The sequence below is a fragment of the Streptococcus sp. F0442 genome (assembly GCF_000314795.2).
GTDB lineage: Bacteria > Bacillota > Bacilli > Lactobacillales > Streptococcaceae > Streptococcus.
In genome coordinates this window covers 341399-389381 of record NZ_KB373316.1, presented here as the reverse complement: position 1 = coordinate 389381, position 47983 = coordinate 341399, and the positions used below count along the sequence as shown (strand labels likewise).

Annotated in this window: 48 protein-coding genes, 1 riboswitch and 1 other annotated feature (1 of these 50 only partly in view); of the genes, 7 read left to right on the top strand and 41 right to left on the bottom strand. The window is 41.4% G+C overall.

Features of this window, described 5'->3' with window-relative positions:
- Positions 1-242: 242 nt before the first annotated feature.
- From HMPREF9186_RS10960 to HMPREF9186_RS10945, 4 genes are read left to right on the top strand one after another with little or no spacing between them, the layout of a single operon-like run.
- On the top strand, positions 243-488 hold the full coding sequence (locus tag HMPREF9186_RS10960; protein WP_001813542.1) for a hypothetical protein: 246 nt from the start codon (positions 243-245) through the stop codon (positions 486-488).
- The gene (locus HMPREF9186_RS10955; protein ID WP_000806926.1) at positions 485-820 is read left to right on the top strand and encodes a DinB/UmuC family translesion DNA polymerase; all 336 of its coding nucleotides are present in this window, start codon (positions 485-487) and stop codon (positions 818-820) included. The genes HMPREF9186_RS10960 and HMPREF9186_RS10955 overlap by 4 nt, the downstream gene beginning before the upstream one ends.
- 12 nt (positions 821-832) lie before the next feature.
- The gene (locus HMPREF9186_RS10950; protein WP_000567222.1) at positions 833-1201 is read left to right on the top strand and encodes a hypothetical protein; all 369 of its coding nucleotides are present in this window, start codon (positions 833-835) and stop codon (positions 1199-1201) included.
- Complete coding sequence (locus tag HMPREF9186_RS10945; RefSeq protein WP_001072467.1) at positions 1188-1487, top strand: DUF5960 family protein; 300 nt, start codon at positions 1188-1190, stop codon at positions 1485-1487. The genes HMPREF9186_RS10950 and HMPREF9186_RS10945 overlap by 14 nt, the downstream gene beginning before the upstream one ends.
- Positions 1488-1604: 117 nt before the next feature.
- Here the strand turns inward: HMPREF9186_RS10945 and msr(D) are convergent, their stop codons facing one another.
- The 15 genes from msr(D) to HMPREF9186_RS10870 all read right to left on the bottom strand — a co-directional run bounded on the left by msr(D) (position 1605) and on the right by HMPREF9186_RS10870 (position 17652).
- The gene (msr(D), locus tag HMPREF9186_RS10940) at positions 1605-3068 is read right to left on the bottom strand and encodes an ABC-F type ribosomal protection protein Msr(D) (RefSeq protein ID WP_009730792.1); all 1464 of its coding nucleotides are present in this window, start codon (positions 3066-3068) and stop codon (positions 1605-1607) included.
- A gap of 119 nt (positions 3069-3187) precedes the next feature.
- Complete coding sequence (gene mef(A), locus HMPREF9186_RS10935; RefSeq protein WP_000417519.1) at positions 3188-4405, bottom strand: macrolide efflux MFS transporter Mef(A); 1218 nt, start codon at positions 4403-4405, stop codon at positions 3188-3190.
- Positions 4406-4790: 385 nt separating this feature from the next.
- Complete coding sequence (locus HMPREF9186_RS10930; protein WP_000873143.1) at positions 4791-4961, bottom strand: hypothetical protein; 171 nt, start codon at positions 4959-4961, stop codon at positions 4791-4793.
- Between the two features lie 514 nt (positions 4962-5475).
- Positions 5476-6831 carry a 23S rRNA (uracil(1939)-C(5))-methyltransferase RlmD gene (gene rlmD, locus HMPREF9186_RS10925; protein ID WP_009732723.1) on the bottom strand — a complete coding sequence of 452 codons (1356 nt, stop codon included), beginning with the start codon at positions 6829-6831 and terminating at the stop codon, positions 5476-5478.
- A gap of 62 nt (positions 6832-6893) precedes the next feature.
- Positions 6894-8207: an LCP family protein gene (locus tag HMPREF9186_RS10920; protein ID WP_009732722.1), complete on the bottom strand. Its 1314-nt coding sequence runs from the start codon at positions 8205-8207 to the stop codon at positions 6894-6896.
- Positions 8204-9058 (bottom strand): prephenate dehydratase, encoded by an 855-nt coding sequence (gene pheA / locus HMPREF9186_RS10915; protein ID WP_009732721.1) that lies wholly within the window; start codon positions 9056-9058, stop codon positions 8204-8206. The genes HMPREF9186_RS10920 and pheA overlap by 4 nt, the downstream gene beginning before the upstream one ends.
- Positions 9049-9534, bottom strand: a complete 486-nt coding sequence (locus tag HMPREF9186_RS10910; RefSeq protein ID WP_009732720.1) for a shikimate kinase — start codon at positions 9532-9534, stop codon at positions 9049-9051. Before HMPREF9186_RS10910 ends, pheA begins: the two co-directional genes overlap by 10 nt.
- Positions 9527-10810, bottom strand: coding sequence for a 3-phosphoshikimate 1-carboxyvinyltransferase (aroA, locus tag HMPREF9186_RS10905; RefSeq protein ID WP_009732719.1), 1284 nt, complete (start codon positions 10808-10810; stop codon positions 9527-9529). Before aroA ends, HMPREF9186_RS10910 begins: the two co-directional genes overlap by 8 nt.
- A gap of 170 nt (positions 10811-10980) precedes the next feature.
- Positions 10981-11319 (bottom strand): YlbF/YmcA family competence regulator, encoded by a 339-nt coding sequence (locus tag HMPREF9186_RS10900; protein WP_009732718.1) that lies wholly within the window; start codon positions 11317-11319, stop codon positions 10981-10983.
- Between the two features lie 100 nt (positions 11320-11419).
- Positions 11420-12526: a prephenate dehydrogenase gene (locus HMPREF9186_RS10895; RefSeq protein WP_009732717.1), complete on the bottom strand. Its 1107-nt coding sequence runs from the start codon at positions 12524-12526 to the stop codon at positions 11420-11422.
- 16 nt (positions 12527-12542) lie between these two features.
- Positions 12543-13709 (bottom strand): chorismate synthase, encoded by a 1167-nt coding sequence (gene aroC, locus HMPREF9186_RS10890; RefSeq protein WP_009732716.1) that lies wholly within the window; start codon positions 13707-13709, stop codon positions 12543-12545.
- A gap of 6 nt (positions 13710-13715) precedes the next feature.
- A complete protein-coding gene (gene aroB / locus HMPREF9186_RS10885; protein ID WP_009732715.1) occupies positions 13716-14789 on the bottom strand; it encodes a 3-dehydroquinate synthase in 1074 nt (357 codons plus the stop codon).
- Positions 14790-14952: 163 nt separating this feature from the next.
- Positions 14953-15825, bottom strand: a complete 873-nt coding sequence (gene aroE, locus HMPREF9186_RS10880) for a shikimate dehydrogenase (RefSeq protein ID WP_009732714.1) — start codon at positions 15823-15825, stop codon at positions 14953-14955.
- A complete protein-coding gene (aroD, locus tag HMPREF9186_RS10875) occupies positions 15815-16492 on the bottom strand; it encodes a type I 3-dehydroquinate dehydratase (RefSeq protein ID WP_009732713.1) in 678 nt (225 codons plus the stop codon). The genes aroE and aroD overlap by 11 nt, the downstream gene beginning before the upstream one ends.
- On the bottom strand, positions 16489-17652 hold the full coding sequence (locus HMPREF9186_RS10870) for a class I SAM-dependent rRNA methyltransferase (protein WP_009732712.1): 1164 nt from the start codon (positions 17650-17652) through the stop codon (positions 16489-16491). The genes aroD and HMPREF9186_RS10870 overlap by 4 nt, the downstream gene beginning before the upstream one ends.
- 230 nt (positions 17653-17882) lie before the next feature.
- Between HMPREF9186_RS10870 and HMPREF9186_RS10865 the strand changes: the two genes are divergently transcribed.
- A complete protein-coding gene (locus HMPREF9186_RS10865; protein WP_037614226.1) occupies positions 17883-20042 on the top strand; it encodes an LTA synthase family protein in 2160 nt (719 codons plus the stop codon).
- 60 nt (positions 20043-20102) lie between these two features.
- Here HMPREF9186_RS10865 and pulA read toward each other — a convergent pair whose 3' ends face one another.
- The 4 genes from pulA to HMPREF9186_RS10845 all read right to left on the bottom strand — a co-directional run bounded on the left by pulA (position 20103) and on the right by HMPREF9186_RS10845 (position 26005).
- Positions 20103-22403 carry a type I pullulanase gene (pulA, locus tag HMPREF9186_RS10860; RefSeq protein ID WP_009732710.1) on the bottom strand — a complete coding sequence of 767 codons (2301 nt, stop codon included), beginning with the start codon at positions 22401-22403 and terminating at the stop codon, positions 20103-20105.
- A gap of 77 nt (positions 22404-22480) precedes the next feature.
- Positions 22481-23443, bottom strand: coding sequence for a diacylglycerol kinase family lipid kinase (locus HMPREF9186_RS10855; protein ID WP_009732709.1), 963 nt, complete (start codon positions 23441-23443; stop codon positions 22481-22483).
- 9 nt (positions 23444-23452) lie between these two features.
- Positions 23453-25411 carry an NAD-dependent DNA ligase LigA gene (ligA, locus tag HMPREF9186_RS10850; RefSeq protein ID WP_037614224.1) on the bottom strand — a complete coding sequence of 653 codons (1959 nt, stop codon included), beginning with the start codon at positions 25409-25411 and terminating at the stop codon, positions 23453-23455.
- Positions 25412-25495: 84 nt separating this feature from the next.
- Positions 25496-26005, bottom strand: coding sequence for a QueT transporter family protein (locus tag HMPREF9186_RS10845; RefSeq protein WP_009732707.1), 510 nt, complete (start codon positions 26003-26005; stop codon positions 25496-25498).
- Positions 26003-26109: riboswitch (PreQ1 riboswitch) on the bottom strand. Its footprint overlaps the gene before it by 3 nt.
- A 28-nt stretch (positions 26110-26137) precedes the next feature.
- Here HMPREF9186_RS10845 and HMPREF9186_RS10840 point away from each other — a divergent pair.
- Positions 26138-26581 carry a GtrA family protein gene (locus HMPREF9186_RS10840; RefSeq protein WP_009732706.1) on the top strand — a complete coding sequence of 148 codons (444 nt, stop codon included), beginning with the start codon at positions 26138-26140 and terminating at the stop codon, positions 26579-26581.
- Positions 26582-26605: 24 nt separating this feature from the next.
- On the opposite strand, the gene HMPREF9186_RS10835 is transcribed toward HMPREF9186_RS10840, so the two are convergent.
- The 17 genes from HMPREF9186_RS10835 to HMPREF9186_RS10755 all read right to left on the bottom strand — a co-directional run bounded on the left by HMPREF9186_RS10835 (position 26606) and on the right by HMPREF9186_RS10755 (position 40379).
- Positions 26606-27313: a B3/B4 domain-containing protein gene (locus HMPREF9186_RS10835; RefSeq protein WP_009732705.1), complete on the bottom strand. Its 708-nt coding sequence runs from the start codon at positions 27311-27313 to the stop codon at positions 26606-26608.
- Entirely contained in the window at positions 27310-27774 is a 465-nt protein-coding gene (locus HMPREF9186_RS10830) for a MarR family winged helix-turn-helix transcriptional regulator (protein WP_009732704.1), read from the bottom strand. The genes HMPREF9186_RS10835 and HMPREF9186_RS10830 overlap by 4 nt, the downstream gene beginning before the upstream one ends.
- 98 nt (positions 27775-27872) lie before the next feature.
- Positions 27873-28844: a YihY/virulence factor BrkB family protein gene (locus HMPREF9186_RS10825; RefSeq protein ID WP_009732703.1), complete on the bottom strand. Its 972-nt coding sequence runs from the start codon at positions 28842-28844 to the stop codon at positions 27873-27875.
- An 83-nt stretch (positions 28845-28927) separates the two neighbouring features.
- The gene (locus HMPREF9186_RS10820; RefSeq protein WP_009732702.1) at positions 28928-29788 is read right to left on the bottom strand and encodes a methionyl aminopeptidase; all 861 of its coding nucleotides are present in this window, start codon (positions 29786-29788) and stop codon (positions 28928-28930) included.
- A 20-nt stretch (positions 29789-29808) separates the two neighbouring features.
- Positions 29809-31086 (bottom strand): CBS-HotDog domain-containing transcription factor SpxR, encoded by a 1278-nt coding sequence (gene spxR, locus HMPREF9186_RS10815; RefSeq protein ID WP_009732701.1) that lies wholly within the window; start codon positions 31084-31086, stop codon positions 29809-29811.
- Positions 31079-31630 (bottom strand): GNAT family N-acetyltransferase, encoded by a 552-nt coding sequence (locus tag HMPREF9186_RS10810; RefSeq protein WP_009732700.1) that lies wholly within the window; start codon positions 31628-31630, stop codon positions 31079-31081. Before HMPREF9186_RS10810 ends, spxR begins: the two co-directional genes overlap by 8 nt.
- A gap of 57 nt (positions 31631-31687) precedes the next feature.
- Positions 31688-32947, bottom strand: coding sequence for a UDP-N-acetylglucosamine 1-carboxyvinyltransferase (locus tag HMPREF9186_RS10805; protein WP_009732699.1), 1260 nt, complete (start codon positions 32945-32947; stop codon positions 31688-31690).
- A 192-nt stretch (positions 32948-33139) separates the two neighbouring features.
- Positions 33140-34330 (bottom strand): methionine adenosyltransferase, encoded by a 1191-nt coding sequence (gene metK, locus HMPREF9186_RS10800; RefSeq protein WP_009732698.1) that lies wholly within the window; start codon positions 34328-34330, stop codon positions 33140-33142.
- A 390-nt stretch (positions 34331-34720) separates the two neighbouring features.
- Entirely contained in the window at positions 34721-35947 is a 1227-nt protein-coding gene (locus tag HMPREF9186_RS10795; protein ID WP_009732697.1) for a hypothetical protein, read from the bottom strand.
- 138 nt (positions 35948-36085) lie between these two features.
- Positions 36086-36553 carry a hypothetical protein gene (locus tag HMPREF9186_RS10790; protein WP_009732696.1) on the bottom strand — a complete coding sequence of 156 codons (468 nt, stop codon included), beginning with the start codon at positions 36551-36553 and terminating at the stop codon, positions 36086-36088.
- Between the two features lie 134 nt (positions 36554-36687).
- Positions 36688-37119 carry a hypothetical protein gene (locus tag HMPREF9186_RS10785; RefSeq protein ID WP_009732695.1) on the bottom strand — a complete coding sequence of 144 codons (432 nt, stop codon included), beginning with the start codon at positions 37117-37119 and terminating at the stop codon, positions 36688-36690.
- 175 nt (positions 37120-37294) lie between these two features.
- Positions 37295-37762 carry a deoxycytidylate deaminase gene (locus HMPREF9186_RS10780; RefSeq protein WP_009732694.1) on the bottom strand — a complete coding sequence of 156 codons (468 nt, stop codon included), beginning with the start codon at positions 37760-37762 and terminating at the stop codon, positions 37295-37297.
- A gap of 129 nt (positions 37763-37891) precedes the next feature.
- The gene (gene rplT / locus HMPREF9186_RS10775) at positions 37892-38251 is read right to left on the bottom strand and encodes a 50S ribosomal protein L20 (protein ID WP_000124834.1); all 360 of its coding nucleotides are present in this window, start codon (positions 38249-38251) and stop codon (positions 37892-37894) included.
- 49 nt (positions 38252-38300) lie between these two features.
- Entirely contained in the window at positions 38301-38501 is a 201-nt protein-coding gene (gene rpmI, locus HMPREF9186_RS10770) for a 50S ribosomal protein L35 (RefSeq protein WP_001125942.1), read from the bottom strand.
- 33 nt (positions 38502-38534) lie between these two features.
- The gene (infC, locus tag HMPREF9186_RS10765) at positions 38535-39065 is read right to left on the bottom strand and encodes a translation initiation factor IF-3 (protein ID WP_006597373.1); all 531 of its coding nucleotides are present in this window, start codon (positions 39063-39065) and stop codon (positions 38535-38537) included.
- 15 nt (positions 39066-39080) lie between these two features.
- Positions 39081-39211 (bottom strand) — a sequence feature (ribosomal protein L20 leader region).
- A gap of 20 nt (positions 39212-39231) precedes the next feature.
- Positions 39232-39915 carry a (d)CMP kinase gene (cmk, locus tag HMPREF9186_RS10760; RefSeq protein ID WP_009732693.1) on the bottom strand — a complete coding sequence of 228 codons (684 nt, stop codon included), beginning with the start codon at positions 39913-39915 and terminating at the stop codon, positions 39232-39234.
- Positions 39916-39929: 14 nt separating this feature from the next.
- Positions 39930-40379 carry an SAG1386/EF1546 family surface-associated protein gene (locus HMPREF9186_RS10755; RefSeq protein WP_009732692.1) on the bottom strand — a complete coding sequence of 150 codons (450 nt, stop codon included), beginning with the start codon at positions 40377-40379 and terminating at the stop codon, positions 39930-39932.
- A 45-nt stretch (positions 40380-40424) separates the two neighbouring features.
- Here HMPREF9186_RS10755 and HMPREF9186_RS10750 point away from each other — a divergent pair, with 45 nt between their 5' ends.
- Positions 40425-40622 (top strand): ferredoxin, encoded by a 198-nt coding sequence (locus HMPREF9186_RS10750; protein WP_037614222.1) that lies wholly within the window; start codon positions 40425-40427, stop codon positions 40620-40622.
- 10 nt (positions 40623-40632) lie between these two features.
- Here the strand turns inward: HMPREF9186_RS10750 and HMPREF9186_RS10745 are convergent, their stop codons facing one another.
- From HMPREF9186_RS10745 to HMPREF9186_RS10725, 5 genes are all read right to left on the bottom strand, one after another.
- On the bottom strand, positions 40633-41109 hold the full coding sequence (locus tag HMPREF9186_RS10745; RefSeq protein WP_009732691.1) for an EbsA family protein: 477 nt from the start codon (positions 41107-41109) through the stop codon (positions 40633-40635).
- 94 nt (positions 41110-41203) lie between these two features.
- Positions 41204-43729: an LTA synthase family protein gene (locus HMPREF9186_RS10740; protein ID WP_009732690.1), complete on the bottom strand. Its 2526-nt coding sequence runs from the start codon at positions 43727-43729 to the stop codon at positions 41204-41206.
- Positions 43729-45477: a rhamnan synthesis F family protein gene (locus HMPREF9186_RS10735; protein ID WP_009732689.1), complete on the bottom strand. Its 1749-nt coding sequence runs from the start codon at positions 45475-45477 to the stop codon at positions 43729-43731. Before HMPREF9186_RS10735 ends, HMPREF9186_RS10740 begins: the two co-directional genes overlap by 1 nt.
- Position 45478: 1 nt before the next feature.
- Entirely contained in the window at positions 45479-46828 is a 1350-nt protein-coding gene (locus HMPREF9186_RS10730; RefSeq protein WP_009732688.1) for a glycosyltransferase family 2 protein, read from the bottom strand.
- A 12-nt stretch (positions 46829-46840) separates the two neighbouring features.
- On the bottom strand, positions 46841-47983 hold the 3' portion of the coding sequence (locus HMPREF9186_RS10725; protein ID WP_009732687.1) for an ABC transporter ATP-binding protein. 81 nt of this gene lie beyond the right edge of the window; only the last 1143 of its 1224 coding nucleotides appear in the window; its start codon lies beyond the right edge, outside the window — the gene reads right to left on this strand; the stop codon is at positions 46841-46843.

Here is a 47983-nt window from a genome sequence, read left to right as displayed (position 1 = left end):
TGTGCTGAGAGCTTTCTTCTATACTAATAGACGAAAGGGTGTGAAAATGATTTTTAAATGATACTGTGGAACGGAACAGTAGCCCTAGTATTGACTACTGTCGTTTCTATTCATATTGGCTATTCTAGGACTGAGATGAAAAAATCTATAAATGCTCAGAATAAAATTGAACCCGCAAATCTCCCCAAAACAATGGTGAGTCATGTACTTGTATTATTCCGAAAAAATACACCTCTGGTGCAGTGAGACAAATTGGTGTATCTTATAGTGGCTTCGTAGATGAAAGCTATACTCTACTATCACTCTTTGATGATGTAGAACAAATTGAAAAAGATAATAGACTTCAGACAGCTATTGATGTTGTCAGAGAACAGTTTGGTTTTTTAGCCATACAAAAAGGAACCGTCCTAACTGAAGGTTCCAGAAATATTGAACGCAGTAAACTTATCGGTGGTCATTCCGCGGGTGGATTGGAGGGATTAAAATGAAACAAGAAAAAAATACAGTACAATTTTCAGAAATCCGTAGCAAAGGATGTAATGATATTGAAATGCTTGAAAGATTTTTACATGGAATCGTTGAAACAGCAACTTCAAAACTTCGTCAGAGAAAACTCAAAACAACTGAAATATCGATACGACTAGTACATGCTAAATCTGAAAACCGATTACCATTGGAATTTACATTTAGCATTAAGCCAACAAGCTCATCTGTGATAATCTATACTGAGGTAATCAATCGCTTTAAAGAATGTTACACAGGTGGGGGAATTCAAGGTTTTACGATTCAATTTGATAAAAATACCCTTGCCTCTGCATAGAAAGGATTTGATATGATTGACCGTTCATATTTACCATTTCAATCAGCAAGAGAGTACCAGGATACAAAGATGCAAAAATGGATGGGCTTTTTCCTATCTGAACATGCATCAGCACTCTCTGATGATACAAACAAAGTAACGTACATGTCTGACTTATCACTAGAGAAGAAATTATTACTCCTCAGTCAAGTATACGCCGGGCAGCTACGCACACGCATTCAAGTGATTGAAAAAAACAAGCGTGTTTCCTACACTGGAACAATACCAAGTCTGACCAAAGATTTCATTTTGATAAAAACTACAACAGGTCACATCAATTTGAAATTAAAAGACATTATTAGTATTGAACTTGTCGAGGAGGTGCTCTATGAATCAGCTTGAGTTTCAGCGTAATCACCTACAAATGGACTATTATAGCGAGAGCTACCAAGATTTTGAACGTGACTTCTACCGCTACTCTAACATGAATATTCCATTGACCTTCCTAACTGATGATATCCTAAAAACAATGGCGACTTCACGTAAGAATTACTTTGTCCTCAATAAGGAAAAGTCCAGAGATAACCGCGATCACTTCTTCATATTTGAAGTAAGTACCGTAGATGAGAATCCGCTAATCTATCATTATACATATAAGAAAACTACAATATATTTAGCAGAAAAATAGGAGCAGTTCAATTGACTGTTCCTATTTTTAATATTCATAAAATCTAAAGTCTTTATACTCTTTAACAATGGAGTCGCCAACCAGAACAGACTATACTGACCAGCGACTACCTTAAATTTAATGTTTCAGATTTATTTTCTTATCTCTAATTTCATAAACTACATCTGCTACATTTTCGAGTAATCGTTTATCGTGGGTGATAAACACGATAGTTCCGGTGTACTCCTTCATTAGTATTTCCAAAGCCTCTAAACTTGGTATGTCAAGGAAGTTACTGGGTTCATCCATTATTAGGATGTTATATCTACCCATGAGCATTTTAGCAAGCAACAATTTTATAATTTCTCCACCGCTTAAAACAGATAAACTTTTTCCAATATCGTTCTGTTTGAACCCCATAGATGCTAGCACTGAACGAATTTCTGATATATTGTAGTCACAATCCTTCTGCATAAACTCCATAACATTCTGATTACTGTTGTACTTGTAACCATTCTGTGCAAAGTAACCTATTTTTGCCTTAGGCGAAATAGAAATTCCTTCTTCATGGTTTAAGATCATTTGGATTAAAGTTGTTTTTCCGATTCCATTACCACCAGTTAACGCCACTTTTGCTCCTAACGGAATTTGAAAAGATGCATTTTCAAACAGAGCCTTATCCCCAAATACTTTATTAATTTCTGCACCGACTATAGGGTATGGATTATGGAGCTCCAATGCTTTACTTTGCCTGAAACGAATTCTGCGAATGCCTTCCGGAGCTTCTACTTTTCCTAAGGCCGCAATCCTGTGCTCTAGGGTTTTAGCAGCATTATACATCTTTTTTTCCTTACTTCCTATTGATTTTTGATGAGCTAAACGCCCTCCGTCTTCAGTACTTTTTTTCTTTGAAGAACCTTTTGCCTTCTGTTCTATTTTACGAGCCTGTTTTCGCTTTTCCTCCGCAGCCCTTTCCAATCGGGCACGTTCCGCAATAAATTGTTCGTATTCTGCAGCTTGGCTCTTACGTTCTTCCTCTTTCTGACGAAGATAATCAGAATAGTTTCCCCAATACTCAGTGATTTTGCCATCTTTCAGTTCCCATATTTTATCTACTATTTCATCAAGAAAATAGCGGTCATGGCTAATAACTAACAGTGCACCTGTAAAATATTTTAGCTGTCCTATTAGAAAATCAATTCCTTCACGGTCTAAATGGCTCGTAGGTTCATCCGCTAAAATACCATGAACCTGTGCCGATAAGGCCTGTGCTATTTTAAGCCTTGTTTCTTCACCACCGCTCATAGTCTGTATATTTAATTGCTCAACACCTAGCTTGCCTACAAGTGCAAAATCTTTTTCCTCCTGCAGAGTTACTTCGTCCAACTGGGGAATATAGGCAAGTTCACCCAGACGATTCATTTTACATCCTGGGGGAGTTAATTCTCCTAAAAGTACCCTGAGTAAAGTGCTTTTTCCAGCACCATTTGCTCCTACTAAACCAATACGGTCATAATCATATACTTCTAATTCATTTATATCTAAAACATCGCGTCCTTTGAATTCCACACGAATGTCTTTTGCTTTTATTATTAATTCCATAACATTTCCTCCTGTCTATAATCGCATGCTTTCATTTGCTTGTATGCAGGGAAAACCCTGCGATTTTAGCAGGAAGAGTTACATGAAAATAAGATACATAAATATTCCTCCAATATTGTTTATTTTAAATCTAATTTTCTAACCTCAGTTATCATTTGGCAAACTATAGCAATGCCAATAATTAAAATACCTGATAGTAAAAACCAATGATTTACACCGATTTTATCAGCAAAGAATCCAGAAAGAATTAACCCAATTGGCATAGCAAGTGACATGATACTTCCGATCAAAGAAAATACACGTCCTAAATATTCAGGCTTAATTTTCTCCTGAAAAAGAGCTGTTTGCACACCGCTATAAAATGGCACCGAAAGCCCCATTATTGCACAGCAAACTACGAATATTACAAATCCATTTGGAGGAAGTATTCCCGAAACGGCTAAACTGGTCCCCATTATAAAAAATGAACTTGTTATTAGTAATACATGCTTTTCGAAGCCCCCTAATCTTCCTAATAATAAGCCTCCTGCTAGCATCCCAAATGCAAAGGAAATTTCCGTAATAGAAATATGCACAGGCGTTCCATTAAAGTGTTCCATGCTTATTAAAGGAAATAGTGCATTGATTGGCATATAAACAAAAGTATATAGTGTTCCTAAGAGTAATAAGGCAAACAATCCTTTGTTTTGTCTCAGAACCACAACTCCTTCTTTCATCTCCCTTATGAAATTTGGTTCTAAACTTTGCACTTGATTACCCAGCTTAGGTATACGTACAATTGCTACCGTAATAGATGCAATCACAGCACCCAATACGTCGATGGCAATAATAGCATTTAAATCCCAAACGGAGTATAAGAGTGCTGCAACTGCCGGACTAACAATATAGCTTATAGACTGCAAAGACTGACTATAGCCTGCGCATTTCGTTAGCTGTTCTTCTGGTACTAAAAGTGGTGTAACCGCATTGAGTGCTGGGGTATGAAAAGCTGTTCCAATGCTACGGATAAACAATACTATCATAATCATCCAGACAGGTAGCTCCATACAGAATGCAACAATAGCAAGCACTGCACCAGCTGCTGCGATAATTAAATCGGCACCAATCATTATCTTCTTCCTATCATGACGATCCACTAGCACACCAATGGCAGGTCCCAAAATCGCATAGGGTAAAAAACCTACTAATGAAGCCATAGACAAGACCATCGCAGATCCTGTTTTTTCTGTAAGGTAAAAAATAATCGCCATTTGCAGGATGGCACTAGTGATTAATGATACTGCTTGCCCTGCCCATATTGCATAAAATTTTCGTTTCCAATTGTTGTATTTTTCCATTTATATTATCTCCTGCATATTATTTTGCTTGAATTTCTATTTTGAATAGCATTCTAGGCAATAAAAAATGCAGGCCAAACCCCACAATGTGGCTTTTGGTCTGCATACATACAATTTGGAAACATTCATATTAAAGACATAGTTAAATAAAGGTATAGTTAAATAACCAATATCCTCACCGTAACTAATGAATGCTCAATATCGTATAAATAAGCACAACAAAAAAGCCTATCATCGGGTATAGATTCTGCTTTTTTTATTGCCAGCTTATCTTAAACGCATTGAGGCTGTCATAGTTTCGGTTCCTCCTACATCTTTGTTTATATCAATTTACAGTATAACACAACAAGATGATATGTTCAATATAAAAGTTATGGAATGAGACTCATACTTCCAATTCGATGCCAGATTTAAAGGATATGACGAAGTTTTCTTCATAGACTGTAACGCTCTGGATTATCTTCCTTAGTAGCAAGCGATTAGCTTTCACAAAATCTTCTGTTTGTAGTTTTAAAAATTCATCAGGATTTTCTAACTCAACCTCAAAATATTTCATTTTACATTCCCTCATTTCATTTATTGATAAATTGAGTTTGCAAAAAAGAGTGGACAATTTTTGTCTACTCTTAACCTTTAAAATAGTTTTTTTTAATCGATTTGAAGTTGCCTAAATTATTACTTATTCGGTAAAATGAAGTATTGCTTTCAACAGATTTCCTTCAACTACACTTCACTTGATTCAAACAAGGTGGGTACATTTCTATTCCCACAAACTCCTTGTCAATGGAAACAAACACGTACCCACAGGGTAAATGGAAATAGAAACTGATAATTTCTAGCTATCACTTCTACTCATTCCAAAAATTTTCTCACTCTGATACTTACCCACCATAAAGCAAAAAGCCTTGCAATCAAGGCTTTCATTATCCCTTTCGTTCAAAGGTTTCTAAGCTTTTACGAGCAGAGCGACACACTCAGCGGTTCGCTATCTCCGTTCTGTCTGCGTGCTAGCACTTGTCAATCACGGACAGCTATCGCATGGGCGGAAGTAAATGCTAATCTTCGTCGTTTTACTCCTTGACTAGCAAACTTACCGCCTCAACATGATGCGTTTGCGGAAAAAGGTCCACCGGCTGTACTCTCTTCAATTCGTATCCCAACTCTTGATAGAGTTTGATATCACGCGCCATGGTTGCGACATTACAGGAGATATAGGCGATGCGGTCAGATCCTGTTTGGGCGCTTGCTTTGATAAAGCTTTCGGTCAAGCCCTTGCGTGGTGGGTCGACCAGGATGGCAGTTGGTTGAACGCCTTCCTTGAGCCAATTCTTCATGGCATTTTCAGCTGTATCACAGACATAGTGGGCATTGGTGATGCCATTTATACTAGCATTCTTCTGGCTATTTTCTACTGCTTCTGGGATAACTTCGACTCCATAAACTCCCTTGACATGTTTAGCGACTGATAAGCCAATAGTTCCGATTCCTGAATAGGCATCGATCACCACATCATCTTCACTTAACTCCGCAAAGTCAATAGCTGTCTGGTAGAGCTTCTCTGCCATTTCTGTATTGACCTGATAAAAGGCTGGTCCAGAAATTTGGAAGCTATTCCCCATCATTTGGTCCGTAATGTAATCTTGACCATAGAGAACCCGCCATTCTTTTCCAAAAATGGCATTAGTATTCTGGTCATTGATATTTTGCATGACAGACACAATCTCTGGGAACTGCTTGATCAACTGATCGATTAACTGGTCCACACGGAAAATCTTGGGACGAGTGGTGACCAAAATGACCATGATTTCTCCAGAATGATGTCCTCGGCGGACCACCAGATTCCGAATCAAGCCAGACTGTTCCTTCTCATCATATGGTTTGAGATCGAAACGACGAATCAACTCCCGAAGCGCCAAGACCACTTGGTCAATGACGGGATCTTGAATATAAAAGTCTTCAATCGGCATCAAATCATGAGAGTTCTTCCGAAAGAAGCCAGTCTCTACCTGACCATTGACCCGACGAACAGGGACTTGGGCCTTGTTGCGGTATTGGACAGGATGGTCCATTCCCAAGGTAAGGGGCACCTCGATATCAGTGATTCCCGCCATCTTGTAGAGGCTATCCTTGACCTGCTTGGCCTTGAATTTCAGCTGCTCCGGATAAGCTAGGTGGCCCAAGTCGGCGATTCCGCTTCGTAAATAGGCAAGATCAAGCTCTTCATTACGATGAGGGGATTTTTCTAAGTACTCCTCTACTTTTCCGTAGCCAATCTTTTTGTTGACTTTAAGCACGCGCATGCGGATGATTTCTCCTGGCAGGGCATTCTCCACAAAAAAGACCAGGCCATCGACCTTAGCTACTCCGGCTCCTTCGTGGGTCAAATCGACAATCTCAACCGTTACAATTTCATTTTTCTTTAACATCGTTTTCTATCTTTCTACAAATTAAAAGGGGTGGAGTCCAAAACTCCTATCCCCTTATTATATCATCTCAGTCCCATTTGGTACAATTTCTTTTTATAAGCATCGAAATCGACCAACAGGCCTTGGCCACCATACATATCGTAGGCATCGACCCAATCTCCATTTTCTGGGATGGTCACTCGTTCAATTCCTTTTCCAGCACTTCCGACTAGTCCAAGTCCATTGGTCAATAGGAAGGAGAAAGGAACATTGGTAGACGTCATGGCAAAGACTTTCCCAAGGGCTTCAGATCCCGTAAAGAGTTTGGTTGGATCCTTGATCTGATGCATGATAGCGGACATGACCTCTTGTTGGCGACGGGTCCGACCAAAGTCTCCTTCATCATCCTTACGGAAACGCGAGTAATTGAGAAGGGTCCGGCCATCCATCCGTTGTTTTCCAACCTTGATGGTTTGCTGCGGAACGACACCGTCTTTCATGTTCAAATCATCTGGCACTTCTACTTCACTGACTTTTTCGCCATCAACCGTTGAAAATTGCGCATTCATCTCGACCCCATTTGGGAAGAGGGTATCGATTGCTGTCGCAAAGGTCTTAAAATCGACCATGGCGTAATATTGGATGTCAATGTCAAAGTTATCTTTGAGCATCTGACGCACCAATTCAGCCCCTTGATTGTTATTTTGCTCCCCGATGGTGAAGGCCGTATTGAGCTTCTGGTCGTAGTAGCCATCATATTCAGGAATATTTTGCTGGCTGACACCATCGATATGGACCAGTGTATCCCGCATGAAGCTGACCATCTTGATCTTGCCTTCTTTGTTATTGACATTGACCACCATGATGGAGTCTGTCCGAGTCTCATCTGATTTCTCACCGATCCGACCATCTGTCCCCAAGATCAGGATATTGACCCCATCTCGCGACTTCTTGCCGTTAAATTTCTCGACGACAGCAGGCTTGGCATCTTTCCCAGCTGGTTTACTGTTGAGGCCTTTCACAAACATAAAGACCATGCCACCGATAATGAGCAAGAAAAAGAGAGCTATCCACTTGAGGATCCGCTTGATGCGGATCTTTTTCCGTGGTTTCTTAGGTAGATCGCTCGTCGCAGCGACTGCTTTTTTCTTTGTTTTTCTGCTACGTGATTGGTAAACAGGAAGGTCACCAATCGGTTCAGCAATCTCACCTTGCACTTCTTCTGTAGCGTCTACCTCAGGTTGAAGGGCTTCTGCTTCCTCATAAGCTCCTTGGCTCTTCTTGAGCAGGTAATTGTATTCTAGTTGTTCTCGTTCATTCAAATAATGAAAATTTGAGTATAAGTACTCTAATCGCTTTCGCTCATGGTGAGATAGAAAGTGGGATTCGTTACTCATCTTTTCTCCATTCCGTTATCTTTTAAAGTATAGACCTGATACTGACCCAAGATTTTTGTCTGAATGCCCAAACTGTCTAATTCTTGATAGGCAAACTGCAGAAGATCAGGCGCTTCATTTAGGAGGTCAATAATGAAAAAGTATTCTCCTAAAGCTGTTTTTAGAGGGCGACTTTCAATCTTGGTTAAATTAATCCCCCGCCACGCAAAGGTGGACAAGCCTTTATAGAGGGCTCCTGCCAAGTTACTTGGTAAGGTCAAGGCCAAGCTAACTTTTTGAAGGACTGGACTTAAAGTTTCTGAGATCGCTGGCTCTTTGGCCCCTAAAATCCAAAAACGTGTATAGTTGTCCTCGATTTCTTGGATGTCTTTGGCCTGGACTTCCAAGCCATACTCACTGGCTGCTGCCAGAGGGGCAATCGCTGCAATTTCCAAGTCTGGATGCTCTGCTACATAGCGAGCCGCATAAGCTGTTGAAGCCGTCATTTCCATGGCCACATCCGGATAATGGGCTCTTAGAAAAACCTTCCCTTGGGCCAAGGCCTGTGGATGCGAATAGACCGTTCGAATGGGGCGGTCTTTTTTAGCCACCAAGAGCTGTTGCTTGATGGGATAGACCACTTCTGCAACGGCCTGAATGGTCCCTTGATGAAAGAGGTAATCAATGGTCTCATGGACACTACCTTCAATCGAGTTTTCAACTGGGACAACCGCAAAATCGATCTCGTGATTCTCATAAGCCTTGATGACATCTGTGATCGTCCGATAGGCAATGCGTTCAGAAGTTGGAAAACTATGAGTGGCCACATCATGGGTAAAAGATCCCTTGGGACCAAGATAGCCTACAAGCATCGAATGATCTCCGCAATTTCTTCAGGTGTTTTGTCCTTAACATCCACAATATGGGTAGCAATCGCTTCATACAAAGGCAAACGGCCATCAAAAATCTTCTTGAATTCTTCTTTGGAATTGTTTAAAAAGAGGGGACGTTGCATAGCTTTGTCATTTTGAATGCGACTGTACAAGGTTTCAAAATCCACGCGCAAATAGATATTATGCGGATTTTTTTCCAAGAGGGCACGGTTATGAGGGTTGACAACAATCCCACCTCCAGGAGAGATAATAGCCGCTTCATTTTCCAATAAGCGCTCCAGCATCTCAGCCTCACGGCGACGAAAGGCAGCTTCCCCTTCCACTGCGAAATAGTCATTGATCGACATACCGATCTCTTCAACAATTAATTCATCCATATCATGGAATTTTGGATCAAGAATACGACCAACAGTCGTTTTACCTGTTCCCATAAAACCAAGTAAAATTTTAGCCATGCAGTAAGGTCTCCAAATCTTCAAAAAAACTAGGGTAACTGGTGTTGATGGCCTCTGCCCGATCCAGCACCACATTTCCATCACTCACCAATAAGGCAGCAATGGCAGCCATCATCCCAATCCGGTGATCTCCAAAGGTCTCTAGGTCTGCTCCATGTAGAGGAGTCGGTCCAGTGATGATCATGCCGTCTTCCGTTGGCACGACAGTGGCTCCCATAGCATTGAGGCTATCTGCTACGACCTGGATACGGTCTGTTTCTTTCACACGAAGCTCTTCAGCATCCGCAATCACAGTTTGACCATTTGCTTGTGTCGCAAGTAAGGCAATAATCGGCAATTCATCAATTAAGCGTGGAATCAACTCCCCATCAATCCGAATCCCTTTTAAGGACGAAGTCTTAACAGTAAGACTTGCCGAGACAGCTTTTTCATCCCGATCCTCAACAGTGAGATCTCCCCCCATTTCCTGGATGACATCGAGAATCCCTGTCCGCGTTTGGTTGATGCCAACATTTTCAATCTTAATCTCACTCTCTGGAAGGATGAGTCCAGCCACTAACCAAAAGGCCGCACTGGAAATATCTCCAGGAACGATGACTGTTTGACCCTGGAACTCTTGGCCACCCTGGATTTGGATAGTTTTTCCGTCTACCTGGATCTCCCCACCAAATTGGCGAATCATATCCTCTGTATGGTCACGTGTCTTTTCCTTCTCGATAATCGTCGATTCACCCTCAGCCTGTAGAGCAGCAAAGATGAGAGCCGACTTGACTTGAGCCGATGCGACTGGCAAACGGTAATGAATGGCTTGAAGCTGATGCGTCCCTTTTTCATGCAAAGGCGGGCAATCACGCTCTCCTTGACCAGCAATCTCTACCCCCATCTGACGCAGTGGAATCGCTACACGATCCATAGGACGTTTGGATAGACTATCGTCTCCGACCATGGTCACTGAAAAATCCTGGCCCGCTAGGACACCTGATATCAAACGAATAGAAGTTCCTGAATTGCCCATATCAAGGGGTGCGGTCGGAGCTTGAAGGCCCTGAAAACCTACCCCTTGAATCCGAATCACATCCCCTTCATCCTGGATGGAAACTCCTAAATCTCGAAACACCTGAATTGTAGAAAGCACATCTTCGCCTCGCAAGATATCATAAACCTTGGTTTCGCCTGTTGCGAGACTTCCAAAAATAATGGATCGGTGACTAATGGATTTGTCACCCGGTACACGAATGGTTCCTCGTAGGCCCTTGCTATTGGTTCTTAATTTCATACCGTTCTCCAGAGTGCTTTTCCACATATTCTATCATAAATAGGGCATGAATTCAATTTTTGATCAAAAACTTGGAACAAAAAACGAATGTTTCCTAGCATTTTTTGAGCTTTTTTCCATCACCTGACGAACGAAAATACCAGAGTGAATTCACAACTCTGGTAGTCTTTTTATTTGTATAAATCTTGAATCGGCTCAAAAATAATCTTTTCGAGATCCGCAAGATAAATAGATAATTGTTGTTGTTTGGTGAAAAATTCATTCACAATTGGACTTGCTTGGATCTTCTCCATATAGCCTTTCATTTCTTGTTGCACAGCTTCTGTTGGAAGTTGACCGGATTGCATCAAACCTTGCAATTGATTTTGGAAAGCGACATATTCGTCAAACAAGCTTTTCGCTTCTGGATTTGCTTCGATCGCTTGCTTGCTTTCTACGACAGCCTTGTATTCAGGAAGGTCTCGAAGAGTCCGAGAAAGTTCATTTGCGACATCATAAATATTTGCCATGAGATAGGCTCCTTTACTGATAAGATACTTCTATTATACTGCTTTTTCCTATAAATTCCTAAAATGAAGCAGGTACTTTGACGCAAATCCTACTTTAGACCTAGCGAGCAAGGACGGTATAAGACGTTGCTTGGCTGATCAATGCTTGGGCCCGCTCCTGATCTTCTGCATTTTTGAAGGTCAGCTGCAAAATCCCGTGGATATCTTCACGATTCTCTTCATTGATGTGAATATTAACCAAGGAAATTCCTTGTAGGATTTGCAGGATCTCAAGAATGACACCTTCCTGATCGGGGACATCGATAAAGAGATCATAGGCACTATCGCGTCCAGCACTCTGATGGATCTGCATTTCTTTTCGGTGCTTACGTCCCTCATGGAAAAATGACCAAATGGCCTCTTCGTTATCTGCTTGAATGGTTTCAGCCACTTGGTCCAAGCGCTCTTTAAAATCTGCAATCCGCTCTAATATAGCTTGAGGATTGGACAAGAGAATAGAGGTCCACATGCCTGGCTCACTTTCTGCAATCCTTGTCATATCACGAAAACCACCAGCCGCAAAACGACGGGTCATTTCATGCTCTTCCCCATAAGCTACGGCCTGCTCGACCAGAGTCGATGCTAAAATATGGGGGAAATGACTGATCTGGGAGGTTACCCGATCGTGTTCCTCGGCATCGATTTCGATAAAGCGGGATCCCAATCCACTCAAAAGCTCTTTCAACTCTTCCATGGCACTTCCTGTGGTCAAGCTGGAAGGGGTAAAAATATAATAAGCGTTCTCAAATAAGGTGGCATCCGCTGAAGCTGCACCTGTCTTATGACTCCCCGCCATGGGATGTCCCCCCACAAAGCGTACGGCCTTGTCTTTAAACACCTTTTCAGCTTGTGCGACAATTTTTGCCTTGGTAGAGCCTGCATCTGTCACTAGTACCTGGTCTTTCAAATTCAGACCAGCTAAAGTTTCTAAGTAAGACTTGGTTTGCTTAATCGGAAGTGCCAAAATAATCACATCCGCTAAAGGGGTAAAGGCAGCGAAATCATCCGTCACCTGATCCACCATTCCTCTTTCAAGGGCGATGGTTCGAGAGGCTTCACTACGATTGTAACCAAGAATGGTCACATTTGGGTAGGCCCTTTTAATCCCTAGCGCGAGGGAAGCACCAATCAAGCCCAACCCTGCAATATATACAACTTTCTTCTCCAAAGGAAAACTCTTTCTCTTAAAAATTCTTAGTAAAGTCCCGGTGCTTGGCAACAGCCTCTTTCAGTTCTTCCAAGTTATCGGATGAGAATTTTTCAAGCACTTCTGTAGCAAGGACCGTTGCGACCACTGCTTCCATCACGACACCTGCAGCCGGTAGAGCCGTTGGATCGCTACGCTCAACTGTTGCCTTATACGGCTCATGGGTTTCGATATCCACACTCATCAAGGGTTTGTAAAGCGTTGGAATAGGCTTCATGACGCCACGAACCAGAATGGGCTCTCCGTTAGTCATGCCCCCTTCAAAACCACCAAGATTATTAGTACGACGGGTATAGCCAGCTTCTTCAGACCAGATGATTTCATCCATGACTTGACTACCTTTTAGGCGACCTGCTTCAAAACCAAGACCGAACTCAACTCCCTTAAAGGCATTGATAGAGACCACTCCTTGAGCGATTTTGGCATCCAATTTCTTGTCCCATTGCACGTAGGATCCTAGTCCAACAGGCACACTGCCAACCAAGGTTTCCACAATTCCCCCAATGGTATCACCATCTTTTTTCACCTGGTCAATGTAAGCCTTAACGGCTTCTTCTTGTTCTGGGACAACAATCGAAACTTCCGACTTAGATGCCTTTTCCTTGATTTCGGAAACGGTTAGATTCTCGGGAATTGTAATCTCGATTCCCCCAAAATTGACAATGTGGCTGGTCACTTCAAGGCCGATCTCTTCTAAAATCCGTTTAGCAACTGCACCAACGGCTACACGCATGGTCGTCTCACGGGCAGAAGAACGTTCGAGCGAATTACGAAGATCGTCAAAACGGTATTTCATTCCTCCGACTAGGTCAGCATGGCCAGGACGCGGTTTAGTAATCTTGCGCAGATCTTTCTTTTTCTTTTCGACCGGTGCTACATTCATGATCTCCAGCCATTTTTGGTGATCCAGATTGGTCACGTTCAGAGTAATCGGACTTCCCATGGTCAAGCCATGACGAACCCCTGATGTGATCTCAACACGGTCACTCTCGATTTTCATCCGTGCACCACGACCATAGCCACCTTGTCGACGTTTGAGCTCTTTGTTAATATCCTCTTCTGATAAAGGAAGGCCGGCCGGGACCCCCTCGATGATGGCTGCTAATCGAGGACCATGGGACTCTCCTGCTGTTAAATATCTCATACGACCTTATTCCTTTCTTTCTATAAAGTCCTTCATTTCTTGAAGAGGGATTTGATGAATCGCAGCTTGCCCCAACTCTGGAACAATCACTAATTTCAAGCTAGTCCCACGCGCTTTTTTGTCATGGGTCAAGGCTTGATAAAGGGCTTCTTTATCCCAGTTCTCATAGACCACTGGAAGTCCAAATTTCCGACACATTTCTTCGATTTGTTGGCTGATTCCCTTTGGCATCAAGCCCTTTTCTTCTGCAACTCGTGACAGCTGCACCATGCCCATACTGACGGCTTCCCCATGCATGACCTGTCCATAACCCGCTGTCGCTTCAATGGCATGACCAATAGTATGTCCAAAATTGAGATACAGTCGAATCCCATTGTCCAGCTCATCTGCTACCACATGGTCACGCTTCACCAGACAAGAATGGGCAATGATGCTCTCTGCATGCTCTAATATACTTTCGACAGAGCCATCCATAGCTTCCAATTCTTGCCAAAGTTCCGTATCTTGGATGAGACCGTACTTGATGACCTCCCCCATTCCTTCGATTAATTCACGGTGTCCCAAAGTGCTCAACACTTCAGGATCAATGAACACACCATCCGGTTGGGCAAAGGTGCCCACCATGTTTTTGGCAAAGGCTGTGTTGACTCCAGTCTTTCCACCGATAGAAGAGTCCACCTGGGCGGTCAAGCTAGTCGGAATCTGAACAAAGGAAATTCCCCGCATATAGGTAGAGGCCGCAAAACCAGCCAAATCACCAACTACGCCACCCCCAAGAGCAACGATTCCATCACTACGTGTCATGCCCTGGGTAGCTAGAAAGTCATAAACTTTCGAAACAGTCGTAAGATTCTTACTAGCTTCGCCTTGAAGAAAGTCAAAGCGTACCACTTGAAAACCAGCTTCCTGCAAGCTTTTCTCTACGATAGATGCATACAGCTTAGCCACCCGGTTATCTGAAATGATCGCGATTTTTTTATCGCCCCAAAGAGTGCGCAACCAGTCTCCAACCTGGTTGAGCCCACCTCTTTCAATCACAATATCATAGGAATGTCCTGGAATAGGTACCGATAGGTTCATAGGAATCTCCTTCGTGTTATTCTTTCATTCTATCTTATCATGAAATAGGGCACATGTCTCAATCGAAACGAAAAAGAGACTAGAGCAAGACTGATTTTTTAAAAATCAGTTCCTACTTTAATCTCATAAGGCTTATTCAATAGTGATAAGGTAACAAACTCTCTTAATCACATACAAATTGTTGGTATTCTGTTGTCAATGCTTTCCATACAGACTCCGTAGGAAATGGTTTCCCAGTCATCAATTCAAAGGCTGCCTCAGCTTGATAAAAGAGCATTCCTAACCCATTTACCCTTTGGTTTCCTTGATTCACCGCAAATTGCAGAAAGGGGGTCACTGCTGGATAGTAGGCCATCTCTACGATTAAGGCATGTGGGGGAAAGGTCAAGTGACTCGCTATCGGAAGAGACTGACCATCCATCCCTACACCAGTGGCATTTAAGATAAGATCAGCTTGATGAAAAGAGTTTTGAACATCTTCATTTTTCTCAATCGCATACAATTCTATCAAAAAATCAAAGCCATCTTCAATCAACTGAACAATTGAACGATAATGAACCAATCTCTCCTCTCTCACAAAGACAAGGATACGTTTCACACCTAGATGAATGGCCTGCGCAATAATCGCTAGAGCTGCACCACCTGCCCCTAAGAGAACCATTGTTTTTCCCTTAATAGAGAAAGCAGGAGGTAAACTACGAAAGAAACCAATCCCATCCGTATTATAGCCCTTAAGCTTGCCATCACGGTGAACGATGGTATTGACAGAGCCGATCTTTAGAGCCATCTCATCCACTTCATCTAAGTAAGGAAAGACCTTTTGCTTAAAAGGCATGGAAATATTGGCCCCAATCATCTCTAACTTACGAATTTGGCTGACAGTGCTTTCTAAATCTTCTTCAGCAATATCCCAAGCCAGGTAAGCAGCATTGGTCGCTGTTAATTCATAGGCTAGATTATGGATGAAAGGAGAGATACTATGACGAATGGGATGGGCAATGACCGCTGCCATCCGAGTATATCCGTCAATCTTCATTTAATAACTCCCGAATTCTTCTCATGTTTTCAAGAGGAATTTGACCTGGAGCACTTTCTTCTCCAACTCTAGCATAAGACCAAGAAGAGCCTGTCAAATCAGCTGTCAAACGTGAAATTTTCCCGACCTTGCCCATGGAAATGGTTACATACTCTTGCTCAGGATTCAGCGTCTTGAAACCACGCGTATAATTCATCAAGTCAAGAACATCTTGTTCATTGTGGGCCATGACAGATACTTTGACTAATTTTGGAGAAAAACTGGTCAATTCCGATAAGATCTCCATCATATTTTCCGGAGTTTCTTGGAAGTTATGGTAGCTGAGAACAAGATTTGAAAATTCCAACATCTCTTCAAAGACTTCACGGTGACTATAATACTCGAAATCGATATAATCCGGATGATAGATGGATTGAATATCTTTTAGGATCCCAACATATTCTTCATTAGTCAGCTCCATCCCTCCACCTTCAGCTCGAGTCCGCAAGGTGAATAAAATCTCGCGTCCAGCAAATTTCTCAAAAACTGCAGGAGCAACGGTTAAGATCTCGCTTTTTTCTAAAAAGTCCGCACGCCACTCAATAACATCTGCATCCTCGTAACGCGAACTATCTAGTTGTTGCGCCTCTTCTAAGGAGCGAGGCATAATCGAAACAACTAACTTCATACATCCACCCTAATCGTAAATACTTTTAAGTAATTACTACTTTCTTCTTTCTTGTTCCATCGAAAATCACCCGGAAGTCCGTATTCCGCTACATAGCGATGCTTACGACCTTGAAATCCCTTTTCGATTTGTTTTTTAAATTTATCTTTGGTCACATTTGCCGCATTGGTACTGAGAATCAAGGTCCCACCTGGATTTAAAATCTCGAGAGCCTCGCTGACCAATCGATGATAATCTTTAGCGACTGAAAATGTCCGTTTTTTATTCCGCGCAAAGCTAGGCGGATCAAGCACGATCACATCATAGCTTAGGTCATGGCGTTTGGCATATTTGTAATAGTCAAAGACATCCATCACGACAAAACGATGAGCATCCAGCGCCAAGCCATTTGCCACAAAATGCGCTTCTGATAATTCTCTACTTCTCTTAGCCAGATCGACCGAAGTCGTCTCTACTGCTCCACCCATTGCCGCAGCCACAGAGAAGGCCGCCGTATAGGAGAACATATTGAGCAAAGACTTACCAGCCGCTAATCCCTCTACCAAGCTACCTCGAACTTCATGCTGATCCAAAAAAATCCCCGTCATCAAGCCATCATTGAGAAAGACTTGGTAAGAGACCCCATTTTCAAGAATCAAAAATTCTTGCGGAGCTTCTTCTCCATAGACATGAGCCGATTCATAGTCCAAGCCTTTAAAGCGAATCTTTTCATAGCCACCTCGGACTTCTGGAAAAGCTTCTTGAAAGGCCGCTAGAATGGTTTCCTTGATCTGAAATACGAAGGGATTGTACCAAGAAAAGACAACAAACTCACCATACAAGTCAACCGTGAAGCCACCAAAACCATCTCCCTCTTGGTTAAAAAGACGAAAGGCTGTCGTCGTTTCATCCGCATAATAAGAACGACGGTATTGCTTGGCTTTGATGAAAAGCTTTTTAAAAAAGTCTTGATCAAAAGCGACCAACTCTTGTGAAACAAACCATCCAATCCCTTTATTTTGTTCAGATAAGTATCCGACCCCGAGGGATTGTCCATCTCCTGAAAGCAATTGAACCGCTTGATCCAAAGCGGGAAGTGAGTCAAAATCTTGCTTTTCAAGAAGGGATTGTCCTTGTTTGATTTTTGTTGCGACTTGGCTACTAACTGTGAGTTTTTTCATATCCTCTATTATAGCAAAAGTCTGTGTTTTTCACAAAGGGAGGCTTTATTTACTAGAACTTTTTTTACCATTTTATTTCAGCTCTTATCCTTTAGCTTTTTACGATTTCATATCCCTGATCTTTCCTATTTCTTTCCTCTGCTTTACAGTCATTTTTTTCTTTCTCCATAAAATTGTGGTATACTTGTATATGAAAATTTTTAGGAAATAAGACAAGGAAGTAACATTTTGTGAAAAAAATTACGAATTCGATACTCAATTTCATGAGTACCAGACTAGGATTTGTCTTGACCCTTCTGTTGCTCTACTGGTTCAAAACCATGTGGGCCTATTCAGTTGATTTTAATTTAGACATTCAGGGACCGTATCAGATTTTTCTAGCAGTGATCAACCCATTGCCGATCAGTCTGCTCTTCATTGGTCTTGCACTTTATATCAAACGAACCAAGCTCTTTTATAGTTTGGCCTTTGGGATCTACCTTCTCTTATTTATTTGGTTGATTTCCAACTCCATCTATTATCGAGAGTTTACAGACTTCGTAACGGTCAATACCATGTTGGCTTCCAGCAAGGTTTCTGCCGGTCTCGGAGCTGCTGCTTTAGAATTGTTCCGACCTTGGGATGTGATCTACATTCTAGATTTCCCTATTCTAGCTTTCTTCTTCTTTAAGAAATGGATTCGAATGGACAATCGTCCCTTCAATAAACGAGCTAGTTTTGCGGTTACCTCTTTATCAGCTATGCTCTTTTCGGCTAACCTTTTCCTCGCAGAAATTGACCGACCTGAGCTCTTGACTCGTGGGTTCTCAAACTACTATGTCGTTCGTGCCCTAGGCTTACCAGCCTTTCTAGGTTACAGTGCTAATCAGACCTATGCTGCCAACAAAGAACGTTCCAAAGCTTCTGAAGCTGATCTAACACCGGTTGAAGAATATGTCCAGCAACATTATGCCAAGGCTAATCCGGAATACTTCGGAATGGCAAAAGGTCGAAATGTCATCTACATTCACTTGGAAAGTTTCCAACAATTCCTTATCGACTACAAGTTGAAAGTGGACGATAAAGAATATGAAGTGACGCCTTTCTTAAACTCACTCTACCATTCAAAGGAAACTTTTGCATTTTCAAATGTGTTTAACCAAGTCAAGGCAGGGAAAACATCTGATGCTGAGACTATGATTGAAACTGGACTCTTTGGACTCAACCAAGGTTCCTTTATGGTCAACTATGGTGGAACTAATACCCAACAGGCTGCTCCATTTATTCTCTCTAAAAACGGTTACAATTCGAGCGCTGTTTTCCACGGGAATGCTGGAAGTTTCTGGAACCGAAATACAGCCTATAAACAATGGGGCTACAATTATTTCTTTGATGCCAGCTACTTCACCAAACAAGACAGTAGTAATTCCTTCCAGTATGGTCTCAATGACAAATACATGCTCAAGGATTCCATCAAATACCTGGAAAGAATGCAACAGCCTTTTTATACCAAGTTCATTACGGTTTCCAACCACTACCCTTATACAACGAGTTTATCAGGAGATGATCTTGGCTTCCCACTGGCTAAGACACAGGACGAAACCATCAATGGCTATTTTGCGACCGCTAACTACCTAGATTCTTCGATCAAGGCCTTCTTTGATTACCTAAAAGAATCTGGTCTTTACAAAAATTCAATCATCGTTCTCTACGGTGACCACTACGGAATTTCCAACTCCCGCAACCCAGCTCTCGCCCCACTACTTGGCAAGAACTCTGAGACCTGGTCTAGTTATGACAATGCCATGTTGCAACGAGTCCCGTATATGGTAGTCATTCCAGGTATGGATAAGGGAGGCATCATCGATACCTATGGTGGTGAGATCGATATGCTCCCAACCTTGGAACACTTGCTAGGTATTGAAGCCAACAAGTTCCTCCAAGTTGGTCAAGACATGCTCTCACCAGATCATGATCAAATTGTAGCTTTCCGCTCGGCGAACTACTTTGTGACTCCTGAGTACACGAGCTACAGTGGTCGGACCTATTACACCAAAACAGGAGAGGAGATCACCAACCCGGATGAAAAAACCAAGGAGCAGCTGGATAAGATCCGAGAAGCTGCCAACCTCCAATTGAAGATTAGCGATAGCATCCAGACGGGTGATCTCCTTCGTTTCTTCAAGGGCAATGACCTTGGTAAAGTCAATCCAGATGATTATTCCTACACCAATTCCTTCAAGGCATTGAAGAAGATTGAAAAGGAAAAAGGCGATAAATCAACCAGCCTTTACAACCAACGTGGAAATGAATCCACTGTGGATCTCTTCAAAGCACCAAGCTATAAAGAATTGCACCCAGAAGAGACTAGCTCTTCTTCAACCGAAACCAGTAGCAGTTCTTCAAAATAAAAAGAATCCCTGAGTTTTTAACTCAGGGATTTTACATTGTCATCAAAAGGAAGATGATCTTCATTGGTCTAGAACTTCAAAAACAGAAGCTGTTAAGTTCTCCACATAGAATGGTCGTTTATGACGGCTATTGCCAACTATCAATTCTAATTGATTTGAATTTTGGAGATAATAAGGAAGTCCGCTAGCATTAAAGATGACTTGGTACTTCTTGTCTCCTGTTAATTCATAGATAACCAAGCCACTGGTATCTGTTGCAGATTGGATAAAGACTTGTTGGTAAATCTTATCATAGCCTTCAAGCGATAAGATAGGTAGACTGGTCTTCAAGGCAATCAGACTGCGAATATAGTCAATTGATTCCTTGTGTTCACTCACCAAATTCCAATCGACCTGATTGACAAAATCTGGAGCATTATAGGAATTCATGGCCCGTTCACGATCCAAAGGAGTGATCTCTCCTTCTGGGCCCGTAGGAACCAATTTTGTCCGCATAAACTCTTGTCCCACCTGCATAAAAGTCATTCCTTGGAAAAGTAGATTCATGGCTGTAGCCAATTCTGAGCGCTTGACCAGTCCTGCTACTTCTTCATTTGGATGGAGGGTCTGAAGCAAGTCATAGAGATTATAGTTGTCATGAGCTTCGACATAATTTAAGACCTGGCTAGGCGTCAAATAATTTCCAAGTTCCGCACTACCTAAAACAGCACGCGCAACGATATTCTCTGTTGATTTTCGGCTGACAAAGCCACGTTTGATGGAACCATAAACCTCAGCCCCTTTAATAGCATCGCGCTCCGTGTCGTTAAAGAATCCAATACGTGGCAATTGCGCCGCATTGTCTTTCTTGGCTTTATCCTCTGGCGCGAGACCGGTTCCCATATCCCAACCTTCTCCATAAAGGAGAATCCGAGGATCCAGAGCATCCATCGCCTCCCGAATAGCATTCATTGTCGTCACATCGTGAATGCCCATCAAATCAAAGCGGAAACCATCGATCTGGTACTCTTTGACCCAGTGCGTAAGGGAATCAATCATGTACTTGCGGTACATTTCATGCTCACTCGCCGTCTCATTACCGACACCTGTCCCATTTTGGAAGCGCCCATCTGGCTCCATCCGGTAATAATAATCCGGAACTGTATTTTGGAAGGGACCATTCTCAGTTGAGTAGATATGATTGTAGATCACATCTATGACTACAGAAATCCCAGCGTCATGATAAGCCCGGATCATGGTTTTAAGCTCTTTCATGGTTTGTTTGGGATTGGATGGATCCGTTGAAAAACTGGTTTCTGGTGCAGAATAATTCTGAACGTCGTAACCCCAATTGTAGGTCACACGACCTTCTTCATCGTACTGTTTATAGCGATCCGAAATCGGCTGTAATTGCACGACATTGACCCCTAACTGACGGATATAATCAAAAGCAGTCGCATCGCCATGGCTATTGACGGTTCCTTCTTGGCAAGCCCCCAGATAGGTCCCACGCAAAGACTCGTCCACACCTGATGTCGGTGACTTGGTTAAATCCCGAAGGTGCATCTCATAGATCACTGCTTGACAAGGATTGTCCAGGCGCCAGGGAGTCGCATCGGCGCCTTTTTTAGTGCCCCAATCAAACTGACGATCTGCTCTTGAGAGAATGGCTGAGCGCATTCCATCGGCTGTCGTTGCAATGCTATAAGGATCGCGCGTCACTTGAGTCTGGTGTTCAAAATGCACACGATATTGATAAGCCATGCCACTTAAATTTCCTAGAAAATCTAGAATCCAAACACCTTGGGTGTTTTCTGGATGGTAGCTAGACTCTTGTTTGCCTCGCATCATCGGAATGGTTTTCCAAACTGGGGCATCCGGTTCAGTTGACTGATAGAGCACCAATTCAACTTTCTTAGCCGTAGGAGCCCATAACTTAAAGCAATACTCACCATCTTCATCTCGACAGCCGAGCCAACCTTGATAAGCCCACTTAGCATCAAAGTTCTTTGCATGGGTAGCCATATCATAGGCATGAGGCTGACGATGACTGTAGGCATGACTAGTCAAAGCAGCTTGTAGAGAATAGTAGACTGTATCATCTCCATCGAGAATCCAGACTTCTCTTACAAATCCCTCTGGTAAGAGTTCGATTTCAAAATCTCGGGTCTTGGTAAGCCAATCCCCTTCTTTGACCAAGACATGTCCTCGGTTTAGCGGTCCTTCGCTCTCATAAACCAGATTCCCCTCTACTCCAAAATAATCCAACTTGGAGAAAGAGACTGATTTTCCTTCTACTTGGTCTTGCCACTGCCACATATCATAGGCAAAATAATTTCCTTTTTGCTTATGAAAATGAAGCTTTACATGGTATTGTCGCATAACATTTTCCTATTTCCAATTTGATACTGACGGAACCATTCGCCCATCCATCAGGCGAATAACCCCATTGTTTGTCTTTATTCCTCAGAGGTGTGTACTAAAGCATCGGTGTTGATTTCATCGATATTTGCAAAGAATTCCAAGTGATTATGGAAGACTTCCAATTCAACCGGAGTATCTCCACCATATTCTCCATCTAGATTAATGCGGAATGGTTGATCATTCTTGCCAATCATATCAATCGTCAGCTTCTTAGTTTTGAGATATTCTACATTGTCATCATGCACATGCTTGCCCCCGTTAATCGCCTGAATCATCAAGGATAACATGTTAAAAAGCTTAGCAGTTTTTACGATAATCAAGGTAAAATTCCCATCATCAAGCTTGGCATCTGGCGCCACACTTTCAAAACCAGCGATTGAGTTGGTCAAGGCCACAAAAATCATAGAGGCTGGTCCTTCAAAAACACCATTGTCATGCTCGATTCGCACCTTACGAGCCTTATTACGTGGCAACATTTTCGCTGCTTCTGCAACATAGGCAAAGTAACCCAAACGAGATTTGACACTACTTGGAACACTGAAGGTCAACTCTGTCAGGGTCCCTGCAGCAGCAATATTGATAAAGTATTTGCTGCCATAAGCACGACCAATATCCATTTGAATGATTTGATTCTTTTCAATAATGCGAGCCGCTGCCACCGGATCTCCCATCGGGATCTTCAAGGCACGCGCATAATCATTGGTTGTCCCTGTTGGAATAAAGGCCATCTGGGGACGATGTTCTAGTCCAGCAACCCCATTAACTACTTCGTTAATCGTACCATCACCACCAGCGGCAATGATCAAATCAAAGCCAGCTTTGGCCGCTCTTTCTGCTTCATTTTGAGCAGAAAATGGTTCGGGAGTGGTTTGATAAGCACTGGTCTCATAGCCCACGTCTTCCAGTACGTCCAAAACTTCCGCAATGTTTTTCTTGATAATTTCTTGCCCAGAGGTAGGATTATAAATTAAACGGGCTTTTTTGATTCGTTCTACCATAAACATCCTCTACAAACTTTCAAGCCAGGACTCATCTTCTACCTGGATTCCTAATTCTTGTGCTTTGGATAACTTGCTACCTGCGTCTGCCCCAGCAACGACCAAATCTGTTTTCTTAGAAACAGAACCAGTTACCTTAGCACCCAGACTCTCTAATTTGGCCTTGGCTTCTGAACGTGTGAGCCGCTCTAGCTTCCCAGTCAAAACAACCGTCATCCCTGAAAGGGCTGCATCGGCAGCAACTTTTTCACCAAGATAGGTCAGATTGACTCCTGCTTCTTTCAATTCCTGCAGGAGACGCTTGGATCCCTCTTGTGCGAAATAAGACTTGAGGCTTTCAGCCACAACCATACCGAGACTGTCAATACCTGCAATCCGCTCTGGATCAGCGGTAGCCAATTGATCGAGGTCATGGAATTCTTGGAGTAAGATTTGACTAACCTTGCTTCCGACATGTCGGATTCCCAAACCAAAGAGTAACTTTTCAGCTGAATTCTCTTTTGAAGCTTGAATGGCTTCATAAAGTTTTTCAGCAGATTTTTCTTTGAAGCCTTCTAAGGTCAATAGATCCTCTACAGTGAGCCGGTAGATCCCCGCTACATCCTCTACCAACTGAGCTGCGAAGAGTTTCTCTACAACAGCTGGACCCAAGCCTGTGATATTCATAGCATCCCGACTTGCAAAGTGGTTCAATCCTTCCTTGATCTGAGCTGGACAGAGCGGATTGATACAGCGAAGGGCCACCTCATCCTCAAAATGAAGCAACTCACTCTGGCAGCTCGGACAATGAGTTGGAATGGCTAATGCTTGATCAGATACCCGTTTATCTTTGACAACACGCAAGACCGCAGGAATGATATCACCCGCCTTGTAGACGATGACCGTATCTTCTTGATGAATGTCTTTTTCAGCAATATAGTCCACATTGTGCAGGGTTGCGCGACTAACAGTGGTTCCTGCTAGCTGGACTGGCGTTAGATTGGCAGTTGGGGTCACAACTCCGGTCCGTCCAACGGTCCAATCCACCGAGAGGATTTTCGCTTCTTTTTCTTCTGCTGGGAACTTATAAGCGACAGCCCATTTAGGAGCTTTAACAGTAAAGCCTAGTTCTTCTTGAACAGCTAAGTCATTGACCTTGATGACGATCCCATCGATATCGTAGGGAAGGTCCTCTCGAAGCTGAGCTACTTTTTGGATAAAGTTCCAGATTTGATCCATATCCTCAGCCAGCACTCGCTCCTGGTTTACAACAAATCCTAAGCGGGCCAATTTTTCAAGCACGCCTTCCTGACTGCTCTGGTCAGTTGGACTCACTTCTTGGTACAAGAAGGTGGAAAGATTCCGCTTAGCCACAATTTTCGTATCCAATTGGCGGAGCGTTCCTGCCGCAGCATTTCGTGGATTGGCAAATTCAGGTTCACCATTTTCCTGACGGATCTGATTGACCCGATCAAAAGAAGCCCGTGGCATATAGCACTCGCCTCTTACCGTGATGTTAATTGGCTCTGGTAACACCAACGGAATGTCCTTGACCCGCTTGAGATTCTCTGTAATATCCTCACCGACAGAACCATCCCCACGTGTTGCTCCTGTTATAAGGACACCATTTTCATAGGTGAGGGAAATGGACAAGCCATCGATCTTCAACTCGCATATATAGCTGACGGAAGGAAATTCCTTACGGACACGCTGATCAAAAGCTTCTAATTCTTCCCGCGAAAAAGCATCCTGCAAACTATAAAGGGGATACTGGTGCTGGTATTTAGTAAAGCCTTTTAAAACCACACCTCCCACACGGTGGGTTGGGCTCTCTGGCAAGACTTCATCTGGATGAGCGGTTTCTAGTTCCACCAACTCCCGATATAATTGATCGTATTCACTATCAGAGACTGATGGAGCGTCTTTTGTATAATATTCATAGGCATAGCGGTTAAGTAATTCCACTAGTTCTTTCATTCTGGTTTTCATGTTCTTATTTTATCATAAAATCTTAATTTAGCCTTGAATTTACTGCATTCTTAGCATGAAAAAAAGGAGCTCAGGCTCCTTTTTTTATTTTGTAAAATCGATCCGTTTGGATAGTTGATTGATCACAATCGCTCCAAAAATCAAGGATGCAAATTCACCCAATCCCATGGTCAACCAATTGTAGAAGAATGGTTGGCCTTGCAGGTAATAAAGCTCCAAGGCAATCGTAAACATAGAGATGGAAAAGAAAATCGCAAACAAGAAATGGTCTAACCGAATAAGACCTTCGAATAAGAACTTGTTTTTGAAACGTCCAAATAGAATAAGTCCAAGCCCTAGGAAGACAAAGGTTGACCCTCCACCGACAAAGACATCAATCCATCCAAAACTAAATAAATTGGCAATCATACAACCGATGGTTACCCCAATCAAGTATTTCTTATTGTAAAAGGCTAAGAAATTCATCATTTCCGAAACACGGAATTGATAGCCATAGTAGGCCATAGCATTGAGAGGGGGGGTAATGGTCAATACGATATAAATCGCGGCAACGATGGCAATTTGCGCCATATCACGAGCAGTTAACTGTTTCATCTATTCTCCTTTAGCGGTTTTCCCGCGTCTAATATGCTTGGCGAAAGGATCTTAAGCACCAAGGATTGAAGTATTGATTTCTTCAACCTTTCAAGTATAGCATATTTTGAGGTTTTATGGTAGACTGATTTTATGAAAACACTGATTAAAAAATTTTTTGATAATGAAATTTTATCCTATCTCTTTTTTGGAGTAGCCACAACCCTTGTCTCTGTCTGTACCCGTCTTTTCATCTACCAAATCACTAGCGATGAACGATTGGCGACAGCGATTGGAAACATTGCTGGGATCCTCTTTGCCTTTGTCACCAACGATACCATCGTCTTTAAGCAAGAAAGAAAGGGCTGGTTCCAGCGCTTGATTCGTTTTGCGATTGCACGCTCGGGTACCTTTATGCTAGATATGGCCTTGACTGAGATTTTCGTCAAGCAATTCCCAGGAATTATCGGGCAATTTGTCCACAACAACAAGAGTCAAATCAATCTAATTGAAACGCTCTTTGCACAAGTAGCCATTATAGTCCTCAATTATCTCTTTAGTAAACTCTTTGTCTTTAAAAATAAAAACAAGGCTTGAAACGATTGTTTCAGCCTTATTTTTTTATACTTCTATACTTGCTTCCTCTGCACTTAATTGATAGATCGTTCCTTCGACCCCAAAATAATCCTTGGCTAGGTCTTTCAATTCCTGCATAGCTGTTTGTGCACGTTTGGCCTGCTCTTCATTGATGGCTTCAATGACTAGGATAGCATCTTTAGTCTCTTCCGTCAGCATGGTTCTTTGAGCTTCCCGCCAATTCAAACAACGACATACTGCACCTTCTTGGTCGTAGTAAATGATCTCCCCTTCCAAAGCTGGAGCATCCTCTTCAGCCCCTAGTGGAAAGAACGGTTCGCCTCCTTTTGCTTGTCCCAGAGAGAGTCCTCCAACCAATTTGCTCATATCTTCACCTCCACAAGGAAGGGCGTAAGCCATCGACACACTATTGTAAAGATCCACCAAAGGATTAATCGGGTAGAATTTACGTCCTTGGTGTACTCTTTTTAAGAGGGCTTCGATCGAAGATCTAGCTCCTTTTTTTGTTTTAAACTTGCTAAAAGCCTGGCGCCACTCTTGGACAAATTCACTCTGGGTATAGTTGTCTTCATCAATAAAGTCCCAAGCTCGCTTAGCACCCTTGTCTAACAATTCTTTGAAATAAGGATCCTTGGCTTCATCTACTGTATTATCAATGCCATACAAAGACATAACCGTAATCCGAGCTGTTGGAAATAAATCCCAAAACGCTTGATCGACTGTTACTTTCATTGTTTTACCTCACTATAATTTCTTTTTTGACCTTTTTTGACCAGCTCCCAATCCAAGGTAATATTCTCACGTACTCGGATGAGATATTCCTCTAACTGTGCGACTTCTTCTTTTGAAAAGCCTTTTAAGGCGGTTTTCTCAGAGTAAAGATGCTCCCCTAAAATGAAGGGGTATATCTCCTGACCTTTTTCAGTTAATTCCCATTCCTTGATTTTGAGGTTTTCCCCCAGGGGACGTTGCTGAATCAGACCACGCTCTTCTAGTTTTTTTACGGATCTAGCAACCGTGGACCGATCGACTTTTAAGAGATCAGAGAGTTCTTCTTGGATGATCCCTGGTTGTTCTGCAATTCGCACCAGGTAGAGATATTGACCACGTGCCAAGTCAATATCACGAAATTCGATATTCGCAATGGAATCAAGAGCACGCGCGATGATGCCAATCTCGCGTAAAATACTCATCCTACTCCTCCTTTTTTGATAATCCTATCCTAACAAATTTTTATTGCAAATGCAATAAAAATAAATCAAAAAAAAAACCAGATCAAATCTGATTTCCTTTATTTAGTTTTATGAGTATGTTTGAGACGCAAACGCTGCTTTAATTTGAGAGATGCTTCCCTGTGTCGGAAAGCCACTTGTTCCGTTTTTAATTTGGAGACAATTTCTCCACTACGCGTTTGAAACTTGGCTTCTCTCGCAAATTGGATACTGGCGTTTAAAATACAACCAATAATCATGATTTTCGCTACTAAGATAAACCAGAACATAATAACGGCAAGGACGACCGAACCAAAGAAGCGGGCATCCAAAAAATGACTCACATAGCGATCTACGTATTTCCAAAAGATATTCAAAATAGCATACAAGACAATGACTACAAAGAAGGCCCCTGGAAAGACATATCTAAATTTAGGAATCTTTACATTTGGTAGAGTGTAATAGAGCAGGACCAGACTGACAAAGAGCAAAAGGTAAATGGTCGGTTCCGTCAAATTCAACAAGCGGATATAGATGGTTCTGTCAAATGAAAAAGTTTGATAGAGATAGCGGACGATCATCTTGCCAAACATCGAGAGGATGAGCGAGAGGCCAAATAAGCCCTGCAAGGCAAAACTGATCAGAAAGCTAAAGAGTCGTCCCCAGATAATGCCACGTTCCTTCTCAACCCCATAACTTTTATTATAGGCCTTTTGAAGGTAGGCAATGCTCTGAGAGAAAATCCACAAGGCAGAAATAATCGAGAAACTCAGTAAGCCCGTAGAAGGCTTGGTCAATACACTCGAGATCATCTGGGCCACTGTCCGATACAAGGAGCTAGGTAAGATTTTTTCTAAGCTCAATAGAATCTGAGTGGGACGAATATGAAAGTAGGGGAGAATATTGGCCGTAATCAGCATCAAAGGAAAAATCGAAATCAGCAAATAATAAGCCACCGCAATGCTAGTAATATCCGATTCTGAACTTTGATAAAAACGCACAAATCCCTTTATAAATGGCTGATCAAGCATTTTTTGTAGGACCTTTTTCATCCGTCACCTCCCCGTTTTACTAAAAAAGAGCAAAGAGCGAAACCAGACACTTGCCTTCAGCTCCATTCTTCCCTCTTCATCTTTTAGTAAGTTCCTTCTTCACCTTGACTAGTTAAAATCACTGGACCATCTTTTGTAATCACAAATTGATGCTCATATTGACAAGACAGACCACCATCAAGGGTCTTATGAGCCCATCCAGTTTTCAAATCTGTATCAATTTCCCAGGTACCTGTATTAATCATTGGTTCAATCGTCAAGACCATTCCCTCACGCAAGCGAAGACCACGTCCAGCCCGTCCATAATGCGGTACCATTGGTTCTTCGTGCATCGTTGGACCTACTCCGTGCCCAACCAAATCGCGCACGACGCCATAACCTTTGCTTTCAGCATATTCTTGAATCGCTGCACCAATATCTCCTAAACGATTGCCAACGACCGCTTTCTCAATCCCTTTATAGAGACATTCTTTGGTCACATCCATCAAATCTTTGACTTCTTGAGAAACATTTCCGACAGCATAGGCCCAGCATGAATCAGCTAAACCACCAGTGTAAGACTCTGTGTATTTTTTGACTTGCGCAACATTATCAAAATCTAATTTTGATACATCCAAAACAGATTTATCAAGCGGTTCTGACAAGACCATATCCACCTTGAGGAGATCCCCATCTTTGAGAATGACGTGACGTGGAAAAGCATGGGCTACTTCGTCATTCAAACCACAGCAAGTCGCATAAGGATAGTCCATGAGACTGCCTTCTACACCGATCTGAAGCGGCAAGACATTGGCTTCTTTACAGCGACGACGGACATATTCTTCTACTTCCCATAGGTCAAGCCCTGGCTTGATCAAGTCACGCAATCCAATATGGATGCTGGCAAGGAAATCTCCTGCACGATCCATGGCTTCAATTTCACGTTGTGATTTTAATGTAATCATTGTCTCCTCATTTCTTTTGTTTAATTAATCTTAATCGTAATGGTTGCTTTCGCGACTAGCTGCAGATCTAAATACAAGCTAAAATCAACCAAGGCCGAACGTCTGGTTCGTCGAACTAGTTGTGGTTCAATGCGGATCACATCATCCACCTGCACAGCCTGTAAAAAATTGATGATCAACTGTTCGACAATCAAGCTACGCCCACTGTGTTGCATCATCTTGCGTACAACCTTCATCAGCACTTCGATCATAACCCCATTGGCCAAAACACCGCTTTTCTCCAGCATACTCGGTTCCACTGTAAATTGGTAATGGTCGTTCTCCGTTTGAATCTTTTGACCAATTTGCTCACTAAAGGTTGGTAAGCTCGAAAACTGCACCTTGCTAATCCGATCCATGACATCCCGACGCGTGATCACACCAAGCAAGGTCTGGTTATTGCGAACAACAGGAATCATTTCATAGTCTTCAGCGATCATCCGTTGGCTAATCGTTGCAATACTGGTGGACAAATTAGTGGTAAAAATGGTCCGTGACATCACCTTATCGAGGGTCGTCTGAGGCGCTTTATCTCCAGCATCTCTCATGGTCACAACCCCAACCACCATCTGGTGTTGATTGACAACTGGAAAGCGGCTAAAGCGATTTTTCCGGACTAAATCCAAATAATCCCTTACCGTATCGGTTTCAGAAAGATAACCATACTCATGAAAAGGCCGATAAACCTGCTCCACTGTCAAGATATCCGTCTTGATTTGCATATTGGATAAGGCCTTATTGATCATGGTAGCGACGGTATAGGTATCATGAGCCGTCCGAATCACTGGGATCTGCACCCGATTCGCAAGCGAAATCACATCCTCGTCAACTTCAAAACCTCCCGTGACCAAGACTGCATTGTCGTGTTTTAAGGCGAGACGTTGGATATTGGTTCTGTCTCCAACAATTAGGAGTCCTCCCTCAGACACATAGTCTAAGACATGCTCTTCCGTCATGGCCCCAATGTAAAATTTATTAAATTCTTTTTCGAGACCCGCTTCCCCAGCTAAAATCTCCGAAGCGGTGATCTCTAAAATTTCCCGATAGGTCAGATGCTCTAGTACAGACTTTTGCGATTTGACACGGATGGTCCCACTTCTAGGCCTTGTTTCTACAATCCCTTGATTTTCAGCCTCTTTAATGGCCCGATAGGCCGTCCCATCACTGACATTCAAAAAATTTGAGATGCTCCGAACACTGACCCGTTTCCCAATCGGTAATTTTTCGAGATAATCTAAAATCTCTTGGTGTTTACTCATAAAAGTCCCCTCTACCTATGCGGAAATCATAATAATCGCGCATTTTACGCGTATATCGGTCGCTCCCTTTAAATTGACGAAAGAGACGAAATCCAGCCTTTAGAGCGACTCTTTGACTCCCTGTATTTTCAACATGAGTGATGACCCTGATTTCTTTTAGTTGAAATTTCTCAAATGATAGATAAACCAACTCTTTGACCGCTTCTGTCATCAGGCCTTTTCCCCAAAAATCTTTGCGTAAAAAATAGCCTAACTCAGCTTCTCCCTTGATTTCATCCAACTTTTCAAACTTGATGGAACCGATCATTTGATTTGTTTTCTTATCACAGATGGCCCACACTCCTAAAGGATTTTTCATGAAATAGTTAGCCAGTACATACTGGGTCTCGGTAAGATCTGCTTGAACAGGAAAGATAAACTGTAGATTTTCAGGATTCGAAGCAATCTTATAAAAATCTTCTGCATCCTCAAAGAGAAAAGGTCGTAAATACAACCTTTTTGTTTCAATCAGTGAATAGGCAGCTAAGTGCGTCCAAATATTCATTTTCAACTCCAATGCTCTGTTATCCTGGTCGCTCTTACCAGATCCCCACCACTGTCGCTAATCCTCTACTAATTGGATCTCTGCTCCAAGTTGGGTCAACTTATCAATAATATCTGAATATCCGCGAAGGATGTATTCCACATTTGTAATCTCTGTTGTTCCAGAAGCCATAAGACCCGCAATCACCAAGGCAGCACCAGCTCGAAGATCCGTCGCTTTCACACTGGATCCAGTTAATTGATTTGGCCCTTCATAGATAATGTGGTCGTTCAAGGTCGAAATAGTAGCCCCCATTTTAGCCAATTCTGGCACATGGTTGACCCGTTTTTCATAAATTGTATCGACAATACGCCCACGTCCACTAGCTGTTAAAAGCAAAGGAGTGATCGGTTGTTGCAGATCTGTCGCAAAACCAGGATAAGGAGATGTTTTGATCTGGATCGCCTTCAAACCAGTTTGCTTTTCTACAAAGATGCTATCTTCAGAAATGGTCATGCGCACACCCATCTCCTCCAACTTAGCAATAAAGCTCTCCAAATGCTCATACAAGACATTATTGATCTGAATACCTTCGCCAATAGCAGCTGCAAGCGCAATATAAGTTCCTGCCTCGATCCGATCCGGAATGACCTGGTGTCTCGTCCCATGCAAATGGGCAACACCGTCAATGATAATCATGTCTGTTCCTGCTCCACGAATACGAGCTCCCATGTTGTTGAGCAAGGTTACTACATCAATAATTTCAGGTTCCCGAGCAGCATTCTCAATCACTGTACGACCTTCAGCCTTGACGGCCGCCAAAATCGTATTGATTGTAGCACCGACACTAACGGTGTCCATGTAGATGTTGGCTCCTTGGAGAGGCCTGCCATCAGTCGCAAGCTTCATACTTGAACCATCCATGGTCATGGCTGCTCCCATCGCTTCAAAGGCCTTCAAATGCAAATCAATGGGACGTGGACCAAGATCGCATCCACCAGGTAAGCCAACAGTTGCTTGACCATAGCGGCCTAGTAAACTCCCATAGAAATAATAGGATGCTCGCAGACTATTGATCTTACCAAACGGCATCGGCATATCCTTGACCCCACGTGGATCAATGATCAAACTGTCCTCATTACGCTCAATCTTAGCCCCCATGATGGTCATGATCTCAATCAAACTTGCGACATCTGAGATATCCGGTACTCCGTCTAGGGTTACAACATCATCTGCCAAAATGGTCGCAGGAATAAGGGCTACTACACTATTTTTTGCACCACTAATGGTCACCTCTCCTTTTAGAGGGCGACCACCATTTATTACAATTTTTTTCATTTTAATAATTCATTAGCTCTTTCAAGTCTTTTTCCTTTTACTATCGTTTTTTACAACGGAAATAAAAGGGACAACGTATTTAAAATACTGAATCTATTATACCACAGATGGACCTATTTTTCCATCTGTAGAAATTTTCAAAATGAAAAAAAGCTAGGATCATAGGAACCCTAACTTTTATATTTCAACGAATTATTTTACAGCTTCTTTCAAGGCTTCTACCTTGTCTAAACGTTCCCATGGAAGGTCAATATCTGTCCGTCCCATATGGCCGTATGCCGCTGTTTGACGATAGATTGGACGTTTGAGATCCAGCATTTGGATGATTCCTGCTGGACGAAGGTCAAAGATTTGACGAGCTGCTTGTTCCAGCTTACTTTCGGCTACGGTTCCAGTCCCAAAGGTATCGATCCGAACAGAGACAGGTTGAGCTACCCCGATCGCGTAAGCCAATTGAACTTCTGCTTTCTTAGCAAGCCCTGCTGCCACAATGTTTTTGGCAATGTAGCGAGCTGCATAAGAAGCGGAACGGTCTACCTTAGTGGCATCCTTACCCGAGAAGGCACCACCCCCGTGACGGGAGTAACCACCATAGGTATCTACGATAATCTTCCGACCCGTCAAACCTGAGTCACCTTGAGGTCCACCGATAACGAAACGACCAGTTGGATTGATGAAGAATTTTGTCTCATCATCTAGGTAAGAAGCTGGAATCACTTCTTTGATGACCTTGTTAATCACATCTTGGTGGATTTGTTCATTGCTCACTTCTGGATCGTGTTGAGTTGAAATAACAACCGTATCCACGCGCACTGGCTGGTCATTTTCATCATACTCAACAGTGACTTGAGATTTGGCATCTGGACGAAGATAGCTGATTTCACCAGACTTACGTAGCTCTGCCAAACGACGAACCAACTTGTGGCTGAGTGAAATTGGCAATGGCATGAGTTCTTCTGTTTCATCCACCGCAAAACCAAACATGAGACCTTGGTCTCCTGCACCGATCAAATCGAGTGGATCTTGATCCGCATTCCCACGTACTTCTAGGGCTTCGTTTACCCCTTGAGCGATATCAGGAGATTGTTCCACCAATGATGGGTGAACTCCCACCGTCTCCGCAGAAAAACCGTACTCTGTATTGGTATAACCAATCTCTGCAATAGTATCCCGAACCACACGGTTAATATCGACATAAGCATTGGTTGAAATTTCACCAAAAACATGCACTGAACCAGTATAAACAGCTGTTTCAGCCGCAACGTGTGCTTCTGGATCTTGCTCTAAAATAGCATCCAAAATAGCATCTGAAATTTGGTCTGCAATCTTATCTGGATGCCCCTCAGATACCGATTCAGACGTGAATAATTTACGTTCTGACATAAAAAATGTCCCCCCTTAAAAAATTAGTGTTATAGAGTTACAAAGTACTGATAGACAGTCTATCATCTTATCGGGACCATATAACACTTCATTATAACACATTACCAATAATATGGAAAATTATTTTCAAAAAAGCCCATTAAATCAGCTTTTTTGGGCTCAATTAAACAAACTTAAGCAATCCTCAAAGTTCCTAAAAAGTTCACAAAAAAATACCCCGTAGGGTATCTATCAATTTACGAGTTCAGCAGGCAAGATCTAGCACCCTCACACGGTGCTTTTTTTATCTTCAAAAATGGTAGGCTACCGCGCACCTATGGGTACTCGATGACCTACCATCTACTTAAATGATAACATATCTTTAAAAATTTTCAACCCTATCTACTTTAATCAGTCTCCATTTTTAAATAATATAGTTCCAATAAATACCAAGACTCCCAGAATAAAGGATAAAATATTTGGACCTATCCAATAAGTATCTGGCGTACCTATAATGGAAATAACAAATAAGATAGCTGCCGCATTTAGGAGTCCTTTACTTCCTTTTCTCATACCAATGAAAAGTAATATAGTCGCAATCATAAAACAAATATAATGGATGGCACCAATATATAAGATCAGTAGATACATGGGGTTTCCTAAAAATAAAGGAAAAATCATAATACCAAGGTGACAGACTGCTATTATAAGGGCGCTCCATAACCAAGACGACTGAAGAATAATTCTTTTTGGCGAATTTTCTTTATCATTGTTTGATCGTATCTCAGCATTCAACTGATCGTTTACATCTATCTCTCCTTCTACTTGAGAGTCTGCCATCTCTGGTTTAGTTTCAATAGATGATAGATCTTGTACTTTCACCTTGGACTCCCAGCTATCTGCAACTCTATCAAACAAACCAAAAACACGACAAACAATATAAATAGATAAGAGAAGATAAAAGAGACCGTAGAAGCTTATACGAGAGATGAAAGAGTATACTACACCTATCTCAACAAGAGAAGATAAAATTATCAAAAGAGAAAATACTTTCTGAAGTTTATCACTTGTACTTGTGATCATAACATTAATCAGAAGTAGAAACATTAACTCCATTACAGTGTATCGCAGTGTAAAAGCGTAAATGTCACTCGTTCTATCCATACCAATCAATATAAATAGTGGAGAAATATTTGTAGAGGCAACAAATAGTACTAAATAAGCTATCGATGATTTCCAACCATCTTTACTTTTCCAATTGTTTAAAAGCTCCCTCATTTCTACATTCTTTATAAGCAACCAAATCCATATTAAACAAATGATATTTAGCACAAAGGAAATGTTCAGCAGATTTGTTGGGGAAAAAGGTGGTAAAAAAAACATAAGTAGTTGAGTAATTGAGAGGAGAAGAACAGCTATCAATCCTTCAACATTTAAACGTTGCTTCATGATTCTCCAAATTACCCAGCAAATAATCATTCCATTCCAGATAGAAAAAATACTAGAGGCAGTGAACAGTGGTGTATTTCCATTTAGATTTCGGGAACTATAGCTCACTACTAGACTACTACCATAAGAAACAAGATAAAGAATTGCTTCAAGAATTAGCAGTATATAATACCATTTTTTTCTAGACATAGATTCTCCTCTACTTTCTAAGAAAAGTATTTAACTATTCATTTATTTAAATTATAACACAGTTTGTAATCGTTTTCCTAGCGTATTATCAGTAATAAATAAAAAAGATAGGATTGAACACCCTATCTCCTATCATCATTATTCATTTGGAAGCAATAACGTTCCAATAAAAACCATTCCAGCCATTAAAAGTGATGAAAACAGATTAAAATGCCACTTCGGATCATTGGCAGCAATTACAGCAATAAAATAAAAAATTGTCGCTGCATATAGAGTTGTTTTATCTCCCTTGTTTTTCCCATTCCGTAGTAGGATGGTTGCAAGAATAAAACAAACCATATGAGGCAATATGTTAAGTAGGTACAAAATTACCCATGGTCCTACTGCGATAGCACCACATAAAACAAAGCCAAGATAGCCGAGAGCTAGGTAATATGCAAGAGTTAGAATAGCTGAAGTAGGGACAGATTTTTGTTGATCTTGCTCAACAATTGGTTGCTGAACAGGATTTTCTTGGCCTTGTTCCACCATTGGTGGCTGAACATATTCTTCTGGCATTCCCTCTTTTTCTTGGTTTGTTTCAGAATGTAGATGTTTATCTGTCATAACTTTCTCCTAACATTTTTAGTTATTTTTTCAAATAATAGCGCTTAAAATAGAGCGGAAGAACTGATTTAACTATCTCTTTGATCGACCCGAATACTTTTTATTGAGTAGAGTTGAGCATACCTACCTTTTCATTAAGAGCTTTTCTCTTCTTCAACTAAGAGTGTTCCAATTAAAACCAGAATACCTAAACATAAGGGAGCGATTCGAAAAATTGCCCAATCTAGTTCAAAACCCAAGATGATAGACAGCAGATAAAGTCCGAAACTCGTATAGAGAATGCTTTTATTCCCCTTCTTCATCCCTAGTCGAAGTAAAATGGTCCCAATAGCAACACCTAAGAAGTTTGGTGTTAGAAAAATCAAAAACACGAAAAACACCAAAATATTAAAGGAAAAGACAAACAATACAAGATAGATAATGGATAAGTAAAAGGCCACTGAAAGAAGAATAGAATGTAAGCTATTTTCTTTTAGAGGATTCTGAACAAACATAGAATTGGGATGATCTTCACTTCTCTTACTAGGTTCTTTATTTTCTTCAAAATGTCTCTGTTGATCTGCCATAGCTTTCTCCTATCCTTTTCTTATTATTTTATTTATGTTTTCTTTTAACACCATTATACATGATTCCATCATTCTTTTCATGATTCCATCTATTCAATGCTATTTCTTAGAAATTAATTTGGACGGATTTCCAATTAGATTGCTGACATATCATGAAATAGACGGGAAAACTTCCTTAAATAAAATCTGCCTCTGCAATAGCTGCTTTGACCACTGCCAATGGGAGGTGAACCAGTTCCACTTCCTTTTCACGGTAGAGATACTGCGCATAGTCATCGATGCGGTATTGATGGATATAAACCACCCGCTTGCAACCAACTTGAAGCAACTGCTTGGTACAATTCAGGCAGGGAAAGTGAGTCACATAGGCTGTGAACCCTTTAGGAATCCCCCGCTCAGCTCCCTGTAAAATAGCGTTGACTTCCGCATGGAGGGTTCGGACACAGTGCCCTTCCACCATGAGACAGTCATGATCCAAGCAATGCTCTGTACCAGAGACAGAGCCATTGTAGCCCGTCGCAACCACCTTATGATCCTTGACCAATACAGCACCCACTTTAGCTCGATTACAGGTTGCTCGATTTGATATTAACAAAGCCTGTGCAGCAAAATATTCATCCCAGGCTAACCGTTTGTGTCTCACAGTCTTTTCCTCCTTCAAAAACCTTCTAATTTTTTTCATTATAGCACGAAATTGGGTGAAATAAAAGAAGTCTTTGTCACAGCCGATTCCTTCACTCAAAAAAGAGACCCAAATGGATCTCTTTATCAATTATTTACCAAGTTTTGCTTTTGCTGCGTCTGCAAGAGCTGTGAAAGCTGCTGCATCGTTAACAGCCAAGTCAGCAAGCATTTTACGGTTAACTTCGATCTCAGCCAATTTCAAACCATGCATCAATTGTGAGTATGAAAGTCCGTTCATACGAGCTGCCGCATTGATACGTGTGATCCACAATTTACGGAAGTCACGTTTCTTTTGACGACGGTCACGGTATGCATAGTAGTAAGAGTTCATTACTTGTTCTTTTGCAGTACGGAACAAGATGTGTTTAGCTCCATAGTAACCTTTAGCTAATTTAAGAATACGTTTACGACGTTTGCGTGATACAACGCCACCTTTAACACGTGCCATTTATATTTCCTCCAATATTTCCTAGAATTCTTTACTTACAAATACGCGATTATTTCAAGCGAGTAAGCATTGCTTTGATACGTTTGAAATCTCCTGAATGCACCATAGATGCTTTACGAAGATGACGACGTTGTTTCTTAGTTTTTCCGTGGAAACGGTGAGAAGTGTAAGCACGGAAACGTTTAAGTCCACCAGAACCTGTACGTTTGAAACGTTTAGCTGATGCGCGGTGTGTTTTTTGTTTTGGCATGATATTTTCTCCTTTTTTTAACTTTCTGACAGATTATTTCTTGTCAGTTGCTGGTGCCAACTGCATGAACATTTGACGACCATCCATTTTAGCACGTTGTTCGATGATAGCAATATCTTGAGTTGCTTCAGCGAAGTCGGCTAAAACTTTTGCCCCAATCTCTTTATGGGTGATCATACGACCCTTAAAGCGAATGGAAACCTTCACTTTGTTCCCTTTTTCAAGGAACTTGCGAGCATTGCGAAGTTTCGTATCGAAATCACCCTTGTCAATAACTGGGCTCAAACGAACTTCTTTCACGGTCACAACGCTTTGTTTTTTGCGCTGTTCTTTTTGTTTCTTCTGGTACTCAAATTTGAACTTACCGTAGTCCATAATTTTCGCAACAGGAGGTTTAGCTTGAGGTTGAATGAGAACCAAGTCCACATTAGCGTCGTCCGCAAGTGCTTGCGCTTCACCAAGTGGTTTGATACCCAATTGTTCGCCCTCAAGACCGATTAAGCGAACTTCACGTACACGAATTTCATCATTGATGAATAAGTCTTGCTTTGCTATGGTTTTCACCTCTTTTTTTATTTTAGAGAAAAACAAGAGCGGACTTGCTAACGCAAACCCGCACTACATGATTATAGTTCATTTCTGAAACTTGATCCGTAGGGGCCAGACAACGTTAGTCGCAAGGCGAGAAGTTCTCACTTCTGCTTTTCTCAACTTTTATATGATATCAAGTTTATGATGGATTGTCAAGGATTTTTTTTGCTTTTTCTTCAATAAATGCAACCACGTCTGCAATTCCGACACCCGTAGTGTCAAAATGAATGGCATCTGCTGCTGGTTTCAATGGGGAAACGGCACGGTGACTGTCTTTGTAATCACGCTCAGCAATTTCTTTCTTCAGCAATTCAAGATCTGCTGTGATCCCCTTCTCCAGATTTTCCTTGTAGCGACGTTCTGCACGTTCTTCTACAGAAGCTACTAAGAAGATCTTCAACTCTGCATCTGGCAAGACAACCGTTCCAATATCTCGCCCATCCATGACAATCCCACCTTGGGCTGCAATCTGTTGTTGCTGGGCCACCAAGCGCTCACGCACAGGAGCCAAGGCAGATACCCACGAGACATTATTGGTCACTTCATTGTCACGAATTGGATGAGTCACATCGACATCAGCTACGAAGACTAATTGCAGGCCGTCTTCAGAGCGTCCAAAACTGACAGGGTATTGGTTCAGTAGATCAACCAACTGGTCAACATCAGCTTCAGTCAGTTCATTCCGAAGAGCTAGATAGGTCGCTGCTCGATACATCGCACCCGTATCGAGATAGGTGTAACCTAGGTCTTTAGCAATGATCTTTGCAACTGTTGATTTTCCGCTAGAAGCCGGCCCATCAATGGCAATTTGAATCTGTTTCATGCTGCGCTCAACTCCTACTGAATCTTAACGACATCACCAGGATTGGCATACCATGATCCTGTAGACATGTGAGATGGATTTAATTGTTCCAATTGTGCAATGGAAATACCAGCACGCGCAGCGATAGCTGCTTCGCCTTCACCTGCTTGAACAGTGATCGTACCTTCCTCAGATTCTTCGTCTGTTGAACTTTCTTCTTCTGTTTTTGCAGTTTGTGCAGGTGCTGATGATTTCTGTTCGACCTTGGTTTCTCCATTGTAGAAGCCAGACATTTGTTTGGATTTGTTGCTACCCCCTGTCGAAAGGAAAATCAACAAGCAGACCATCGCCACTACTACTACAAAGAAAATAATCGCTAAAATCGTCAACAGACGATCTGCCTTAATGCCGTTTAACTTACTTGTACGTTTCAATGTTTCTTCTCCATCATCATAAATATCTTCTTCCCATGGTTCTTTTGCCATGACTTCCTCCTTGTTTTTTCTCGTAAAAATCATTACAATAGAAGTATGAAAGTTACGTTAATTCCAGATCGTTGCATCGCCTGCGGTCTCTGTCAGACCTATTCTGAATTATTCGATTACCATGACAATGGCATCGTCAAATTTGCTGAAGAGGACGACCTCCTTGAAAAGGAAGTTCCTGTCACAAACGATGTTCTCGAGGCCATCAAAGAATGCCCCACTCATGCTCTCTTAAAAGATTAAGAGAGCTTTTTTATTTATCTGCATAATACATCTCGTAATAATCCACATGGATAAAGTTGTCCGTCAAGACCACTTCTCCTTTGAAAGATGAATTTAAGGCAAGTGCATTGATAAAGTATTTTTTCGGCCATTTGCGCATGCAGAAAGTCCGACTACGCGAACCATCATTAAAAATGAGCTTGATCGACTTCTTATTCACTTCTATCTTTTCAATCGAGTCAATCTTCACCCTGATTGGAGTAAAAGGATTGGCTGTAATAATCCGTAAGATCCCATCCTCATAGATGGTGAAGTAGCGATGGACCCCAATCGCAAGCAAGACCATAAATAAAAAGAAGGAAAACAAAACTAGCGTTGGCACACTAGAGCTCTCATACATCAAAGCCAGTCCAATAAAGACCGGAATCACTGCAATGGACCAATAGGTCACAAGAATTGATAGGTCCGGCTGCCAATGATAATGGACCTTTCCAAATATCTTAATCATGAGCATACCCCCATCTAATAGTTTAGCATAAAAAACAAAAAAAAGGGAGCCAGACAGCCAAAATCACAAAGATTTTTAACTGCTAGCGCTCCTTTTATTTGGATTTATTGGTTGGGACTTTAAAGAAGTCTTTAGAAAGGTAACCTTTCCCACTAATCAGGTCATATTCAACCATTTTTAAATCATCCGCAATCTCTAAGGCTTCTCCTTCTAAAGCCTTTTTATCGACACTTGCTTTTTTCAAAACTTCAGTCAACAAAGCATAATAAGGTGAAACTTTTGAATTAGTCTGTTCAAAGACCATAGCAGAGAAATCGCTTGAATTAACCAAAGGATAATTTAACTTCGGTGCATCAAAATTACTCCAAATGAAATAGTCTGTCTGGTACTGACCTTCTGGGTTGTTCTTAAAGGCTGACTCCGGATAGAGCCCCGGCAAGTGATCTCCATAGAATACCACTGTAATTTTCTTATCTATTTTAGAAAGACTTTCCAGGAAGGATTGGGTAGCGGTGTCTGTTTGAGCAAGCAAACGACTATAGAAAGTCAGTTTTGAATTTTCTTCGTCACTAAATCCTTTACCTTTTGCATCCAGAGTTTCTGGATTGGCTTCTAACCACGGGGTGTGGTTTTGCATGGTCATCACTGAAAAGAATTGTCCGGTTTTATCATTTAAGTTGTCTAAAACAATATTATAGGTGGATTCGTCACTCGGACTAATCCCTTCTATTCTATATTTGATTCCTTTTGTATCGGTCGTAATGAAATCTTTGAAATCCAAGCGGGAATAGACGATATCCCGTGAATAATTCGATTTACCTGCCAAGTGAACAGCAATCTTATTCTGTTTTGAGTAGGTATTACTGATAGAAGGAACATCATGAATTTTAGGAAGGACTTCCGTATACAAGACCGAAACTGTTTGGGATAAATTGTAGAAAGGTAATCCAGTCAGAGTCTGGAACTCCATATTTGCAGTTCCGCCCCCATAACCATCCGATTGCATTTGCCCACTCGTATGTGTCTTCATGATGTTCTCAATATTGGGGATCGGATTCTGCGTCAGTTCTACTCCCTCGACTTTTCTAGGGTCAGAAAAACTCTCACTCAGAATATAGATGACAGTTTGATCGTTTAAGTAGTTGCTTCTCTCCTTATTCAACACATTTGACAAGTTGGTATATTTTTGAGCTATTTTTTCAAGACGTTCTTTTGAGTAGCCTTCCGGTTTTGGAACCACCTCCGTCGTTAATTGATTCATCCAAACATAGGACAAGCCCTTATAACGAGCATTGGTCGTATTTCCTAACCAGTTAATATCTTGGTAATTGTTGAGTGTACTAATAATTGGTACTTGGGCCTTGATCTTCCCGTTTTCTTTATCACTAAATACCCCATTGACACCCTTAAAACAAAGGAGCATCAAGACAATCCCTCCAACTTGAATTTTCCAGGAGGAAATAATTCGTCCCTTAAAGAAGTATTTCTTCCCAACAATCAGGATACAAAGAAGAAAAACCACTAATAAAAAGATATAAAATAGTTGCGCCTTGTCAATAAAGCTTAAAAGCGTCATTGGTTTGGTCAACCAGGTTAAATCACTCGGTAAAACAGGTTCATTCCGCATTCCAAACTTAATAGAATTTGCGACCACAAAAGCTATGGAAACAATGGAAATGAGACAGGTAGCGATCCAATATTGATTTATACACAGATAAACAAGGATGAAGCTCGCTGTCAGGATCAGGATCTGAAATAAGATGGCATCGGGAATTGTGAAATGAACTCCTAAGAATGGTTCTGTTCGCCCTAAACTGAATTGAATGAAGTAATTCAATACAATTGCAATGGTGGTACTAGTGAAGAACACCAAAGAAAAGCTCGGTTTGTTCTTGACTAAATCTCGTTGGCCTTTGGTATATAAAAATCCAAACAAGGAAATCAACGGGAATAGAATGTATAAGAATTCGTTGGTTAACCAGAATTGCTGAGCTGAGTATTTACCGATTTCTAAGGACTTATACAAAAAATTATCTGTCCTATAAATAAGGGTGGAAAAATTTTTGTCTGTTACAATAAAGGTAATTAAAAGTTGTGACAAGACTAGATACTGGTAGTTCTCTCCAATCTCTTCTTCTCCTTTTTTCCTAGTAGGTAACTTATCATAATGCTGGCGTAATAAAACCAGGCCACCTGTTAGAACAAAGAGGAGGAAAATAACAAGAAAGGAGTCTGTTCTAAAAAATGGATTCTTAGCAAAATTCCAAACCTTGTATTTGGGATTATTCAGGTAGATCGTTATTTCCGTCAAATAAGACAGTGTATTGTAGACCAAATAACTGACAATCAGTTTTAAAGGGAACCACTTTTTAAAATTAAACTGAGACAATATGGGAATCAGTAGCAGAAAACTAATTCCAAATAGAAGTCCTAAAGAATTAACATACTGAAGAACCGTTCCAGTCGCTTTATTGTGGACCGCAAGATTATTTTGGGCCAGATAAAAATTAAAAAGGGAAAACAGAACGAAAGTAACCCCATAATACCACTGGGTTTTCGAAACTTTTGATAAAGCTGAAAAAATAAATTCTTTAAAATTAAACTCTTTTTTCCGTTTCATTATTTCACTTTCTTAATGATTCTTTTCACTATATATTTCACAGCTCTGGCTGGCCCAATCACGATATACTTCAAGGCTCCTTTAATTCCACCGATTTGATTAAAGTCCACGAAGGTATGTGGTTGGAGATCCTCCCGATTGTTCAACTGCTTATTATCGATAAATGGTGTGAGAACATGTGGGTTTTGGGAGATCCTAAAGTCATACTTTTGATCCCAAGCAATATAGACCAACAAACGTTCGATCGCATGAAGAATTGAATTCTGTGGTAAGGGTTCAGCTGGTACATCTGCTGCTGTCAAATTCAAATCAAAGAGTGGTTTCAAAGCATCGTATTTAAACCAAACAAAGGTCCCATAACTCATAACAAAAGTATTGAGATTTTTGAAATCAATTGTCTTGGTAGCATTCATCTGTTCCCAGAGCTTGTTCATCTCTGGTGAAATGAGGGCTTCATTCCAGGCAACGACTATTCGATTGTAACGGAAGAAGGTTGGAATATCGGCGATGGTGATTCCGACTTTTGGATTGGCCTCCATATTACCAAGGATTTGATCCGCTGGCTTCACCAGCATCTCAATCAATTCTTTGCGCCAAGATTCACCCGCCCAAAAATCTGCTTCTTTGGATTTCTTGGTATGAAAATGGCCGACATAATCATAGTGAGAGAGTTCCTCTTTTAAGAGGAGCATTGGTAACACATCTCGTCCAATGTTTCCAGTAACCACTACCGTCGCATCTTGTGCTCGATTGGAAAGAATTTGCTCAATAGCCTGCTTCTTCTCTTCTACATCCGTCGTGATCCACAAATCGTAAGAGAACTGAAAGGCTTGAAAAGCATCTAGAAATTCTTCCAAGAGGTCCACATAAAAGACATGGAGATGAACCGCAACTTTTTTACCGAAATCTCCAGCCAATTCTTGGTTTTTCAAGTACTTACGCGATAACAAATACGGATAGTCCGGACGATCAATCATAGACATGTGGTTGAGAATCAAATCTAATGGATAGTCTGATATACGTTCTAATTCGTCAAAAATGTAAGGCATGATTCCTTCATTGTTGGCAATGGTTTTGACTTTGATAAAAGGAACCTTATGATTGAGAATCGCTGTAGGATTGTAGTATGAAAAGTCCGGATAGAGCATCCCTGTTGTGTCTTCATGGATGGTATCAAAAACAGTTTTATAGCGAAAACCAGCATCCAAGAAATTCGTTGTGACCTTGGTTTCATAGTTATCAATCACATCTTGAACATTGGTGAAGTCTTGAACCCCCTGCCAAAATTCTAGAAAGGCGCTTGATGTCAGCACCTGTTTTTTAAAATTGAGATAATAACTTTGAATATGCTCGTTAAAATCCTTGTCTTTCCGGTAATTGGTCATCCCCCAGAAATCCACTTCAGCATCATTTTCGAACTGTTGATAGATTGGTTCTAGATCCCAAAGAGGTCCAAAGCAGGTATCATTCATGAGGGTAACCGAATCAAAATGAGCCAGATGGTCAAAGCCGACCGTCTGCATTCCATCCCGCCAAGCAGCGAAGTCAAAGCCACTATTCTGACGTTCTAGAATATCATCCACCAACTGTTGGGAAGACAAATGATCCTTCACATCGTCTGGTAGCTGACTATTAGAGATAAAGACCACCCGCGAATACAAGGGGCGAATTTTTTCTAATTGGTAGAGTACATGCCCACTGATAAAATTAAACTTATTGTAGTGAACATATAAAAGTAAACGTTGCATATTATTTCCTTATTCTTAAGAATTTCAAGATCTTTGTTGGAATGGTCCAACGTCTGGATGTGATAACGGAGTTATATGCTGCTTTCGTAGCTTGTAACTCTGCCTCAAGATTTTTCAATCTACTTTGACAATCTAACATTTCAGCAGTGAAAACTTTTCCAATATAATCCGGTGCAGAGGGATTATCTATAGAAATCATTTTATAGCTCAGTTGATACACACCTTCTTCTTTAACTTCATAGATCAACTGAGGATCCGGTTCACTATACAAATACAAATGATCAACAACAACGCCGTTACTATAAACAGCTGAGCAAACCTTTCCGTCAGAATCTCTCAATTCAACATCAGAGTAATAACTTGGACTTTCAGACAGATCAACTCGGATAACAGAAGTTCCCTTCGGAATTTCGATTGCCAGACTATCTTCTTTTTGAAGAAGTTTGGTCAGGGTACGATCTTCCGAATAGGTATTTTCCTCATCACCATAATAAATCGTGACAGATTCCATACCAATAGGTGAAAGGGAATCGGTCGGTTTGGATAGATGAATCTCATAGGTATTATTACGTTCTAAGAGAATCTTCGTCATCTCTTTAAAATCGGCATTTGGATACCTATCGAGATAGTCCAGCTGTGTTTGCAACAACTTATGGAAACGTCGTTCCAATTGTCTGAAATCACGAGGACGAGAATCGGACCCTTGGTTAATGGTATAAGCAACTGTTGCTTCATCCAGATAGGCTAATGAAGTTCGTTGAAAGAGCTCCAGTTGTAGATTGAAGGTATCGTCTGATGTCGTTAGATCTAACTCTTGATTGACTTCTAGCATCAGATCTCTATCTACTAGCCATGTAGAGGCCATGGTAAAGCCTCTAGTCGCAAGCATTTTTTCGTAGGTATCTGCTAATGGAATCGTATGATTAGTAAAGCCAGCCTTAGAAACAAAATTGCCATGCTCATCATAGATATCAAAATCAGTATTGGACCATTTGCAGTCTGGCTTACTGGCCAATAAGTTTACTTGCTTCTGAAGTTTTAAAGGATCTATCCAAAAATCATCTCCGTCACAGCGAGCAATGTAGTACCCACGCGCTTCTTTACAGATAGCTACCCAGGTTTTGGCGATTCCCTGATTTTCATCCTGATAAAAAGCACGAATCAGATTAGGGTAGTTTTCTTGATAGTCCTGAATAATAGAGCGAGATCCATCGCTTGAGGCGTCGTCCACCAAGATAATCTCAATAGCAAACTCTGTTTGTTGCGCTAGGAAGCTATCGATTGTCTTCTTAAGCCAGGGTTCTTTATTAAAAACTGTACAAATAATCGAAACAAAAGGCGTCGTTTCCATATCTCCCTCAGTCTAGTCAGTCATTGACCATGTTCCATTACGTTGGATTAAGCCACTTGCCGCATCCATTGCTGATTTATCATCCAAAGCTATATCATCTCGATTGATAAAGATTAGTGGGGTTTGCGTAGCATCTGAAAAGGCCAGCATCTGTCCTTCGGCATCCCGTACTGTCACTTCTAATTTCATTTTCAAGTCATTCACTGCTGGAAGGGAACAAGTGTAGTGAACCGTTTTATGTCCAGCCCCACTCATCAGCTGATCCATCGAATTATCATTGTAGATCCAAATATTCCGATCGATATCTGTTAAAGACAGTGCGATATAGGTCTGGATATCTTCAAGTACATCAAAATCAATTTGGAAGTGAATAGGATCTTGGGGGCGTAACTTGTTCGAACTTAACAACTGAAGCTGAAAATTTTCAACCAAGACATTTTCTTCCTGGTTGGAATTACCTACTCCATTAGCCTCTCCTCCCTGTTGCAAAGGAGATGTATTATCAAAACTGTACTGATTGGCAACATTTTCTGGACTTCCTAAAGCCTTCACCAAGCCATTTTCAATCAAAACAGCCTTGTTACAATATTTCTTGACGGCTCCCATATCATGGGTAACCAAGATAGTGGTTTTTCCTGATTTCTTGCGTTCTTGGAAGTAATCATTACACTTACGCTGGAAGGCCTCATCTCCTACTGCTAGGACCTCGTCCAAAATCAAGATATCGCCTTGGGCCTTAATGGCAACCGAAAAGGCTAGACGAACCTGCATCCCTGATGAGTAGTTCTTGAGCTTCTGGTTCATGAAGTCATGCAACTCGGCAAAGTCTACGATGTCATCATACATGGCATCAATTTCAGCTGTTGAGAAGCCCAGCATAGCTCCATTCATGTAGACATTTTCACGACCTGTCAATTCTGGGTTAAAGCCCACTCCAAGCTCAATAAAGGAGACCAGTTTCCCATCGATAGTGACGGTGCCTTTTTCTGGCACATAGATTTCAGAAATGATTTTCAAGAGAGTAGATTTTCCAGAACCATTTCTTCCGAGGATCCCGAAAAAGTCACCTTTTTCTACCTCAAAAGAAATATCCTTGAGAACGTGTTGTTCTTTATAGCCTTTGATTCCTTTGAAGCGATTGACCAGGGCAGTTCG

What these genes read in the sequence shown, in the direction of transcription:
- rpmI (WP_001125942.1), bottom strand. Translation starts at nt 38,501, where the DNA reads ATGCCAAAACAAAAAACACACCGCGCATCAGCTAAACGTTTCAAACGT.
- HMPREF9186_RS10735 (WP_009732689.1), bottom strand. Translation starts at nt 45,477, where the DNA reads ATGCAACGTTTACTTTTATATGTTCACTACAATAAGTTTAATTTTATC.
- HMPREF9186_RS10830 (WP_009732704.1), bottom strand. Translation starts at nt 27,774, where the DNA reads ATGAGTATTTTACGCGAGATTGGCATCATCGCGCGTGCTCTTGATTCC.
- HMPREF9186_RS10755 (WP_009732692.1), bottom strand. Translation starts at nt 40,379, where the DNA reads ATGGCAAAAGAACCATGGGAAGAAGATATTTATGATGATGGAGAAGAA.
- HMPREF9186_RS10910 (WP_009732720.1), bottom strand. Translation starts at nt 9,534, where the DNA reads ATGGCTAAAATTTTACTTGGTTTTATGGGAACAGGTAAAACGACTGTT.
- HMPREF9186_RS10945 (WP_001072467.1), top strand. Translation starts at nt 1,188, where the DNA reads ATGAATCAGCTTGAGTTTCAGCGTAATCACCTACAAATGGACTATTAT.
- aroA (WP_009732719.1), bottom strand. Translation starts at nt 10,810, where the DNA reads ATGAAATTAAGAACCAATAGCAAGGGCCTACGAGGAACCATTCGTGTA.
- ligA (WP_037614224.1), bottom strand. Translation starts at nt 25,411, where the DNA reads ATGAAAACCAGAATGAAAGAACTAGTGGAATTACTTAACCGCTATGCC.
- HMPREF9186_RS10825 (WP_009732703.1), bottom strand. Translation starts at nt 28,844, where the DNA reads ATGAAAAAGGTCCTACAAAAAATGCTTGATCAGCCATTTATAAAGGGA.
- HMPREF9186_RS10740 (WP_009732690.1), bottom strand. Translation starts at nt 43,729, where the DNA reads ATGAAACGGAAAAAAGAGTTTAATTTTAAAGAATTTATTTTTTCAGCT.
- HMPREF9186_RS10955 (WP_000806926.1), top strand. Translation starts at nt 485, where the DNA reads ATGAAACAAGAAAAAAATACAGTACAATTTTCAGAAATCCGTAGCAAA.
- HMPREF9186_RS10795 (WP_009732697.1), bottom strand. Translation starts at nt 35,947, where the DNA reads ATGTCTAGAAAAAAATGGTATTATATACTGCTAATTCTTGAAGCAATT.
- aroC (WP_009732716.1), bottom strand. Translation starts at nt 13,709, where the DNA reads ATGAGATATTTAACAGCAGGAGAGTCCCATGGTCCTCGATTAGCAGCC.
- HMPREF9186_RS10950 (WP_000567222.1), top strand. Translation starts at nt 833, where the DNA reads ATGATTGACCGTTCATATTTACCATTTCAATCAGCAAGAGAGTACCAG.
- rplT (WP_000124834.1), bottom strand. Translation starts at nt 38,251, where the DNA reads ATGGCACGTGTTAAAGGTGGCGTTGTATCACGCAAACGTCGTAAACGT.
- HMPREF9186_RS10805 (WP_009732699.1), bottom strand. Translation starts at nt 32,947, where the DNA reads ATGAAAAAAATTGTAATAAATGGTGGTCGCCCTCTAAAAGGAGAGGTG.
- HMPREF9186_RS10745 (WP_009732691.1), bottom strand. Translation starts at nt 41,109, where the DNA reads ATGATTAAGATATTTGGAAAGGTCCATTATCATTGGCAGCCGGACCTA.
- aroE (WP_009732714.1), bottom strand. Translation starts at nt 15,825, where the DNA reads ATGAAGATTGACGGATATACTCGGATGGCAGCGGTCATTGCCCATCCC.
- HMPREF9186_RS10870 (WP_009732712.1), bottom strand. Translation starts at nt 17,652, where the DNA reads ATGAAAAAACTCACAGTTAGTAGCCAAGTCGCAACAAAAATCAAACAA.
- rlmD (WP_009732723.1), bottom strand. Translation starts at nt 6,831, where the DNA reads ATGTTAAAGAAAAATGAAATTGTAACGGTTGAGATTGTCGATTTGACC.
- HMPREF9186_RS10730 (WP_009732688.1), bottom strand. Translation starts at nt 46,828, where the DNA reads ATGGAAACGACGCCTTTTGTTTCGATTATTTGTACAGTTTTTAATAAA.
- HMPREF9186_RS10750 (WP_037614222.1), top strand. Translation starts at nt 40,425, where the DNA reads ATGAAAGTTACGTTAATTCCAGATCGTTGCATCGCCTGCGGTCTCTGT.
- cmk (WP_009732693.1), bottom strand. Translation starts at nt 39,915, where the DNA reads ATGAAACAGATTCAAATTGCCATTGATGGGCCGGCTTCTAGCGGAAAA.
- HMPREF9186_RS10785 (WP_009732695.1), bottom strand. Translation starts at nt 37,119, where the DNA reads ATGGCAGATCAACAGAGACATTTTGAAGAAAATAAAGAACCTAGTAAG.
- HMPREF9186_RS10810 (WP_009732700.1), bottom strand. Translation starts at nt 31,630, where the DNA reads ATGAATATTTGGACGCACTTAGCTGCCTATTCACTGATTGAAACAAAA.
- HMPREF9186_RS10840 (WP_009732706.1), top strand. Translation starts at nt 26,138, where the DNA reads ATGAAAACACTGATTAAAAAATTTTTTGATAATGAAATTTTATCCTAT.
- metK (WP_009732698.1), bottom strand. Translation starts at nt 34,330, where the DNA reads ATGTCAGAACGTAAATTATTCACGTCTGAATCGGTATCTGAGGGGCAT.
- spxR (WP_009732701.1), bottom strand. Translation starts at nt 31,086, where the DNA reads ATGAGTAAACACCAAGAGATTTTAGATTATCTCGAAAAATTACCGATT.
- HMPREF9186_RS10900 (WP_009732718.1), bottom strand. Translation starts at nt 11,319, where the DNA reads ATGGCAAATATTTATGATGTCGCAAATGAACTTTCTCGGACTCTTCGA.
- HMPREF9186_RS10920 (WP_009732722.1), bottom strand. Translation starts at nt 8,207, where the DNA reads ATGAGTAACGAATCCCACTTTCTATCTCACCATGAGCGAAAGCGATTA.
- pheA (WP_009732721.1), bottom strand. Translation starts at nt 9,058, where the DNA reads ATGCTTGTAGGCTATCTTGGTCCCAAGGGATCTTTTACCCATGATGTG.
- aroD (WP_009732713.1), bottom strand. Translation starts at nt 16,492, where the DNA reads ATGAAGTTAGTTGTTTCGATTATGCCTCGCTCCTTAGAAGAGGCGCAA.
- pulA (WP_009732710.1), bottom strand. Translation starts at nt 22,403, where the DNA reads ATGCGACAATACCATGTAAAGCTTCATTTTCATAAGCAAAAAGGAAAT.
- HMPREF9186_RS10845 (WP_009732707.1), bottom strand. Translation starts at nt 26,005, where the DNA reads ATGAAACAGTTAACTGCTCGTGATATGGCGCAAATTGCCATCGTTGCC.
- HMPREF9186_RS10835 (WP_009732705.1), bottom strand. Translation starts at nt 27,313, where the DNA reads ATGAAAGTAACAGTCGATCAAGCGTTTTGGGATTTATTTCCAACAGCT.
- aroB (WP_009732715.1), bottom strand. Translation starts at nt 14,789, where the DNA reads ATGAACCTATCGGTACCTATTCCAGGACATTCCTATGATATTGTGATT.
- HMPREF9186_RS10930 (WP_000873143.1), bottom strand. Translation starts at nt 4,961, where the DNA reads ATGAAATATTTTGAGGTTGAGTTAGAAAATCCTGATGAATTTTTAAAA.
- HMPREF9186_RS10855 (WP_009732709.1), bottom strand. Translation starts at nt 23,443, where the DNA reads ATGGTAGAACGAATCAAAAAAGCCCGTTTAATTTATAATCCTACCTCT.
- HMPREF9186_RS10790 (WP_009732696.1), bottom strand. Translation starts at nt 36,553, where the DNA reads ATGACAGATAAACATCTACATTCTGAAACAAACCAAGAAAAAGAGGGA.
- HMPREF9186_RS10820 (WP_009732702.1), bottom strand. Translation starts at nt 29,788, where the DNA reads ATGATTACATTAAAATCACAACGTGAAATTGAAGCCATGGATCGTGCA.